We start from the raw sequence: 56694 nt of genomic DNA, 5'->3' as shown, positions 1-56694 counted from the left end.
CGCCCCGTGCCCGGGCTGCGCGGCTGCCCGGTGCGGCACCGGGGCGCCTCAGCGGCCGACCCCGTCGAGTGACGCCAGGGTGTCGCGCAGCCAGGCCAGTTCGGCCCGGCTCGTGGCGCGCGCGATGGTGAGGACACCGCGCCGGAACGGATCGTCCAGCTCCTCGGCGGAAAGCGGCCGGTCGCCCTCGTAGAAGAAGCTCGCCGGCTCCTCCAGGAAGGCCAGCCGGCGGCGCAGCACGGCCGCCTGCGCGGCGGGGTCCGCCAGGTGCCGCAGGAACGCCAGCAGTGTGAACCAGTGGTTCTCGTCGGTGATCTCGCGCTGTGCGGGCTCGGCCAGCCGGCGCTTCAACTCACGCCCGCCCTCCTCGGTCAGTCGCAGCACATGGCGCGGCGCGGCCACGGCACCGGGCTCGGTCGCCCGCACCAGCAGGCCGGCCTTCTCCAGCCGCTTGATCGCCGGGTACAGCGTGCTCTCGGCGACGGGGCGCACATGCCCGGTGAGCGCCGCGATGTGGCGCCGCAGGACGTAACCGTGCAGCGGGGCGTCGTACAGGAAACCGAGGATGGCAAGTTCGAGCATGCCCGCATTGTTCAACAGAGGTACCCCGTGGCACCAATACCGCCTTGACGGAATACCTCGGAATCGATGTATTGTGCGGCGTCGCCGAGCACAAGGAGGGGCGCGATGCGTCAGGCCGCGTTCGACAGCAGGGGGAGCCACATCCGCTGGACCGAGGTGCCCGGGGCGGAACCCGCCCGGGTGTATCTGCACGGACTGGGGTCGATGTCCGCCGTGTACCACGCGCACATCGCCGCCCGGCCGGAACTCGTGGGCCGGCGCAGCCTCTTCGTGGACCTGCCCGGTCACGGCACGAGCGACCGGCCCCAGGACTTCGGATACACACTGGAGGAGCACGCCGACGCGGTCGCGGCCGCCATGGACGCGGCCGGAGTCGCCGGTGCCGAACTGATCGCGCACAGCATGGGCGGCGCGGTGGCCGTGGTTCTCGCCCACCGGCGGCCCGGCCTCGTCTCCCGGCTGGTGCTGACGGAGGCCAACCTGGACGCCTTTCCGCCGTCGACCGCCGCCAGCAGCGGAATCGCCGCCCATGGAGAGGACGAGTTCGTCGAGAAGGAGTACGCGCGCGTGCTGGAGGCGGTCGGCCCCCTGTGGGCGGCGACCATGCGGCTGGCCGACCCGCGCGCCCTGCACCGCAGCGCCGTCGGTCTGCGCAAGGGCTCGGACCCTGTGATGCGCACGCTCCTGGAAGGGCTGCCCGTCGACCGCGTCTTCCTCCAGGGTGAGCACAGCGGCGCACTCGCGGGCCGCAAGCGCCTTGAAGCCGCCGGAGTGCGTGTGGTGACGGTGCCCGGCGCCGGACACAACGTCATGTTCGACAACCCCGGCGCCTTCGCGGCGGCCGTCGCCGGAACGGACTGACCCGGGCCCGCGGTCAGCCCTCGCGCACGGCGAGCGCGAGGAAGCGGGCGTCCTCGTCGACGTACGAGGTCATGCGCCAGCCCGCACGGGCCAGCAGCGGACCCAGGTTGGCCTCGGCTCGCAGGTCGTCGGGGGTGATGCGACGGCCCTGACGCGCGGCCAGCGCCGCGCGGCCGACGGGGTGGAAGAGCGCGAGCGCGCCGCTCGGCCGTACCACGCGGGCCAGTTCCCGCAGGTTGTCCTCCGGGCGCGGCAGGTGGGCGATCAGGCCGGCTGCGAACACGGCGTCCAGGCTCTCCGAGCGCAGCGGCAGCGCGGAGACGTCAGCGAGCAGCAGCCGCCCGTGGCGGTCCCTGCCCGCCCGTACGGCGGCCTGCAGCATGGCCGGGGTGAGATCGGCGCCCAGCACCACCCCGGAAGGCCCCACAGCGGTTCGCAGCGCGGACAGGGCGCGCCCCGTGCCGCAGCCCGCGTCCAGCACGCGGTCCCCCTTACGCAGCCGTAGGTCGGCCACCGCGGCCGCGTAAGCCGGGCCGTCGTCCGGGAACCGGGTGTCCCAGTCGGCGGCGCGTGCGGTGAAGAACTCCTGGACGTGTGTGTGGTCGTCGTTCATGTTCCGCATGATCCCTCACCGTCACGAGGGATGCCCCTGTGCGCATGTTCGAGCGGGACGCGATCGTTCCGTCGCAACTGCGCGCCATATTCCGGCAGTTTTCGAAATGTTCCCCCTTTGTGCGCCCGTGCCACCGCTAGCGTCCCGGGGCCATGGGACACCTGGACCACGCCGCCTTCGGCTGGCTGACCCCCGTGCTGTCATACGTGATGGCCTGCATAGGCGCCGCACTCGGACTGCGCTGCACCGTCCGCGCGCTCGCCGCCACCGGCCGCTCGCGCCGCAACTGGCTCGTCACCGCCGCCTCCGCGATCGGGACGGGCATCTGGACCATGCACTTCGTGGCCATGCTCGGCTTCCGCGTCAGCGGCAGCGAGATCCGCTACAACGTGCCGCTGACCATCCTCAGCCTCCTCGTCGCCATGGTCGTCGTCTGCGCAGGCGTCTTCGCCGTCGGCTACAGCCGCGACCGGGGCCGGGCACTCCTCCTCGGCGGGCTCACCACCGGACTGGGCGTGGCCAGCATGCACTACCTGGGCATGGCGGCGGTCCGACTGCACGGGGACGTCAGGTACGACCCCGTCCTCGTCGGACTGTCGGTACTGATCGCCGTGGTCGCGGCGACCGCGGCCCTGTGGGCCGGACTCAACATCAAGTCCCCCCTCGCGGTCACCCTCGCCTCCCTCGTCATGGGAGCGGCCGTCACCAGCATGCACTACACCGGAATGTTCGCGGTGAGCGTGCGTGTGGACCCCTCCGGCGACATCCTGCCCGGGGCCACGGCGATGCAGTTCATCTTCCCCCTCGCCGTCGGTCTCGGGTCCTACCTGTTCATCACCTCGGCCTTCGTCGCCCTCTCGCCCTCCGCCGACGAACGCGAGGCGTCCGCCTCCGCCCAGCGGCCCGTCGAGAGCGTCGCCCGCTAGCGGGGCCCCGGCCCCCAACGCACCGACCCCGTCCCGAGCGAGGAGGCCATGCGCCCACCCCGTACCCCCGAGCGAGCCGCCGCCCCGGAGCACCGTCCCCGCGGCCGCCGCGCACACGCCGGACCACCCGCCGACGAGGGCACCGACCAGCCGCTCCGCACACCGCCCGCCCCGGCACGCGCGCGTGGAGGCCGCCGGCACCTGCGACCGCGGACCGTGCGCGCCAAGGTGGTCAGCCTCCTGATGGTGCCCGTGGTCTCCCTCCTCGCCCTCTGGGCGTACGCCACCGTCAGCACCGCCCAGGACGTCGCGAGGCTGCGCCAGTCACAGCGGGTCGACGCCGAACTGCGCACCCCGGTGGCCGCCGCCGTCACCGCACTGCAGGCCGAGCGCACCGCGGCCGTGCGTTACGCCACCGACCCGCGCGCCGGGAACGACGGCGCCCTCGACGCCCTCGCGGCCCGCACCGACCGTGCCCTGGCCGCGCTCAGGCTCGGCCGCGACAACACGGTCGCCGACAGCCAGGAACTGCCCGCCGCCGTCTCCGGTCGCCTCGACGCCTTCGTCACCGGTGCCGAACGCCTCCGCACCCTGCGGGCAGCCGTGCGGGACCACAAGGCAGGCTGGGACGACACGTACACGCGCTACACGAAGAGCATCGCCGCCGCCTTCGCCGTCGACGGTGCCCTCACCGGCGTCCAGCAGGCGGACGTCGCCTCCGACGCGCGCGTGCTGCTCGAATTCTCCCGAGCCGCCGAGGCCCTGGCCCAGGAGGACGCGCTGCTGGGCAGCGCACGCACCGCGGGAGCCCTGCGGGGGGAGCGGCTACGGCTCTTCAGCGCCGCCGTGGCCACGCGCCGTACCCTCACCGACACCGCCGTCACCGACCTCCCCGCCGCCCAGCGCGCCGCCTGGCAGGGCCTGGCGCGCAGCGGGTCCACCGCCGACCTGGGCGCCGCCGAGGACAAGCTGCTCGCCGCGGGACCGGGTGCCCGGCCGGCCACCGCCGCACCGCAGGCCGCCTGGAGCGCCGCGCACGCGCGCGTACAGGACGGCATGCGGAACATCGCGGCGGCCACCGGCCGTGCCGTCGCCGGCCGTGCCGACCCGGTCGCTCGCGGTCTGCTCAGCCCCGCGGGCGCCGCCGTTCTCCTCGGCCTCGCAGCCGTCGTCGCCTCCCTCGTCATCTCCGTCCGCATCGGGCGGGCCCTGGTGGTCGAACTCGTGAGCCTGCGCAACGACGCCCTGGAGATCGCCCGCCGCAAACTCCCGGAGGCGATGCGGAAACTGCGTGCGGGAGAGGAGATCGACATCCAGGCCGAGGCGCCCGCCGGACCACCCGCCGAGGACGAGACCGCTCAGGTCGGGGAGGCCCTGACCACCGTGCACCGGGCGGCGCTCCGCGCGGCCGTGGAGCGCGCCGAACTGGCCAGCGGCATCTCCGGGGTCTTCGTGAACCTGGCCCGCCGCAGCCAGATCCTGGTCCATCGCCAGCTCAGCCTGCTGGACAGCATGGAGCGGCGCTCCGACGACCCGGACGAACTGAGCGATCTCTTCCGCCTGGACCACCTCACCACCCGGATGCGACGCCACGCCGAGAGCCTGATCATCCTCTCCGGCGCCGCACCCGGCCGGGCCTGGCGCATGCCGGTGTCGCTCACGAACGTCGTACGCGCCGCCGTCTCGGAGGTCGAGGACTACGCGCGCGTGGAAGTGCGCCAGTTCCCGGAGGCCCACGTCACCGGGGCGGCCGTCGCCGACCTCACCCACCTGCTCGCCGAACTCGTGGAGAACGCCGCACAGTTCTCGCCGCCCCACACGCGTGTGCGGGTCACCGGCGAACCGGTCGGCAACGGCTACGCCCTGGAGATCGAGGACCGGGGACTCGGTATGGGCGCCGAGACCCTCGCCGACGCCAACCGGCGCATCGAACAGTCCGAGGCACTCGACCTCTTCGACAGCGACCGGCTCGGACTCTTCGTGGTCAGCAGACTCGCCTCCCGGCACGACATCAAGGTGCACCTGCGGACGTCCCCGTACGGCGGCACCACCGCCGTGGTCCTGGTGCCGACCGCCCTGCTGCACAGCGGCTCGGCGGAACGTTCCCCGCGTGAAGGCGCCCAGGCCCGGCACGACCAGGAGCGGACCTACGCGCGCGTGCCCGGCACGGCCTCGCCCCAGGAGGCCGCCCTCGCCGCCACACGGCCGGACCGGCCCGCCCTGGCGGCCACCGCACCCTGCGCTCATGACACCGCGCAGCTCCCCGGCCCGCACGGCACCGCGCAGACCCCCGGCGCGCACGACACCGCGCAGACCCCCGGCGCGCACGACACCGCGCAGCCCACCGACACTCACGGCACAGGTACGGCAGCCGGCCCCCGGAGCACCCGGCCGTTTCCCGTCCGGGACGACACGGGCTCCGCGGACGGCCGCCGGGACTCCGCCCACGAACCCCCGCCGCCCGGTGTCACCGCCTTGCGCCCGCACCGCCCGTCCGACGACGCAGGCTCCTCCGACGACCTCCCGCGCCGGGTGCGTCAGGCGAGCCTCGCCCCCCAACTGCGCCTCCAGCGCGCCCAAGAGCCGGCGCCGCAGGCGGCCCGGCCCGGCGACGACCGGCGCACCCCCGAACTCGTCCGGGACCGCATGGCGGCATACCGCGACGGCTGGACGCGCGGCGGTGGCAGGCAGCCCGGCCGAGGGGCCGCCCCCCAACCCGAAACGGGCAGGCACAGCACCGAAGGAGACCCGGCATGATCCAGGACCCGAACCGGATGGACGGCCGGCGAGCCGGCGAACTGGACTGGCTGCTCGACGACCTGGTCACGCGCGTGCGCGAGGTACGTCACGCCGTCGTGCTGTCCAACGACGGCCTGGCGGTCGGTGCCTCGACCGGCCTCGCGCGGGAGGACGCCGAGCATCTCGCCGCCGTGGCATCCGGCTTCAACAGCCTCGCGAAGGGTGCCGGGCGGCACTTCGGAGCGGGCGGGGTCCGCCAGACGATGGTGGAGATGGACGACGCGTTCCTCTTCGTGGCCGCCGCCGGCGACGGCTCGTGCCTCGCCCTGCTCACCGCGGTCACGGCCGACATCGGGCTGGTCGCCTACGAGATGGCCCGCCTGGTCAAACGCGTCGGTGAGCACCTCTACACGCCACCGCGCGTCGCTGCGCAGCCACCCGCCGCCGGATGAGCCGGAAGACCGCACCGATGAACGAGAACCCGCCCGGAGGCCCCCGCGAGCCGGGCAGCCAGTGGTACGACGGCGAGGCCGGGCCACTGGTCCGTCCGTACGCCATGACCGGTGGCCGCACCCAGCCGGGGCCCTTGGGGGTGCGCTTCGACCTGATCGCGCTCGTCACCCTGGACCCCGCCGCACCGGCACTGGACGACGACACCGCGCTCGGCCCCGAGCACCGGACCCTGGTCGACCTGTGCCGCCCGGAGACCCAGTCCGTCGCCGAACTCGCCGCGGACGCGGACCTACCGGTCGGCGTCGTCAGGGTGCTCCTCGGAGACCTCCTGGAACTCGGCTGCGTCACCATCAGCCGGCCCGTGCCCCCGGCGCACCTGCCGGACGAGCGGATACTGCGCGAGGTCATCGCGGGATTGCGGGCGCTGTAGATGAACGTTCGGAAACCGACACCCAGTGTGCGCGAGCCGGTCGCATGCGATGCACTTCGGCCCAACTGCCCCGACGAGCCTCCCTGTCGCCATGCTCTTGGTGTCACTCCGGAGCACGCGGACGCCGGCCGCAACCGGCCCTCCCGAGAGAAGTGATCATGGTCTCCGAGCACTCCGACGCCTCCGGCGACTCCTCCGCCCTGGCGCTGAAGATACTGGTCGCCGGTGGTTTCGGCGTGGGCAAGACGACCCTGGTGGGAGCCGTCAGCGAGATCCGGCCACTGCGCACCGAGGAACTCCTCAGCGAAGCGGGCCAGTCGGTGGACGACACCGACGGCGTGGACCAGAAGGTCACCACGACCGTGGCCATGGACTTCGGCCGCATCACGATCCGCTCGGGCCTGTCGCTCTACCTCTTCGGCACCCCCGGACAGGACCGCTTCTGGTTCCTGTGGGACGAACTCGCCCAGGGAGCCCTCGGTGCCGTGGTCCTCGCGGACACCCGACGGCTGGAGGACTGCTTCCCCGCAGTGGACTACTTCGAGCACCGGCGCATCCCGTTCGTGGTGGCCGTCAACTGCTTCGCGGGAGCCCGCGGGTACGGCGCCCACGACGTCTTGCGGGCACTCGACCTCGACCACGGCACCCCCGTGGTGTTGTGCGACGCCCGCGACCGCGACTCCGGCAAGGAGGTACTGATCCGGCTGGTCGAGTACGCCGGAAGGATGCACACCGCCCGGCTCCGGGACTCGGTCGGCTGAGCCGGCCGCTCAGGCCGCGACGTCCCGCATGGCCAGCACGTGGTCGACGCTGACACGGACGAGGAGTTCACCCGGTACGCCGTTGCGGGCGCCGTACTCCTCGGCGTGCTCCTCGCCCATGTACCGGGCGGCGATGCGGGTCGCCCACAACCGTAGGTCGGCCAGGTCCTCCGACAGTCGGGCGCGCCCGTTCAGCACGGTGAAGTGGAACGGCGGACGGTCGTCGTCCACGCACAGCGCGACCCGGCCGTCCCGGGCCAGATTGCGCCCCTTCACCGTCTCCTTGCCGGTGGTGAACACCAGGTCGTCCCCGTCCAGAAGGAACCAGATCGGCGCCACGTGCGGGCTCCCGTCGGCGCGGACGGTGCACAGCTTGCCGGTGCGGGTGCCGTCCGAGACGAACGCCCGCCATTCCTCATCGGTCATCTTCTCTGCCATGGCCCCATCCTGCTTGCCCGCGCGCCGGTCGTGGGGAAGGCTGGCGGGGAGTTCCTCCAGCCAGGGGGAGACGTCACACGGGGAGACGGAGATGGTGCAGAACCAGGGTCTCGGCTGGCTCCTGGACGACCTGACCGAGCGGGTGGACCACGTGCGACACGCGCTGGTCCTGTCGAACGACGGGCTGGTCACCGCCGCGAGCACGGGCCTACGCCGGGAGGACGCCGAGCATCTGGCCGCCGTGGCGTCCGGACTGCACAGTCTGGCGAAGGGCTCCGGACGCCACTTCGGCGCCGGCCGGGTGCGCCAGACCATGATCGAGTACGACGACGCCGTGCTGTTCGTGACCGCGGCCGGCACCGGCAGCTGTCTGTGCGTGCTCAGCGGGGCGCAGACCGACATCGGTCAGATCGCCTACGAGATGACGCTGCTCGTCAACCGGGTCGGCGAACACCTCGGTGTCGACGTCAGGCAACCCGAGCGGAGTCGTCTGTCGGACGACGTCTGACCTGCGGCTTTTTCCGCTCCGGTCGAGTTTTCCACAGGCTGCCACGAGAGGCGACGGACCGGCTACGGTGTGTGCACGGCGAACGCACAGGGCGTGAGCCACGGACTCCACGGGGGAGTGCGACCATGTCGGCAGGCACCTTCGGACCATCCCGCCTCAGCACCTGCACGCCGAGCCGTGCCGCTCGCGAACTGGGACTCAAGCGCAGCGAGTTCGACCTCGCCGTGCACCTCGGCCGCATCCGGACCGTGCCCGACGAGGGCGGGGGAGGAGGCCGGCGCGTGGAGCGCGCGGAGATCGACCGTCTCCGCGCCCAGGACGGCTTCCCCGAATCCCTGCGCGAGCGGGTCCAGGTCGTCGGTACGGCCGAGGGCGCCGCCCTGATGGCCATCCCGGCCGGCCGGTTCAGCCGGCTCGCCCGCCTGGGCCTGCTCGTGCCGGTCATGTTCTACCTCAATCGCTACCGGGCGGTGGTCTGGCTCTATCTGGCGGAAGAACTGCGCCAGTTCGCGGGCGCGGCGGAGAACTCGCACCTGCTCAAGGGGCGTACGCCCGAGACCCTGCGGAGTCAGCTGCAGGCGGGCGTGGATCTACGGGCCCGCAACTGGCGCGGACGCCATCTCGGATTCCTGCTGCGGCAGGCCGAGGATCCGTGGGCCCGCGCCGGAGCCGTGGCCGCCCTCCTCGCGCCCGTCGAGGTCGCCGGCATCGTCAAGGACCCGTACGAGCGCGTCCACCTGAACCGGTTCCGGCCCGCGCCTCCCGGGCGCGGCGTTCCCGGTTCCCCCGCCGCGCATCTTGCCGAGCAGATCATGACGGCGCAGGACGCGGACGAGATCGGTTGGCTGCGCAGCGACCTGGCGCGCTCGGTCGAGGAGGCCCGCGAGGAGTCGGCCGCCCCGCGTCCGCCCGCCCACCGCGTACCGTCGGCGATCCGGACGCCGGCGCGGCCCGTCCCGCCGATGGCACGGACGGTCACCGGGCTGCTGGAAGAACCGCCGGCCGGCCGGCCCACGGGCGGGGCGACCCCGGAACCGGCAGCATGGTCCCCGGAGCCGGCCGCGCGGCCCGCGGGGCCGGAAGCACCGCCGCTGGAGTCGGCACCCCGGCTCCCGGAGCGGCCGATGCGGGGTGCCGACGTGCCGGCACGGGGACGGCGGTCGCCGGTACGTCCCCAGGAACCGACGACCCCGCTCCTGGGACTGCCGACACCGTCCGGGGAATCCACGGCCCCGCTCCCGCAGCCTGAGATGCGGACCGCGGAGTCGCCTGGCAGGCACCCCGGATGGGCGCTGCGGCATTCGCGGCCGCGCTCGCGGCGCCCCGGCGCCGTGACGCGACCGGCGACGCGCCCCGCCCCCCGGCAGCACGATCCGGCACAGCCCGCTCCACCGCGCGCGTCCCGTGGTCTGCGGTCGTGGCTGCGACGCAGAAGCCCACGCTCGGCAGGGCCGAGGGGGGCCTGAGCCCCCGCTCCCGGCCGCGGTCGGCGGCCGAGGGCACTACAGGGCCCTGAACAGGCCTTCCTGGACGACCGAGACGAGCAGCCACCCCTGCAGGTCGTAGATGCGCCCGCGGGCCAGCCCGCGCCCGCCCGTGGCGATCGGCGACTCCTGGTCGTACAGGAACCACTCATCCGCGCGGAACGGCCGGTGGAACCACATGGCGTGGTCCAGGGAGGCCATGTCGAAGCTCCGCGGTCCCCACAGCGGTTCCACCGGGATGCGCACCGCGTCCAGGAGGGTCATGTCACTGGCGTAGGTCAGCGCGCAGGTGTGTACCAGCGGGTCGTCACCGAGCGGTCCGACCGCGCGCATCCACACGGCGCTGCGCGGCTCGGCGCCGTCGATGTCCTCGGCGTCCCAGCGCAGCCGGTCGACGTACCGGATGTCGAACGGCTGGCGGCGCGCCATCCGCTCCAGCTGCTCCGGAAGCGCCCCGAGATGCTTGCGGATCTCCTCCGTGACCGTCGGCAGCGACTCGGGGTCCGGCACCTCGCGGGCCGGCGGCAGCTGGTGCTCGAACGGTCCTTCCTCAGGCTTGTGAAAGGAGGCGGTCAGATTGAAGATCGTGCGGCCCTGCTGCACCGCCGTGACCCGGCGCGTCGTGAAGGAGCGTCCGTCACGGACCCGTTCGACCTGGTACACGATCGGCACGCCCGGCCGGCCCGGGCGCAGGAAGTACGCGTGCAGTGAGTGCACCGGGCGCTCACCTTCCGTGGTGCGGCCGGCCGCGACCAGCGCCTGGCCGGCCACCTGGCCGCCGAAGACCCGCTGCAGGGACTCCTGCGGGCTGCGGCCACGGAAGATGTTGACCTCGATCTGCTCCAGGTCGAGCAGGTCGACCAGTCTCTCGGCCGGATTCGTCATCGGCGGGATTCTCCTCGGCTCACCACGGGTCGCGAACGGCTCACAGCTGGCCCACGTCGGTCACACGGACGACCGCGCGGCCCTCGGCGTCGGAGGCCGCGAGGTCGATCTCCGCGCTGATGCCCCAGTCGTGGTCGCCGTTCGGGTCGTCGAAGATCTGGCGGACCCGCCAGAGGCCGTTCTCCGGTTCCTGCTTGATGACGAGCAGCTTCGGGCCGCGGGCGTCGGGACCGGTGCCGAGATCGTCGTACTCGTCCCAGTACTTGTCCATCGCCTCGCCCCAGGCCTCGGCGTCCCAGCCGGCCTCGGCGTCCAGCTCGCCCAGCTCCTCGACCTGGTCCAGGGCGGCCAGCTCCACGCGGCGGAACATGGCGTTGCGGACCAGGACGCGGAAGGCGCGGGCGTTGGTGGTGACCGGCTTGACCTCGTCGGCCTTCTCCTGGGCCTCCTCGGCGGTCATCTCCTCCGGGTTGGCGAGCTGCTCCCACTCGTCCAGCAGGCTGGAGTCCACCTGGCGCACCATCTCGCCCAGCCACTCGATCAGGTCCTGCAGGTCCTCGGACTTCAGGTCGTCCGGGATGGTGTGGTCCAGCGTCTTGTAGGCGCTGGCGAGGTAGCGCAGCACGATGCCCTCGGTGCGGGCGAGCTCGTAGAAGGACACCAGTTCCGTGAAGGACAGCGCCCGCTCGTACATGTCCCGGATCACCGACTTCGGCGACAGCGGGTGGTCGCCGACCCACGGGTGGCTCTTGCGGTAGGTGTTGTACGCGTGGAAGAGCAGCTCTTCCAGCGGCTTCGGGTATGTGATGTCCTGGAGGCGCTCCATGCGCTCCTCGTACTCGACGCCGTCCGCCTTCATCGCGGCAACGGCCTCGCCGCGCGCCTTGTTCTGCTGGGCGACGAGGATCTGCCGCGGGTCGTCCAGGGTGGACTCGACCACGGAGACCATGTCGAGGGCGTAGGACGGCGACTCGGGATCGAGGAGTTCGAACGAGGCGAGGGCGAACGTGGACAGCGGCTGGTTCAGCGCGAAGTCCTGCTGGAGGTCGACCGTCAGCCGGACGATGCGGCCCTCGGCGTCCGGCTTGTCGAGCTTCTCGACGATCCCGCCGTCCAGCAGGGAACGGTAGATCGCGATCGCCCGGCGGATGTGCCTCAGCTGCTGCCTGCGCGGCTCGTGGTTGTCCTCCAAGAGGTGGCGCATCGCCTCGAACGCGTTGCCCGGGCGGGCGATCACCGACAGCAGCATCGTGTGCGTCACCCGGAACCGCGAGGTCAGCGGCTCCGGCTCCGACTCGATCAGCTTCTGGAAGGTGTTCTCCGTCCAGCCGACGAAGCCCTCCGGCGCCTTCTTGCGGACCACCTTGCGCCGCTTCTTGGGGTCGTCACCGGCCTTCGCCAGTGCCTTCTCGTTCTCGATGACGTGCTCCGGCGCCTGCGCGACCACGAGTCCCGCGGTGTCGAAACCGGCCCGGCCGGCCCGGCCCGCGATCTGGTGGAACTCCCGGGCCCGCAGGGTGCGCACCCGGCTGCCGTCGTACTTGGTGAGCGCCGTGAACAGCACCGTGCGAATGGGCACGTTGACGCCCACGCCGAGCGTGTCCGTGCCGCAGATGACCTTCAGCAGACCGGCCTGGGCGAGCTTCTCCACCAGCCGCCGGTACTTGGGCAGCATGCCGGCGTGGTGCACGCCGATGCCGTGCCGGACGTAGCGGGAGAGGTTCCGGCCGAACTTGGTGGTGAAGCGGAAGTTGCCGATCAGCTCGGCGATCTGGTCCTTCTCCTCGCGGGTGCACATGTTGATGCTCATCAGCGCCTGCGCCCGCTCCACGGCCTGCGCCTGCGTGAAGTGCACGATGTACACCGGGGCCTGCTTGGTCTCCAGCAGCTCGGTGAGCGTCTCGGTGAGCGGGGTCAGCTTGTACTCGTAGGAGAGGGGCACCGGGCGGGTCGCCGAGCGGACCACCGAGGTGGGGCGGCCGGTGCGGCGGGTGAGGTCCTTCTCGAAGAAGGACACATCGCCCAGAGTGGCCGACATCAGGATGAACTGCGCCTGCGGCAGCTCCAGCAACGGGATCTGCCAGGCCCACCCGCGGTCGCCCTCGGCGTAGAAGTGGAACTCGTCCATGACGACCTGGCCCACGTCCGCGTTCTTGCCGTCGCGCAGCGCGATGGAGGCCAGCACCTCGGCGGTGCAGCAGATCACCGGCGCGTCGGCGTTCACGGAGGCGTCACCGGTGAGCATGCCGACGTTCTCGGTGCCGAAGAGCTTGCACAGCTCGAAGAACTTCTCCGACACCAGGGCCTTGATCGGCGCCGTGTAGAAGGTGACCTCGTCCCGGGCCAGCGCGGCGAAGTGCGCCCCCGCGGCGATCATGCTCTTGCCGGAGCCGGTGGGCGTCGAGACGATCACGTTCGCCCCCGAGACCACCTCGATCAGCGCCTCCTCCTGGTGCGGATAGAGGGTGAGGCCGCGCTCCTGCGCCCAGGACTCGAAGGCCTCGTACAGGGCGTCGGGGTCGGCGGTCGGCGGCAGCTGATCGATGAGGGTCACGCCCCCATCTTGCCTGGCCTTCGGCCCGAGCGGGGAATCGGCTGCGGGTACGAAGATCACGACCGCTACGCTGTGTCGCCGACGCAGCGTCAGCGCACCGGGTCAACTGGACAGCGGCACACGAGGAATGGGGCGGAAAGCGGCCATGATGGGACCAGCACACTCACTGTCCGGGGCCGCGGCCTGGCTCGGCGTCGGAGCCGCCGCCGCGGCGGCCGGGCACCCGATGCCCTGGCCGGTCCTCCTCTCCGGTGCGCTGATCTGCGCCGGCGCCGCGCTCGCCCCGGACCTCGACCACAAGGCCGCCACCATCTCCCGGGCCTTCGGGCCGGTCTCCCGCTGGATCTGCGAGATCGTGGACAAGCTGTCCTACGCCGTCTACAAGGCGACCAGGAAGCAGGGCGACCCGCGCCGCTCCGGTGGCCACCGCACGCTGACGCACACCTGGGTATGGGCGGTCCTGATCGGCGCCGGCTGTTCCGCCGCGGCGATCACCGGGGGCCGCTGGGCCGTGCTGGCGATCCTTTTCGTGCACATGGTGCTCGCGATCGAAGGCCTGCTGTGGCGGGCGGCGCGGGGTTCCAGCAGCGATGTCCTGGTCTGGCTGCTGGCGGCGACCAGCGCCTGGATCCTCGCGGGGGTGCTGGACAAGCCGGGCAACGGTTCGGACTGGCTGTTCACCGCGCCGGGGCAGGAGTACGTGTGGCTCGGGCTGCCGATCGTGCTGGGCGCGCTGGTGCACGACATCGGGGACGCGTTGACCGTGTCCGGCTGCCCGATCCTGTGGCCGATCCCGGTGGGCCGCAAGCGCTGGTATCCGCTGGGGCCGCCGAAGGCGATGCGGTTCCGGGCGGGCAGCTGGGTCGAGCTGAAGGTGCTGATGCCGGTGTTCATGCTGCTCGGGGGAGTGGGCTGCGCCGCGGCGCTCAACGTGATCTGAGGAACACCGCGGGATCAGGTGGCCTCGCCCGCGTCCCCGGCGCCGTACCGGCGCTCGAAGCGGGCGATGCGGCCCTCGGTGTCGACCGTGCGGGCCTTGCCCGTGTAGAAGGGGTGGCTCTCCGAGGAGATCTCCACGTCGATCACCGGGTAGGTTTCCCCGTCGTCCCACTCGATGGTCTGCTCGCTCTGCGCGGTGGAACGGGTGAGGAACGCGTAGCCGGCGGCGCGGTCGCGGAAGACCACGGCGTGGTAGTCGGGGTGCTTGTCCTGCTGCATCGCGGCTCCTTGTTCTGGGCGGTCGGGACGGGCGGATCCGCTCGGTCCGGCTCAGCCGGGGAGGGAGTCCTCGTCGACGATGTGCATCGCTGCCTCCTCGGCGGAGGCGGCGGCACCGTCGATGCCGACGTCGGTGGCCACGAGGGCGGCCTCGTCGTCCTCGTGCGTGCCTTCGTCGGGGGCCACCAGCCGGCCGGAGCGGAAGTGCCCGACCTCGTTGTCGAGGGGTTCCCCGTCCGTGCCCTCACAGTCGCCGATGCCATCGCCGTCTGGCGCGTCGAGGTCCGGCAGCTCCTCGGCGAGCCGCTGGTCGAGGGTCTCGCCCGCCCGGCGTTCGGCCGCCGTCACACCGGTGTGTTCGACCGCCCAGGGCCGCTCGGGAGGGGACCAGCCGCGGTCGAGGGGGTCGGCGATGCCGTCGAAGTCCAGTGTGTCCTCGACGTCGAGCACCCCCGAGTCCTCCCGGATCTCCGAGGGATCGGGCTGGTAGACGTCGTCCCCCCAACCGTCGGCGCTGTCCACGACTACCTCCAGGTGGTGAGGACGGCCGGGTACCGCCCCAGCGGACGGCGGGCCGTCGGCACCCAGGGCACCGGGGCACTCGCCTGGAACCGCCGGCTCCCGGCGGCACCCCGAGCTGGTGCCGCTCTCCAGCCTTCCACCCCAGCTCGCCACCGCGCAACGCCACGGGTTCCGGCGCGGCAGGCCCCCCGGTCTGCTGCACCAGTCACAGCCAAGCAGTCCCTCGCCCCGGTGCAGGCTCCAGTCCGGCCCGGCGCCGGCAGTCGTCCGTGGGTTCCGGTGCAGCCGGCCCTCCGTCCTGCTGGACCGGCCAGAGTCAAGCAGTCCCTCGGCCCGTGCAGGCTCCAGTCCGGCCCGGCACCGGCAGCCGTCCGTGGGTCCCGGTGCAGCCGGCCCTCCGTCCTGCTGGACCAGTCACAGCCAAGCAGTCCCTCGCCCCGGTGCAGGCCCCAGTCCGGCCGGCACCGGCATCCGCCCGCGGGTTCCGGCGCGGCCCCGGAGGCACCCGGTGACCTGCCCTCGTCGGCACCGGCGTCCGGACCCAGATGGTGCAGCCTGCCGGCCGAGGCAGCGCAGGCCCCGGCTTCCCTGCCACGGCACCACCCCGACCCAGCCCCGGCCCGCGGCCCCCCGCAGCACCGGCGCCCGCCTCCACGGCAGGTCCCGCGCCACCCCGCCGCAGTCACGGCACTCCCCGGCTCACCCGAGCGCCGTCACCCGTGCCAGGACCGCCACAGTGCCGCGTACGCGCCCCCCGCTGCGACCAGCTCCTCATGGCTGCCCAGCTCGCTGATCCGGCCGTTCTCCACGACGGCGATCACGTCGGCGTCATGGGCGGTGTGCAGACGGTGGGCGATGGCGACCACGGTGCGGCCGTCGAGGACGCGTGCCAGGGAGCGTTCCAGGTGGCGGGCCGCGCGCGGGTCGAGCAGCGACGTCGCCTCGTCCAGCACCAGCGTGTGCGGATCGGCCAGCACCAGCCGGGCCAGCGCGATCTGCTGCGCCTGCGCCGGGGTCAGCGCCAGGCCGCCGGAGCCCACCTCGGTGTCCAGGCCGTCGTCCAGTGCCCGCGCCCACCCGTCCGCGTCGACCGCGCCCAGAGCGGCCCACAGCTCGGCGTCCGGGGCGGCGGCGCGAGCGAGCCGGAGGTTGTCGCGCAGGGAGCCCACGAAGACGTGGTGCTCCTGGTTGACGAGGGCGACGTGCGTGCGGACGCGCTCCGCGGGCATCCGGGACAGCTCCGCCCCGCCCAGGGTGATCCGGCCGTCCCGGGGCGCGTAGATCCCGGCGAGCAGCCGGCCCAGGGTGGACTTGCCCGCGCCGGACGGGCCGACCAGGGCGAGCCGGGTGCCCGGTGCGACCTCCAGGGAGACCTTGCGCAGCACGTCGACGCCCTCGCGGTAACCGAAGTGCACCCGGTCGGCGTGCACGTCCCGCCCGTCGGGAGCGAGCGAGGCGTCCCCGGCGTCCGGCTCGATGTCCCGCACACCGACCAGGCGGCCCAGCGACACCTGGGCGACCTGCACCTCGTCGTACCAACGCAGGATCAGGTTCACCGGATCGACCAGCATCTGCGCGATGAGCGCACCGGTGGTCAGCTGGCCCACTCCGAGCCAGCCGTGGAGGACGAGGACACCGCCGACCATCAGGACCGAGCCGAGCACGAGGAGGTGGACGGCGCTGATGACCGGGAAGAGCACGGAGCGCAGCCACAGGGTGTACCGCTCCCACGCGACCCACTGCGCGATCCGTCGCTCCGACAGGGCCACGCGGCGGGCGCCGAGGCGGTGTGCCTCGATGGTGTGGCCCGCGTCCACGGTCTCGGCGAGCGCGGCGGCGACGGCGGCGTAGCCGGCGGCCTCCGAGCGGTAGCCGGACGGCGCCCGCCTGAAGTACCAGCGGCAGCCGATCACCAGGACCGGGACGGCGAGCAGCACGGCGGCGGCCAGCGGCGGCGCCGTCACGACCAGTCCGCCGAGCAGCAGCAGGGCCCACACCACACCGATGGCCAGCTGCGGCACGGCCTCCCGCATGGCGTTGGCCAGGCGGTCGATGTCGGTGGTGATGCGGGACAGCAGGTCGCCGGTGCCCGCCCGCTCCAGCACGCCCGGCGGCAGCCCGACGGACCGCACGAGGAAGTCCTCGCGCAGGTCGGCCAGCATCCGCTCGCCGAGCATCGCGCCCCGCAGCCGCACCTGCCGTACGAAGACGGCCTGTACGGCCAGCGCGAGCACGAACAGCCCGGCGGTCAGGCCCAGGTGGAGTTCCCGGGCCTCGTCCGTCACCCGTTCGACCAGGCCGCCGAGCAGGTACGGGCCCACCATGGAGGCGACCACGGCCACCGTGTTGACGGTGACGAGCAGCAGGAAGGCCCGCCGGTGCCGCCGGAACAGCTCGGCGACGTAGGCGCGTACGGTCGCGGGGGAGCCGACGGGCAGGGTGGTGGCGGTCGTCGGGGCCGCCGGGTCGTACGCCGGCGGCGCAACGCCGATCATGCGCTCTCCTCGATCTCTTCCAGCTCCGGGTGGAGCGCGTCCAGCAGCAGACCCTCGTCGGCCGCGGCCAGCTCCTCGTCTGTCTCCCGGGTCACCACGGCCCGGTACCGCGGCTCGCCGTCGGCCAGTTCGCGGTGCGCGCCGACCGCCACGACCTCGCCCTCGTGCACCAGCGCCACCTGGTCCGCGCGGTCGAGCAGCAGGGGAGAGGAGGTGAACACCACGGTTGTCCGCCCCGACCGCAGCCGGCGCAGCCCCTCCGCGATCCGGGCCTCGGTGTGCGAGTCGACGGCGGAGGTGGGCTCGTCCAGCACCAGCACCTCCGGATCGGTGATCAGCGACCTGGCCAGGGCGAGCCGCTGGCGCTGGCCGCCGGACAGGGACCGCCCGCGTTCGGTGATGCGGGCGTCCATCGGGTCGGCGGCGTCCAGCGAACCCTGCACGAGGGCGTCCAGTACGTCCTCGCACTGGGCCGCCGCCAGCGCGTCCGCGGGCCGCACGGCTCCGGAGGCGGGCACGTCGAGCAGATCGCGCAGTGTGCCGGACAGCAGCACCGGGTCCTTGTCCTGGACGAGGACGGCGGTGCGGGCGGTGTCGAGGGGGAGTTCGTCCAGGGGGACTCCGCCGAGGAGCACCGACCGGTCCGGCTCCGCGGGGTGGCCGCCCAGGCGTTCGGCGAGCCTGCCCGCCGCGTCCGGGTCGCCGCACACCACGGCGGTGAGCCGGCCGGCGGGAGCGAGTAGACCGGTCGCGGGGTCGTACAGGTCGCCGGCCGGGGCGTCGGCCTCGCGGGTGCCGTCGGTGGCGGTGGACCGTTCCAGCGACAGCACCCGTGCGGCGCGCTTGGCCGAGGGACGGGAGAAGGAGTACGCCATGGCGATCTCCTCGAAGTGCCGCAGCGGGTAGTTGAGGACCATGACCGCGCTGTAGACGGTGACGAGTTCACCGACCGTGATCCGGCCCTGGCGGGCCAGGTCGATGCCGTGCCAGACGACGGCGATCAGCAGCAGTCCGGGGAGCAGCACCTGCACGGCGGAGATCAGCGACCACATGCGCGCGCTGCGCACGGCGGCGTGCCGTACCTCCTGCGAGGCCTGGCGGTAGCGGTCCAGGAAGAGTTCCTCGCCCCCGATGCCGCGCAGCACCCGCAGTCCGGCGACGGTGTCGGAGGCCAGCTCGGTGGCCCGGCCCGCCTTCTCGCGCTGCACGTCGGCGCGGCGCGTCGCCCGGGGCAGCAGCGGCAGGACCGCGAGGGCCACGACAGGCAGGCCCAAGGCGACGATCACGCCGAGCGCTGGCTGGTACACGAGCAGCCCGACGCAGACGACCACGACGGTCAGGGCGGCGGCCGTGAAACGGGAGACGGCCTCGACGAACCAGCCGATCTTCTCCACGTCACCGGTGGAGACGGCCACCACCTCACCGGCCGCCACCCGTCGGGTCAGTGCGGAGCCGAGGTGGGCGGCCTTGCGGGCCAGCAGTTGCTGGACGCGGGCGGCGGCGGTGATCCAGTTGGTGATGGCGGCCCGGTGCAGGAAGGTGTCGCCGAGCGCGGTCCCCGTACCGCAGACCAGCAACAGGCCACCCGTCAGGGCGAGCCGGCCGCCGGAGCGGTCGACGGCCGCCTGCACGGCGAGACCGACGCAGAAGGGCAGCGCGGAGACGGACACGAAGTGCAGCAGGCCCCAGGCGAGCGACTTCAGCTGTCCGCCCAGCTGATTGCGCCAGAGCCACCACAGGAATCGGGGACCCGAACGCACGTCGGGCACGCCCGGATCGGGATACGGAAGATCTTGTATCTGCATGACGTCCCATGGCTCGTGTCACAGGGGCGGGGAAAGGCCGGGAGGCCGCGGTGAGCGGCAACAAGCCGTGAAAGGTTCGCGTCGCGGAGTGGTGAATTTCAAACGGTTTTCCTCGACGGTCCCCGAAATCAGCCGACTTCCGGCCAAGGCCCCGCCCCTCCGGCCCGTCCCGCCTCCCACCCCGCCCGTCAATCCTGGACAACCACGCCACTCGACACGGTGATTGCCCGAACATTCACCCCATCAGCCGGTTCGGTGGTGGCAGCATGGAGGTGTGCAGATCGACAGTGTGCGGCGCCGGACGGTCGCCGTGGTGGCGGCCCTCGGTGCCCTCCTGACGACGCTCTCCGCCTGCGGCACCACCGCTCCCGCTCACGGCGCGCGCGGTGCCGAGGGGACCGGGACCGCGCCGTCCGCCGCCACGACCGACCCGACCCGCATCCCGGGCGTCGGCGACCGTTTGTACCGGCGGATACCCGCCGGCTCCCGCCAGGTCGTCGCCGTGTACGGCGAGGGCCGGGACTCGGCCGACTCCCGGGTCGTGCTGTACGTCCGCCAGGGCGCGCACTGGCGGGCAAGGGCGACTTGGCCCGCCCACAACGGGCGCCGAGGATGGACCGCGCACCACCACGAGGGCGACGCGCGCAGCCCGGTCGGCGTGTTCACCCTCACCGACGCCGGCGGCGTGCTCGCCGACCCGGGCACCCGGCTGCCCTACGACCGGAACGAGGGCGCCTACGCGCCGCCGGCCGAGTGGGACGAGGCGCACCAGCACGACTTCGACTACGTCATCGCCATCGACTACAACCGCGTCAAGGGCACCCCGCCGCGCGACGCCACCCGCCCCTGGGGTACGGAGAAGGGGGGTGGCATCTGGTTGCACCTGGACCACGGCAGCGGCACCTCGGCCTGTGTCAGCGTCTCCCGGGAAGCCATGGAGTTCCTGCTGCGCACGCTGGACCCGGCGCGCGACCCTGTCGTGGTGATGGGTGACAGACCGAGCCTGAGGGCCTAGCGGAGCGAGGACGGACCGAGCCCGGGGGCCAGGCGAAGCGAGGACGCCGGGCGCACACCTCTCGCCCCGCTGCCCCGCTCCAGGCCCCGGCCCCGCTCCCGGTCCCCCTCCCGGCCCCGGTCGAGTCTTCCCTCGGCCGCCCCGATTCCGAGCACCCGGTCCCCGCGCGGTCACCGCTCAGCCCGCCCGGCACGGTGTCCCGCTGTTCCGCGGAGGACCCGGCTCCTCACACGGTGTCCCGCCGGTCCGCGGAGGGGCCGGCTCCCCCCACGGTGTCCCGGCGTTCCGAAGAGGTCACCTCCCGGTCTGGAGGCCCTGCGCCCCCGCGGTGGTGGACGAGCCGACCACGTCCACGTCGCTGGCCCGGACGTACGCGAGCCGGTGGCCGAACTGGATCTCGTAGTACCGCTCCCGGCCCCACACCACCGGATTGGGCGTGTCGCTGAAGGACTTGGCGGTGTAGGAGCTGCCGACGCCGGCCTGGGTCACGTACCGCTGGCCCGCCAGGAAGCCGTAGGGCAGCGGCGACTCGGCCGGCTCGTCCACGTCGTCCGGGAAGGCCTCCTCCTCCGGAAGGGCACGCCCGTACACGGGGATCTCGTCCAGGCCCTCCTTCGGCGTGACCATGCGTCCGGCCGCACCGACGGCCGTCGGCTTGTTCCGGGGGTTCTTGAACCAGGCCTTCCGCCCCTGGAACCAGATCGCCGTCCAGTCGCCGCTGCGGTCCGCGACGGCGAAGGTCTGCCCGGTGGAGACGCGGGAGCCCAGGTCGTTGACGTCCTGGGTGGAGTCGTCGCCGTCCGGCTTGCGACCGGGGTCCTGGATCAGCGGGGCCTTCTCGTCCGGTTCGGTGTACAGCCGGACGGCGCTGGAGCCGTGCGGCCGACACGGTGAACCACTGCCGGTGCAGCCCGTGAACGACGGTTTGTGCGTGGGGTAGTCCGGCAGGATGGTCACCATGTCGCTGTCGGGTCCCGCCGTCGCGCGCAGCGGCGCGCCGAGGAGGTCGAAATAGTGCCGCCAGTCCCAGAAGGGGCCGGGATCGTCGTGCATGTCGGGGATGGTGTCGGCGGTCGGAGCCGGCACGTTGTCGTGGCCGAAGATGTGCTGGCGGTCGAGCGGGATGGAGTACTTCTTCGCCAGGTACTTCACCAGGCGTGCCGAGGCCCGGTACATCTGTTCCGTGTACCAGGTCCCCGGGTGGGTGAGGAACCCCTCGTGCTCGATGCCGATCGAGCGGGCGTTCACGAACTGGCTGCCCGAGTGCCAGGCCTCGTCCTTGGTCTTGACGTGCTGGGTGACGTGGCCGTCGCTGGAGCGGATCGAGTAGTGCCACGACGACTCCGTCGGATCCTGCACCGTCTGGAACATGCTCTGCAGGTCCGCCTCGGTGTCGTGGATGACGATGTACTCGATCGGCTGGTCCCTGGGGCGGTCGGCGAGGTCGTGGTTGCCGTAGGAGCTGTCGTCGATCTCCTCGTACGGCGCGCCGAGCCAGTCACAGGCCAGTTCCGCGGGGCACTCCGCCTGTTTGGACCGCTGCGGGTTCGGCTGGCCGGCGGTACGGGGGTGCGGCCGCACCCGGGGGCTCGGGGGCAGGGCGACGTCCTGTCCCTCCGCGGTGGTGCGGTGCGCTCCCCGGCGGATCAGGGCGAAGACGTCGTCGGCGTACGAGGCGGCTGACGTGACGTCACGGGTGCCCGGGAAGCGTGCCACCGCCTCCCACCAGTCCGCCGGATCGGCGCTGAGGGGCTTGCCGAGCCGTCGTTGCGTCTCCGCCAGGATCGCCGCTCCGCCGCGTACGTTGGCGACGGCGTCCGTGCGCAGACGTCCGGCCGGAACCTCGATCAGGTGTGCCGCGTGCTGCAGGTCCGCGGGCTGTGCGGCGCGGCGGGCCGGGGGGTCCGCGGTGGCGGAGCCTCCCGCCGCGCCCGTGAGCGGCCGGTCCTGGGCGCCGAGCGGTGGCCGCGGGGCGGACGGCGGCGCCGCGGCCTTGACGCGGTCGGTGTCCACCAGGTGCATCGGCCCGAAGCCGCCCGAGACGCTGGGCGCGCCCGGGTGGGTGTCCCAGCGTGACTGCATGTAGGAGACGCTCATGAGGACACTGCGCGGCACGTGGAACTCGCGCGCGGCGTCCGTGAAGGCGTCCTGCAGACGCCGGTCCGCCGCCTCGTCGGCGCCGGACATCGGGAGGATCAGCAGTGGCGGCAGGAGCGCCGCCCCCGCGATCACACAAGCCGTGCGGCGGCACCTGCGGATGGCACCGGGGACATGTGCAGAAACATTTCTTCTCATCGCAGAGGCTCTCCCAACCACGCTCGATCGCAACCAGGGCGAAGGAGTTGCCCGTGGTGCCACCCCTTGTACGTTTCCGTGCCCCGAGCGTCGTGTCGTGGCGAGCGTCACCGGGGTGGACCAGCGGTCCGGCAGAGGCCACCCGGTCGGCGGCAGTGACTCGGCTGCCCGGGGCAACCACGCGCGACCGGCTGCCGCTCAGTCCTCCACCGGGTCCACCTGCCAGTCGGGGTGGCCCGGCATGGGCGGTGTGCGGGGGCCGTGGAGCCACGGATTCAGAAAGGGCGTCAGGTCTTCACCGGCGATCCGGGACGCGAGCGCGACGAAGTCCCGGGTGCCGGCCGCGCGCCCCCGGTACTCGGTCACCCAGGCGCGCTCGATCCGCTCGAAGGTCTCCTCGCCGACCTTCTCCCGCAACGCGAAGAGCACCAGCGCCGAACCGTCGTAGCGCATCACCTTGAAGAGCGTCTCCTCGGTGGGCTCGGCGGGCGCTCCTTCGTCGTGCCGCCACTGGTCGTGCTGCTCGTACGCGTCCCGCATCGCGGACTCCAGGCTCACGCCGCCGTGCTCGGCGGAGTACAGCCGTTCGTAGAAGCGGGCGTGACCCTCGCTCAGCCACAGGTCGGACCAGCGGCGGATGGCGACGCTGTCACCCGTCCAATGGTGCGTCAGCTCGTGGACGAGATTGCGTTCGGCGCCGACGCGGTCGCCCAGCAGGTCGTCCCGGGGTACGACGGAGAGCGACTGCGTCTCCAGGGCCACCGGCAGGTCGGTGTCGCCGACCAGCACCCCGTAGCGGGGGAAGGGGTACGGGCCGAGTCGCCGTTCCAGCCAGGCCAGGTGTTCCGGCGTCAGCGAGCGGTACTCCTCGGTGCCGGTGACCAGCCCGTCCGCGACCACGTCCCGGACGGGCAGCCCGCGCGGGCCCCTGCTGTCGACGAACGTGAACCTCCCGATCGCCAGCTGCACCAGCTGTGGGGCGACCGGCTGCTCGGAGTCGTACGTCCACCGGGTGCGGCCGTCGGGCCGCCGGACGGTGGAGACGAGCCGCCCGTTGGCCACCGCGGTGAGCCCCGGCGGGGTGGTGATGTGGAAGGTGACCGGTGCCCGCAGGCTCGGGTGGTCGTCGGCAGGAAAGATCATCTTTGCCCCGTCGGGCTGCGCGCAGACCAGGGTGCCGTCGGCGGTGGGGACCCAGCCGTAGTCCTGGATCGCGTCGTCGCGGTGCCGGCCCTGCGCCGGGTCGGCGGTGTAGGCGACCTGGACGGTGAAGGCGCCGCCGCGGGGGATCGGGCGCGCGGGGGTGACGACGAGTTCGTCCCCGTCGCGCCGGGCGGTGGCCGGTGCGCCGTCGACCGTGACGCGGTGCAGCGTGTTGCCCGCGAAGTCGAGGTCGAAGCGGGACAGCGCCTGTGTGGCGGTGGCTTTGAGGGTGGCGGCGGCCTCGAAGGGCGTGTGCGGTGCCCGCCAGTCGAAGTCCAGTGTGTAACGGCGAACGGTGTAGCCGCCGTTGCCGGCGAGCGGCATCAGCGGGTCGCCGATGCCGGGTGCGCCGGGGGCCGGGGCCGGGCCCGGCGAGGCGGCGGGACCGGGCGCGGGCGAACCGTCGGACCCGTGCGGCAGCAGGCCGGCGACGAGGGCGGCACCGGTCACCGCGCCCGTGCCGGCCACGGCGAGGGCGAGGGCGCGGGCCGCGCGGCGGGAGAGTGACCCCTTTGCGATCTCCATAAGCGCACTATGCCAGTATGATCCGCTTATATCATTAAATGTCCGTTCGGTGGGCGGGTGTCCGGCGCGCGTGGCGGCCGTACGCATCGCGCCGATCTGTCGAGGTGTCATTGCGGGGCGGCCCGTCTGCCCGTAGAACACCGGCCATGAGAAGACGGATGGTCATGTCCATGCTCGCGGGAGCGACCCTCCTGGTGAGCGCGCTCTTCGGCACGGGGACCCCGGCGGCCCACGCCGCCGAGGTCCCCGCCGAGTTCGGCACCGACTGGCACGACCCGGTGACCGCGGCCCCGCCCGTCGAGCGGCCGCACACCAGGTCCTGCCAGGTCACCCTCGCCGACGTTCAGTTCCGCGACTTCACGCCGTACCGCGGCGCGTACGCGCCGCCCAAGGGCTGCGGCGCGCGCTGGAGCAAGGTCGTGCTGCGCCTCGACGGCAAGGTGAAGGGCCGTCAGTACGACCGGCTCGGCTACCTGCACGTCGGCGGTGTCGAGATCCTGCGCACCTCCACGCCGGAGCCCTCACCCGACGGCATCGAGTGGCACGTGGAGAAGGACGTCACCCGCTACACCGACACCTTCCGCCGCTCCCAGGACGTCGAGATGCTGATCGGCAACGTGGTGGACGACACGTACACCGGTGTCATCGACGTCCACGTCACCCTCACCTTCTACGCCGGCCGCCCCGCCGCCCCCGCCCCCGACCGCGTGCTCACGCTCGCCGACACGCCCGCGGGCACGACGCTGACCACCCCGCGCAACAGCGAACGGATCGTCGCCGAGGTGTACGCGACCGGTTCGGGCGGGGGGTGCGAGGAGTTCTGGTACCTGACCGTGGCGGACCCGGCGCCGTACTCGTGCAAGGCCGACCACGGGCCCTACCGCGAGGTGCAGATCAGCGTCGACGGCCGGGTGGCCGGCATCGCCGCGCCGTTCCCGAACGTGTGGACGGGCGGCTGGTCCAACCCCTTCCTGTGGTACGTCGTCCCGGCCCCGCGCGCCTTCGACGTCCGGCCCGTCGAGTACGACCTCACCCCCTTCGCCGGTCTCCTCAACGACGGGCGCCCGCACCGCGTGCAGGTGTCCGTCGCCGGTGTGCCCGCGGGGCAGCCGGGCTGGAGCGCCCCGGTGAACGTCCTGGTCTGGCAGGACCCGCACCGCGCCCACGTCCCCGGCGCGCTCACCGAGGACAAGGCGACGGATCCCGCCAACTCCTCCACCTTCACGCCCGGCGCGGAGAACCGGGCGCACACCGAGGCGGGGCACCGGCTCACCGTCTCCGGGTACATCGACACCTCGCACGGGCGCGTGACCACCACCGTCACCCGCGCGCTCGCCAACACCTCCGACCACCGCTGGACCGACGGCGAGAACACGGACGGACTCGACGCGAGCTGGACGGACGACGAGACGGTCAGGACCATCGCCGGCCACGCTCCCGCGCGGGCGACGCGGACGCACCGGACGTACACCGTGAACGGCGCCGTCACCCTCGGCTCCGACAACCGGCTGCGCACCGTGCTGACCCTCGGCGACCGGGCGGAGTCCGTGACCCGCGAGGGCGGCCGGCGCACCGTGTGGTCGCGGCTGGACGACACCTACGGCGGCGACGCCGCGTACACGACCGACGTTCCGCGCGACCGGCGGCACGCGGTCGGAACCTCGACCGAGCGCTACCGCCTCCTCGGCTCGGACGGCTGCCACGACCGTACTCTCACCACGGTTCAGGGCATCCTGACGGAGGACCGCAGCCGCTGCTGATTCAGGCAGTGAGAGGGGCGCCGAACAGCGCTCTCGGTCGCCGGGGATGCTCCCTCGCCCGCGCGCCGGTCAAGCCGGTCGCGCCGGCCGGCAGCGCTGGGCCGCGTCCCCGTCGACCAGGGTGTCCAGCAGCACGCCGAGCACCTCGCGCTCCTTCTCCGTCAGGGGCGCCAGTATCTCCTCGGCGGCGGAGTGGCGGGCACCGCGCAGTTCGCGCAGGGCCGCGCGCCCCTCGTCCGTCAGCTCGATCCGGGTCACGCGCCGGTTCGCCGGATCCGCCACCCGCCGCACCTTTCCGCTCGCCTCCAGCCCGTCGACCAGCGTCGTCACCGCCCGGGGCACGACCTCCAGGCGCTCGGCCAGGTCGGCCATGCGCGGAGGCGAGGCGTAGTGCGCGAGGGTGCGCAGCAGCCGGGACTGGGCCGGGGTGACGCCCAGGTCGCGCTCTTCCAGATGGCGCTTCTGGATGCGGTGCACCCGGCGGGTGAGCCGCAGCAACTGCTCGGCGAGCAGGCCCTCGGAATCGGGGGTGGTCATGCGGGAACAATATCAGGATGCCGTTCATTGTGAGTATAGGTAACAATGAGCTACGATCCGTTCCGGCATCGTCGGCCGCTCCCCGGCCGGCGCCCGTCCCTCCCGTAGGAGCCCATGCACCCCGACCGTGAACCCTCCTGGACCCCACCTGCCGACGCCGGCGAGCAGCCCCGGCAGGTGCGCCGCATCCTGCGCCTCTTCCGCCCGTACCGCGGCCGTCTGGCGGTCGTCGGCCTGCTCGTCGGCGCCTCGTCGCTGGTCTCCGTGGCCACGCCGTTCCTGCTGAAGGAGACGCTCGACGTCGCGATCCCGCAGGGCCGCACCGGTCTGCTGAGCCTGCTCGCGCTCGGCATGATCCTCAGCGCCGTCCTGTCGAGCGTCTTCGGCGTGCTGCAGACCCTGATCTCGACCACTGTCGGCCAGCGGGTCATGCACGACCTGCGCACGGCGGTCTACGGCCGGCTGCAGCGCATGTCCCTGGCCTTCTTCACCCGCACCCGCACCGGGGAGGTCCAGTCCCGCATCGCCAACGACATCGGCGGCATGCAGGCCACCGTCACCTCCACCGCCACCTCCCTGGTGTCCAACGCCACCAGTGTGGTCGCCACCGTGGTCGCGATGATCGCCCTGGACTGGCGTCTGACGATCGTCTCGCTGCTCCTGCTGCCGGTGTTCGTCTGGATCAGCCGCCGCGTCGGCAACGAACGCAAGAAGATCACCACCCAGCGGCAGAAACAGATGGCCGCGATGGCGGCCACGGTCACGGAGTCGCTCTCGGTCAGCGGCATCCTGCTCGGCCGCACCATGGGCCGCGCCGACTCGCTGACCGCGTCCTTCGCGCAGGAGTCCGAGCGCCTGGTCGACCTGGAGGTCAGGTCGAACATGGCCGGACGCTGGCGCATGGCCGTGATCACGATCGTCATGGCCGCGATGCCCGCCGTCATCTACTGGACGGCCGGCCTGGCCCTCCGGATCGGCGGCCCCGAGGTCTCCCTCGGCACCATCGTCGCCTTCGTCTCGCTCCAGCAGGGCCTGTTCCGCCCGGCCGTGAGCCTGCTCGCGACCGGCGTCCAGATCCAGACCTCGCTGGCGCTCTTCCAGCGCATCTTCGAATACCTCGACCTGCCCGTCGACATCACCGAGCGCGAGCGGCCGGTCCGCCTGGACCGGATCAAGGGCGAAGTCCGCTTCGAGGACGTCGGGTTCCGCTACGACGACAAGGGCGGACCCGTCCTCGACGGTGTCGACCTCACCGTGCCCGCCGGCGGCAGCCTCGCCGTCGTCGGCCCCACCGGCGCCGGCAAGTCCACGCTCGGCTATCTGGTGCCCCGCCTGTACGACGTCACCGGCGGCCGGGTCACGCTGGACGGAGTCGACGTACGCGACCTCGACTTCGACACCCTCGCGCGCGCGGTCGGTGTGGTCTCCCAGGAGACGTACCTCTTCCACGCCTCGGTCGGCGACAACCTGCGCTTCGCCAAGCCGGACGCCACCGACGAGGAACTGCACGCGGCGGCCAAGGCGGCGCAGATCCACGACCACATAGCCGCCCTGCCGGACGGCTACGACACGGTCGTGGGCGAGCGCGGCCACCGCTTCTCCGGAGGCGAGAAGCAGCGGCTGGCGATAGCCCGCACGATCCTGAGGGACCCGCCCGTCCTCATCCTGGACGAGGCGACCAGCGCCCTCGACACCCGCACGGAAGCCGCCGTCCAGGAGGCCATCGACGCGCTGTCGGCCGACCGTACGACGATCACCATCGCCCACCGTCTGTCCACCGTCCGCGGTGCCGACCAGATCGTGGTGCTGGACTCCGGACGCGTCGCCGAACGCGGCACGCACGAGGAACTCCTGGAGCGGGACGGCCGGTACGCGGCCCTGGTGCGCCGGGACGCGCAACTGCAACCGACAAACTGAACATATGCCGGGTTTATGACGATATGCGTATTACCGTGCCCGCATGCAGACGAACACTCCGTCACGGAGCAGAATCCGACTGACGCGCCGGGGCAGGCTTGCCGTCCTCGTGAGCGGCGCCGTCGTGGCCGGCACCGCCGTGGCGGTGCCGCTGCTGACGCTGGGGGCCGGCCGTGAGCAGGCGAAACCCGCCCTGCTGGTGATCTCGGCGGGCTGGCGGGCGAACCAGGTCTACGACGCGATCGACAAGGTCCTCGCACTGCCACCGGGCAGCACCCGCAAGTCCCTCGACAAGGCCGGCCTGAAGCTGCCGAACGAGGCCGGGGGCGACCCGGAGGGCTATCTCTTCCCGGCGACGTATCCCGTCCCGAAAGGAGCGACCCCGCAATCCCTGCTGCAGCTCATGGTCGACACCGCGGACAGGAAGTTCAACGGCGCACCCGTCGCGGCCGGCGCCCAGCGCAACGCGATGAACGTCTACCAGGCCGTCACCATCGCCAGCATCGTCCAGGCCGAGGCCGCGACGAAGGCGGACATGGGCAAGGTCGCCCGGGTCATCTACAACCGGCTGAACAGCGGAATGCCGCTGCAGATGGACTCGACGCTGCACTACGCGCTGAACCGCACCACCGTCGGCAGCGACCAGGGCGCCACCCGGACGGGCGACACCCCGACGGAGAGCCCGTACAACTCCTACCAGCGCATGGGGCTGCCGCCGACGCCGATCGACAGCCCCGGCGAGGACGCGATGCGCGCCGCGCTCAACCCGACGCCCGGCGACTGGCTGTACTTCGTCACGGTCGCGCCCGGGGACACCCGTTTCACCGCGAGCTACAACGAGCACCTGCGGAACGTGGCCGAGTTCAACGCCCTGCACCAAGGCGCGTCGACCGCCCAGCCGAGCGGCGGCCCGCTGGGCTCGTCCCCGGCCTCCCCGGAGCCGTCGGGCAACTGAGCCGACGGGACGTCACGCGGCGACCGGCTCCTCGGCGAGCAGCCGCCTGATGTCCCGGACGGCCGCGCGCCCGGCCCGGTTGGCCCCGATGGTGCTGGCCGAAGGGCCGTAGCCGACCAGGTGGATCCGCGGATCGGCGACCGCGCGGGTGCCCTCCACCCGGATACCGCCGCCCGGCTCGCGCAGCCGCAGCGGAGCGAGATGGTCGAGCGCGGCCCGGAACCCGGTCGCCCACAGGACCACGTCGGCGGCCACGTGCCGGCCGTCCTTCCACTCCACGCCGTCCGGGACGATCCGGTCGAACATCGGCTGCCGGTCCAGGACCCCGTCCGCGAGACCCTGCCGGACGGCGTCGTTCAGGGGCAGCCCGGTGACCGAGACCACACTGCGCGGCGGCAGCCCCTGGCGCACCCGCTCCTCCACCAGCGCGACGGCCGCACGGCCCGCTTCCTGGTCGAACGGCCCTTCGCGGAAGACCGGGGGCCGCCGGGTGACCCACGTGGTCGCGGCGGCGTAGGGGGCCAGCTCCAGCAGGTGCTGGGTGCCCGAGGCCCCACCGCCCACGACCACGACCCGCTGCCCGGCGAACTCCTTGGGGCCGGTGTACTGCGCGGTGTGCAACTGGCGTCCGCGGAAGGCCTCCCGGCCCGGGTAGAGCGGCCAGAACGGCCGGTCCCAGGTGCCGGTCGCGTTGATCAGCGCCCGCGTCGCCCAGCTGCCGTCCGACGTCTCGACGAGCAGCCGCCCCCCGTCGCCCTCGCGTACCGCGCGCACGTCCACCGGGCGCCGTACCCGCAGGTCGAAGGCGCGCTCGTACCGGTCGAAGTACTCCCGGACGACCTCGGCCGAGGGGCGGGCCGGATCGGCGCCGGTCAGTTCCATGCAGGGCAGCGCGTGCATCCCGTGCACCTTGCCGAACGTCAGCGACGGCCACCGGAACTGCCAGGCGCCGCCCGGCCCGGGGGAGTGGTCGAGGACCACGATGTCGTGGTCCGGCTCGAAGCCGGTGCGCCGCAGGTGGTAGGCGGCGGCCAGGCCGGCCTGACCGGCACCGATGACGACAACCTCGACCTCACGGACTCCGTTCACGCCTCGACCAACAAGGAGCCGGGTGCGGATCTTCCCGGCCGCGCGTCGGCCTGTCCGGGGTGAACGCGGGGGCGCGTCGGCCGGTTGCGGGTACGCGACCCTGATGCCGTACGGGCCGGATGTGACCGCGCGTGGTGAGCGGGGCCGCACGCAACGGGCCGCCGAACGTGGCCGGATGGGAGCGGCGCTGGTCGCCAGCGCCTCGTGGGAGGGGCGACCCGCGGCCCGTATCGGACAACGCGAGCGCCACGGGGGTGTGGAAACCGGCGTATGGGTCAGGATGGGGGCATGTCCGATGCCTTCACCACACGCATGCTCAACGTGTCCACCGGTACCCGGGAACGCGTCGTCGACCTCACCAGCGACTGCGAGGACTTCCTGCGGGCGGCGGCGGCCGGCCGCGACGGCCTGCTCAACATCTTCGTGCCGCACGCCACCGCCGGCATCGCCGTCATCGAGACGGGCGCCGGCAGTGACGACGACCTCCTCGCGGCGCTGCACACCCTGCTCCCCGCCGACGACCGCTGGCAGCACCGGCACGGCAGCCCCGGTCACGGCCGCGACCACGTGCTGCCCGCGATCGTCCCGCCGCACGCGACCCTCCCGGTGATCGGCGGACGCCTGGAGCTGGGCACCTGGCAGTCGGTGTGCCTGGTGGACACCAACAAGGACAATCCCGACCGCCGGGTCCGGCTGAGCTTCCTGGGCTGAGCCGCAGCCCGGATCGGTGGCCGACGGGTCAGGAAGGGCTCGCCCAGGCGGCTTCAGCCGGATCCGGCGACGGCACCAGACCGAGGCGCTGGGCGCGCAACACCGTGCCGACGCGATCACGGGTGCCCAGTTTGCGGTAGATGTTCTCGACGTGCTTGTGCACCGTGCGGACCGAGATGCCGAGGCGGCGGCCGATCGCGTCGGCGGTGAGCGCTTCGGTGAGCAGCAGCAGGACGGCGGTCTCGCGGGGGGTGAGCGCGCAGTCCGCCGCCCGCTGGTCCGCGGCGCCGGCCGGACGGAGCGCCCGCCGCCACTCCTCCAGCAGACGACGCTGCCGCTCGACCGCCGCCAGCAGGGGCTGGGCGCGCTCGGCCATCACCACCTGGTCGTCGGTGAAGTCCGCACCGGCCCGGTACACCAGGCACCCGGTGATCGGTTCCGCGCTCCCCGGGAGCGGCACGCCCAGCGCGTGATCGACGTCCAGCACCTCCCTCAGCAGGCGGGCCGTCGGGCTGCCCGGCCAGGTACGGCCCACCGCCCGGAGCGCGGTGACCGGCGTACGGTCGGTCCCGGGCCCGTAGTGCCCGGCGAAGGGGTACCCCGCGCGCAGCAGGCCCAGGTCGGCGTCTTTGAGCCGGGCCAGCTCCGTGGCGGCCGCGTCGGGCACCGTGCCCAGCGTGCCCCGGCTCTCGCTCCAGTCGTCCAGCTTGTGGATGACCGCCTCACCGCCGCACACCTCGGCCAGCGTGCCGGCCAGCAGCGGCCACAGCCGCTCGGGTTCCCGTTCGTGCAGTGCCGCCACGGCGACGGTCGTCATGCGCTCGTAGGCCTTGTCCAGCCGCACGAGTTCCTCCGGTTGCCTTGCGTACCCGTCCCCCCTGCCGGCGTACGTACTTGTACGCATACCCCCGCGGTCCCCCGCTGTCGCAGACTTCAACCGGCGACACCGGCCTGACCGGACGCATCGCGCCCGACGGGCCGCCGGCACGGGGGAACGGCGGCCCGTCCGGTGTCGCCGGACACACCTCTCCCCGGACCACCGCTCAGCCCTCTCCCCTGGGCCTCGGCCCCGGCGTTCGCCGCGGACCTCCGCCCCCCTCCTCGCAGCGGATCACCGCTCCGCCCTCCCGGGGTCTCCGCTCGGCGGACCCGCGGGAGAACCGACGACGCCCCCCGGGTGGAGCCGGAGGGCGTCGGGACGGCGAAGGATCAGCCGCGCTCGGCGCCGCTCTCCTTCTCCTTCTTCAGGTTCTTCAGCCGCACGGACTCCTTGCGGACCTCGGCCTGGGTGGCGCGCTCCTTCTCCAGCCACTCGGGCCGCTCCTGCTTGAGCGCCTCGATCTGCTCGGTGGTCAGCGCCTCGGTGACCCCGGCCCGGGCGAGGCCGGCGATGGACACGCCCAGCTTGGCGGCCACCACCGGACGGGGGTGGGGACCGTTGGCCCGCAGCTCGCGCAGCCACTCCGGCGGGTTGGCCTGCAGCTCGTTCAGCTCGGCGCGCGAGACCACACCCTCCTGGAAGGAGGCGGGGGTGGCGGGGAGGTACACACCCAGCTTCTTCGCCGCGGTCGCGGGCTTCATCGTCTGGGTGCTCTGCTGCGACTTCATGACGTCAAGGGTATCGGCCGTGTGCCGGGGGCCCGACCACGGCCGGTGGCGGAGGGCTCCGGCGGCGGCCGGTAACCTGGCCTGGTGACAGGCTCGGAGGATTCACCGTCGTTCCGGCTCGCGTACGTTCCCGGGGTGACGCCCGCCAAGTGGGTGAAGACCTGGAACGAGCGCCTGCCCGGCATCCCGCTCACCCTCGTCCAGGTCCCGGCCGCCGAGGCGCCCCAGGTGCTGCGCGCGGGGGAGGCCGACGCGGGCCTCGTACGGCTGCCGGTCGACCGGAGTTTCCTCAGCGCGATCCCGCTGTACACCGAGACCACCGTGGTGGTCGTGCCCAAGGACCACCTGATCACGGCGGCGGAGGAGGTCACCCTGGCCGACCTCGCCGACGAGGTGCTCTTCCACCCCCTGGACGACGTCTTCGACTGGGCGGCTCCGCCGGGCGAACCGGCCTTCGAGCGGCCCGCCACCACCGCGGACGCCGTCGAGCTGGTGGCGGCGAACGTCGGCCTGCTGGTCGTCCCGCAGTCCCTGGCCCGCCTGTACCACCGCCGGGACCTCACCTACCGCCCGGTCGCCGACGCGCCCCAGTCGAGCGTCGCCCTGTCCTGGCCGGAGGAGGCCACCACCGATCTGGTGGAGGACTTCATCGGCATCGTCCGCGGACGCACCGTCAACAGCACCAGGGGCCGTACCACGGCGTCCTCGCAGGCCGACCCGTCGCAGACGAAGGCGCAGGGCAAGACGCAGGGCAAGGCGCAGGGCAAGTCGGCGGCGAAGTCGCAGGGCAAGGCGTCCGGGAAACCGGCCGGCCGCACGGCGGGCGCCCGCACGGGCGGCAACAGATCCGCCAAGCCCGCCCAGCGGGGCAAACCGCGCCGGAGGTCGTGAGCCCGCCCGGCGAGGACACGTCGGCGGACCCGCGCCCGGTCGCTCACGCTCCGGGCCGCACCGCCCCCTCGGCGCCACCCTCCGCGGCACCGCGGCCGACGGTCTCCGCGGCCCTCTCGGGCTCCGGACGCACGTGTCGTTCCCGCAGGTCGGCGACCGCCAGTACGAGCGCGACCACGATGATGCCCACCGCGGAGAGCAACCCGAGCTGCATCGCCGTGTCGGTGCGGCCGTGGTTGGCGAGGTGGGCGAAGTACACCGAGCCCACCACCGCGATGCCGGCCGCCGAGCCGACCCGCTGGCCCGTCTGCAGCACGCCCCCGGCCGCACCCGCGCGGTGGACCGGGACCCGGGTGAGGGTGAGGGTGGTGTTCGGGGAGACCGTCATGCCGGACCCGATACCGCCGACGAGCAGCGGCAGCGCCGACGCCCAGCCCAGGTTCGGCCCGGGCACCAGCTGCACCGCCGCCATCACGCCGAGCAGTCCCAGCGCGACCCCGCCGAGACCGATGACGACCAGCTTGCGGCCGAAGCGCACCACCAGCCGGCCACCGGCGGCGGCCCCGACCGCGGAGGCCGCCGCGAAGGGCAGGACGGTGAGCCCCGAGGCCAGCGCGCTGTAGCCGAGGCCGTTCTGCAGGTACAGGGCGTAGAGGAAGAAGACGGTGGTGAAACCCGCGAAGTAGGCGAGGCTGATCAGCGCGCCGAGCGTGAAGGAGCGCAGGGAGAACAGCTCCAGGTCCACCAGGGGAGCGCGCCCCTGCCGCCCCATCCGTTTCTCCCACGCCCAGAACGCGCCGAGCAGCACCAGGGCCACGGGCACCAGCGCCCACTTCTCCCGTCCGGGCCACTGCTGCTCCTGCACCAGGGGCAGCATGAGCGCGAACACGCCCGAGCCGAGGAGCAGCACCCCGAACAGGTCGAACTCCTCCTGCCTGCCCGCCGCCGGGTAGCGGGGCAGCAGCCGGAGCCCGGCGGCGAACGCGGCCACGCCGATCGGCAGATTGACGAAGAACACCCAGCGCCAGCCGTCGTCGGTGCCGACGGCGTCGATCAGCAGACCGCCCGCGAGGGGGCCCGTCGCCGTCGACACCCCGATGACCGTGCCGAGCACGCCGAACGCCTTGGCCCGCTCGGCACCCTGGAACATCTGCTGGATCAGTCCGGAGGTCTGCGGCGCGACCATGCCCGCGGCCGTGCCCTGGATCAGCCGGAACACCACCAGCCAGCCGGGCCCGGCCGCGAGGCCGCACGCCAGCGAGGCCACCGTGAACAGGGCGAGCCCGATCAGGAAGGCCTGGCGCCGGCCGCGCATGTCGCCCAGCCGGCCCGCCGGGACCAGCGCGAGCCCGAAGGTGAGGGCGTACCCGGAGACCACCCATGACTGGACCGCCTCCGAGGCCCCCAGCCCGTGCTCCAGGGAGGGCAGCGCGACGTTCACGATCGAGGTGTCGAGGAGCGAGATGAATCCCGCGGCCAGACAGACCCCGAGCGCCTTCCACCGCCGCGCGTCGGGCGCGGGTGGGGCCTGGACTGTGCTCATGGGGTCACGCTATGCAGTCGCGGCTCCCCCCGCCACGCGAGCCACCGGGCGCCACCTCCCGGAAGCGGTGCCGCGCCGCCACCCGCCGGCCCCTCCTCCACCCATGCCGGAGCCGCTCACTCCACGTAGGTCGCCCGCCGTGCCGTACGCGCCACCGCGTCGCCCGCCGCACGCCCGAGCCGCCCCTCGGCCACCCGGGTGTCCACGACCTTGCCCACCCGGGTGACCAGCGCGCCCTTGCTCCGGAAGGGTGCACCCGCCCACACCGCGTCGAGCGGTGGGGTCCCGTCCGGGCGGGCCGGGTCGGCGACCCGGGGCTCGCTGCGGCGGACGTACGCGTGGGCCGGGTCCTCGGTGCCCTCCGGGAAGGAAGGAACTCCGTGCCGTTCGGGGTGTGGTGCTGCGGGGAGCCGGAGACCGGGGTCAGGGAGGGCAGCGGGTCGCCGGAGAGCGCCGCGTTGCCGTACAGGCGGGCCTCCAGGTACGACGTGGCGGGGCTGCGGCCGACCAGGCGGGTAGGGAGCGGTTCAGCGGGCCGAGTCCCGCAGCCACGCGTACGCCGACCGCGCCGTGAACTCGGTCTGCCCGCCCCGCAGCAGCAGCGACGCGGTGGTGAACTCGGGGGCGTCGGCCTGGGCGGGGACGTACGGGACCGCCACGCACCGCATGCCGGCCGCGTGGGCGGCGGCCGCGCCGGGGGCCGCGTCCTCCAGGACCACGCAGTCGGCCGGGTCCGCGCCGAGCCGGCGGGCCGCCTCCAGGAAGACGTCCGGGGCGGGCTTGCCGCGGGGGACCTCGTCGGCCGAGACCGCCGTGTCCAGGTGGGCGGCCAGGCCGGTGCCCGTCAGGATCGCCTCGATGGCCTCCGGGGAGGAACCCGAGGCCACCGCCATCGGGACGTTCTCGGCGGCCAGCAGTTCCACGAAGGCCCGCATCTCGGGGTACGCGCGCGTGCGGGCGCGGGCCAGCTCCAGATAGCGGCGGTTCGTCGCGGCCAGCAGCTCCGCCGCCGGGACGCGCAGGCCGTAGCGCTCCCGCCACATCGCCACCGCCTCCCGGGTGCTGATGCCGACGTAGCCCTCGTGGTCCTCCCAGGTGAACCCGGGCACGCCGTGCTCGGCCAGGACCTGTCGGCTCGCCTCGTAGTAGTTCGGCTCGCTGTCCACCAGCGTTCCGTCGAGATCGAAGATGACCGAGAGGGTGCCGAGATCGCTCATGGCGTCCAGGATGCCAAGCGTCAGGCGCGGGCCGCCCGGCCGACCGACTCCACCAGGGGCAGCAGCCGGTACGGGACACGCTCGCGCAGCGCCACCTCCGTGCGGGTGCGCACCACGCCCGGAAGGCTGATCAGCTTCTGGATCACGTCCTCCAGATGGGCGTTGTCCCGCCCCACCACCCGCGCCAGCATGTCCCCGCCACCGGTGATCGAGAAGGCCTCCACGATCTCGGGTACGGCGGCCAGCGCGTCCCCCACGTCGTCCAGATGGCCCTGGGTGACCTCGATGTGCACGAACGCCAGCACCGGATGTCCCAGCGCGGCGGGGGAGAGGGAGGGGCCCGTTCCGGTGATCACGCCGTCCCGTTCCATCCGGTCCAGCCGGGCCTGCAGCGTGCCGCGGGCCACCCCGAGGATGCGCGCGTACTCGCGCACGCTGGTGCGCGGCTGCTCCAGGAGGAGTCGCAGGATGCGGGTGTCGAGTTCGTCCACGGCCATGATGGACGACTGTACCAATGGCTCAGCACCTCCCGAGGGGTGCCTGCCGTCCGACCTGGTCCGTTGGCATTCCCGCGGCTGCCGGTGCCCCGTCGATGCTGGGCCAATGGACCAATGATTGCGGGCACACTTGAGCCAGTGACCCCGGTGATGCTCTCATGGGCGTGTCGATGGCGCTGCGGATCCCCGCGGCGCCTTTTCTGTGCCGGTGTACCCGTGTACCCAGGGGAGGGCAGCAGTGCTGAAGAGGATGTTCGTGGCTCCGGACCCAGGGCGGGCGCGGTTGCGCTTCGCCGCGCGGGCCGTCCTCGGCATCGGGTCGGCGGTCGTGGTCTGCGCACTCGCCGGACACTCCCTCGCCGGTACGGTCACCGGCGGCCTCGCCGCGCTGCTCGCCCTGTTCACCGTCACCGACCCCACCGTGCGCGGGCAGGCGGTCACCACCGCCCTGCTGCCCGCGGTGGGCGTTCCGGTGCTGGCCGCCGCGGCCGAGCTGCATGCCCACCCCGTCGCCCGCGACCTCACCTTCCTGGCCGTCGTCGGCGCCGGCGTCTACGCCCGACGGTGGGGCCCGCGCGGGCACAGCCTCGGTGTGTTCGCCTTCATGACCTTCTTCGTGGCCCAGTTCCTGCACGCCACCCCGGACCGGCTGCCCGAGCTGTACGCCGCCGTGCTGCTCTCCGTGCTCACCGCCGCCGCCGTCCGGTTCGGCCTGTGGTGCTACGAGCGCCGGCTCCCCCCGCCCGCCGTACCCGCCCCGCCCGCCGGGACCGGGCTGCTGCGCGTGACCACCCGGCAGGCGGTCCAGGCCACCGCGGGCGCCGGGTTCGCGCTCGTCGTGGGCCAGCTGGTGTCGGGACAGCGCTGGTACTGGGCCGTCGGCGCCACCTGGTGGATCTTCGTCAACACCGCCTCGCGCGGCGAGACGCTGGTCCGCGGCTTCCGCCGGGTCCTCGGCACCGTGATCGGCATCTGCCTGGGCTTCCTCGTCGCCGTCCCCCTGCACGGCGCGCCCGTGCCGACGGCCGTCCTCGTCGCGGTCGCCGTCTTCGGCATCTTCTACACGGCCGCCGTCTCCTACACCTGGATGATGCTCTGCGTCACCCTGCTCGCCGAACTGCTCTACGGCCTCCTCGGCGTCCTCAGTCCCGGACTGCTCGCGCTGCGGCTCGCCGAGACCGGCGTCGGGGCGCTCGGCGCCGCCCTCGCCGTCCTGTTCGTGCTGCCGGTCACCACGCACGCCACCACCGACGCCTGGATCCAGCGCGCCCTGCGCTGCGTGCACGCGTGCACGGCCGAGGCGGCCGCCCGCCTGGCCGGCTCCGCCACCGCCGACCCCGCGCCGCGCGTGGCCGAACTCGAGCAGCTGCTCGGCCGGGTACGGCTGTCGGTGGCCCCGCTGGTGCACCCGCTGAACCCGATGCCGGCGCGCAAGGCGCGAGCCCGCCGGGTCCTGGCGCTGCTCGACGACTGCGCCCGCGAGATCCGTGGCCTGGTCACGGTCGCCGCCGACCCGGTGGCCTCCCACGACGCCCGCCTCGCCGCCGCCTGCTGGCGCGTGGAGGCAGCCGTGGAGGCCCTCACCACGGGCCGTGCCGAACCCCTCCAGGGTGCCGCGGAACCGCCCGCCGAACCCGCCCTCGCCCATCTGCACGGCCTGGAACGCGCCCTCGCCGACCTCGCGGAACCGCTCCGGACGCCGTCGGGATCGCGGCTGGTGGGCGCCTGAATCGCCTGACCGGGGGCGGGCGGGAACGGCGCGTCACGGGAAGTGAACGCGCCGGTTCGCCGGTGAACCGTCCCCAGCATCCCCCTTTTGGTCTAGACCGCCGTCGGCCGACTGCTACCGTCGGCCCCGGACCGGCTCCACGGGCGACTCGACCGAGAGGGGACAGCGGTGGGACAGGACGGCAGGGCGGGCAGGCGCCGGGCGTTCATCGGATCGTTCACGGCGGCGGGCGGCCCCGGCCTGGTGACCGCGGAGGTCGCCCCGGACACCGGCGCCCTCACCCTCGGCACCGCCGTGCAGGACCTGCCCGACCCCTCCTACCTGGCCCTCTCGCCGGACGGTGGCACCCTCTACGCGGTCAGCGAGACCGCCGAGGGCGCCGTGGCCGCCTACCGCGTCACCGGTGACCGGCCCGAACCCGCCGGCACGCCCGTCCCGGTGGCCGGCAGCAGCCCCACCCACCTCGGCCTGTACGCCGGGCACGTGCTGACCGCCAACTACGGCTGCGGCAGCGTCACCGCCGTCCCCGTACGTCCGGACGGTGCCCTCGCCGGCGCGCCCTCCGGACGGCTCCAGCACACCGGCTCCGGCCCGCACGACCGGCGCCAGCGCGGCCCGCACGCCCACCAGGTGCAGGCCGACCCCAGCGGGCGGTGGGCGGTCAGCGTGGATCTCGGCACGGACTCCGTGCGGGTGTGCGTCCTGGAGGACGGCAGCCCCGCCCTGCACCGCGAGTTCGCCCTGCGCCCCGGCTCGGGCCCGCGCCACCTGGCCTTCCACCCCGACGGCGCGCACGCGTACGTGGTCAACGAGCTGACGCCCACCGTCACCGTGTGCCGCTGGGACGCCGCGAGCGGCTTGCTCAAGCCGCTCACCGAGGTCCCCGTGCTGCCCGGCGCACCGGCCGGCGACGCCTACCCCTCGGGGATCGTCGTGTCACCCGACGGCCGCTTCGTGTGGACCGCCACCCGCGGCGAGGACGTGCTCTCGGTCCTCGCCGTCGAGCCGGACGGCCTCCGGCTCACCGGGACCGTGCCCTGCGGCGGGCACTGGCCGCGCGCGCTGGCCCAACACGACGGCTTCCTCTACGCGGCCAACGAACGCTCCGGCGACGTGACCTGGTTCGCCGTGGACCGGACGACGGGCACGCCCCGCTACGACGGCTCCGTACGGGTCACCGCGGCCTCCTGCGTCGTCTTCGGCTGACCCGGCGGAAAGGGGCGCGGAAAGGGGCGCTGACGGGGGTTGGTGCCGGGGCTGGGGGCTGCGTCCGGTACGACCGCCGCTGGCGCGGCCGGCCCCGGTACGACCACCAGGGCGCGGCCGAACCCGTACGACCGACCGGGCCGCGGCTGCCGGGCAAGGCGAAGGGCCCGCCCCGGGACGGGGGCGGGCCCTGTGTCGTGCGGATACCGGACGCCCGGACCGAGGCCCGGGGCCGCGGGCGTCAGCGGACCGGTGCGCCCTGCGGCTGCTGCGGGGAGATGCCCAGCGCCGTCGTGTACTTGGCGAGCGCGAGCTTGCCGATCGCCGGGTACGCGCCGAGCGGCTCGGCCGTGGAGCAGCCCGCCTCCTCGGCCGCCGCGGCCGACAGCGCCGGGTCGATCTCCGGGCCGATCAGGTACGGCGCCAGGGCCAGCTGCTGCGAGCCCGCGGACCGCAGCTGCTCCGCCACGGAGGCGATGGAGCCCTCCTGGTCCAGGGCCGCGGCCATCACCGGCACGGCCAGGCGCGCGGCGAGCAGCATGCCGGTGATCCCGGCCGCCTGCACGGCCTCCTCGCCGCCCACGGAGGCCAGGATGATGCCGTCCGCCGCGGTCGCCACGGTGAACAGCCGCGCGCGGTCGGCGCGGGCCAGGCCCGCCTCGGACAGCCGCACGTGCAGCGCCTCGGCGAGCAGCGGGTGCGGGCCGAGGGCGTCGGTCAGCTCGGCGGCGACCCGGCTGTCCATCACGGACTGACGGATCTGGCGCAGCAGCGAGCTGTCCGGGCCGGCCAGCAGCGGGACGACGACCGCGACCGGGCCGTCGGGCTCCTTGATCCCCTCGATCCCCGCGGCGACGGCCTGCTCGTACCGGGCGGTGCGCTCGTCGGCGGCACGGGCCAGCACGGAACGGAGCGCCGGGAACTCGGAGTCGTCCCCGTCCAGGTACCCGATCCGGGCGTCGAGACCGGGCAGCTCGGAGCGGGCGATGCTCACGACCTCCTCGGCGAGGCTGCGCGTGGTGGTGCTGGGCACACCGGGCACCGCGAGGACGAGCGCGGGCGCGCCCTCGGGAGCCACCAGCGGTTCCGGGCGGCGGTGCCGTCCGGGCTGGCGGGGTCGCGGCATTCGTACGGGCAGGCCGGACGCGGGTCCAGTGGGGGAGCTCATGGCGCCGCATGTTACTGGCTTACCCGCCTCCGACGTTCGGGGAGGGTGCAGGTGAGCGGTATCCGTCCGGTTTTGTCTGATGAGTTACGTGGTGAAGACACATGTTCCGGGCACGTGCCGGGAACATGGGGCGACAAAGAGGTCCCAAGGGTGAACAATCCGCTTTTGTGTGGCTCTCAACGGCCGTGCGCCGGAACCGCCCGCAGGGCGTGCGGCAGCCTGCCGCCGACTCCTCGCGCTGCGGCGCGAGCCGGGGCTCGCCCGGCCGGAACGGGCGGCGGGGGAGGGGGAGTCGGGGAGGGCGAGTCGGGGCTTCCGGGCCGCCGGGCACACGGCCCGACGAACCCGGCCGTGTGCCGGGCCGCGGCGCGCGTGACGCCGGCTACCCGCGTCTCGCGCCGCGCGACGGAGCGGAACCCGGCGTGCCGACGGCCACCCGGAGGCGGTCCGGAGCCTCAGGAGTCCACTGTCCGAAACCCGGGGACGGTCACGGCAGTCGCCAGTCCACCGGCTGCCCGCCCTGCTGGATCAGCAGGTCGTTGGCCCGGCTGAACGGGCGCGAGCCGAAGAAGCCGTAGTCGGCCGACCTGGGCGAGGGGTGTGAGGACTCCACCACCGGCAGGCGGCCGAGCAGCGGACGCAGATTGCGGGCCTCCCGGCCCCAGAGGATGGAGACCAGCGGCTTGCCGCGCGCCGCCAGGGCACGGATCGCCTGCTCGGTCACCTCCTCCCAGCCCTTGTCGCGATGGGCGCCCGGACGGCGCGGGGCCACGGTCAGCGCCCTGTTGAGCAGCAGCACGCCCTGTTCCGTCCACGGCGTGAGGTCGCCGCTGGACGGCTGGGGCAGCCCCAGGTCGGTGTTCAGCTCACGGAAGATGTTGATCAGGCTGGGCGGCAGCGGGCGCACCTCGGGCGCCACCGAGAACGACAGGCCCACCGCGTGCCCGGGGGTGGGATACGGGTCCTGACCGACGATCAGGACCCGTACGTCGTCGAAGGGTTGCTGGAAGGCCCGCAGGACATGGGGCCCGGCCGGGAGGTACGTGCGTCTGGCGGCGAGCTCCGCGCGCAGGAAGTCGCCCATCTCGGCGATGCGTCCGGCCACCGGTTCCAGTGCTTTCGCCCAGCCCGGTTCGACGATCTCATGCAAGGGTCGTGGTGCCACGGGCGTCACCCTACTGCCGTGCACCGCCCGGTGATCAACCGATGGCCCGAGCCCGGCGCGGGCGCCCCGCGGACCCCGGTCCCCTCAGCCGACCACCGCCGCCCGCACGCACAGCACGTCCGGCAGGTGCGCGGCGAGCTGCTGCCAGCTGTCGCCGTCGTCGGCCGACGCGAACACCTCGCCGTTGCGGTTGCCGAAGTACACGCCGGCCGGGTCGCGGTCGTCGGTGCACAGCGCGTCCCGCAGGACCGTGCCGTAGTGGTCCTCCGCGGGCAGCCCCTCCGACAGCGGCTCCCAGGTGCGGCCCGCGTCCGTGGTGCGGAAGACCCGGCAGCGGCGCTCGGCGGGCACCCGGTCGGCGTCGGCGTTGATCGGGAAGACGTACGCCGTCTCGCCCCGGTGCGGGTGTGCGGCCACCGCGAAGCCGAACGTGGTCGGCAGGGTCGCGCCGATGTCGGTCCAGTGCGCGCCCGCGTCGTCGCTGCGGTACACCCCCCAGTGGTTCTGCAGATACAGCCGGTCCGGGTCGGCCGCGTCCCGGGCGACCTTGTGCACGCACTGGCCGAACTCCGGGTTCGGATCCGGCAGGAACACCGCGGAGACCCCGGAGTTGGACGGTGACCAGCTCGACCCGCCGTCCGTCGTGCGGAACACGCCCGCCGTGGAGACGGCCACCGTCACGGCCCGCGGATCACGCGCGTCGGTGAGCACCGTGTGCAGGCCCTCGCCGCCCCCGCCGGGCACCCACTGCGAACGGGTCGGGTGTTCCCACAGCGGCCGGACCAGCTCGAAGCTCTCACCGCGGTCCTCCGAGCGGTACAGCGCGGCCGGTTCCGTGCCCGCGTAGACCACGTCGGGCTCGGCCGCGGCCGGGTGCAGCTGCCAGACGCGCTCCAGGGAGGCGCCGGTGTCCTTCGGGAACTTCACGGCGGGCCGGGCCGGTTCGGTCCAGGTGCGGCCGAGGTCGTCGGAGTGGAACACCGACGGCCCCCAGTGCGCGCTGTCGCCGCCCGCCAGCAGCCGGGGGCGGGCACCACGGGTGTCGATCGCGACCGAGTAGACGGCCTGCGCGTTGAAATACGGACTCTCGTCGAACTCCCAGGGGCCGTCGCCCCGCCGCCGCGCGATGAACAGGCCTTTGCGCGTGCCCACCGCCAGCAGAACCTCGGTCATGCCGATCACCTCCGGACGCCGTTGTCCAGGTAGTCGTCGTAGCTGTCGTAGCTGTCGTAGCTGTCGTCGGTCGTCGTCGTTGTCGTCGTCGCCGTCGTCGGATATCGGCCAGTCTGCACCCCACCACTGACACTCACCCCTGTGGTGCGTGTCCGCGCAGGTCACGGCCTGTGTCGTGGGTCAGCGGGGAAGCCCGGCCGGTCGCTGTTCCGGGATGCGCCTGCGCGAGAGGGGTGTCTCGTGCGAACGTCGGGGAGACGGCTCGTCGTGAGCAGCGGAGCGATCTCCCCCGTATGGGAGGGCGGTCCGGCCGGTCGGTGCGCTCGTGAGGAGGATGCCCTTGAAGGCGTTCCGTGGTCCGAAGGTGTGGCTGTGGCGCTGGCGGCGCAACCCGCTCAAACGCCGGGCCGACGTGCTGGAGGCCTGGGTGGTGCTCGGTGCCTGTCTGCTGACCGTCGTGGCCGGAGTGCTGGCCGGCCTCGCGGCGGCCGGCTCGGTGGAGCGGGGGCTCGCCCGGGAGCGGGCCACCTGGCGGCCCGCCGTGGCCCGGGTCGTCGACCAGGTACCGGGGTCGTCGCCCGCGTACGGCAGCCATGCCTCCGCCGGCGAACGGGTCTGGGCCGAGGTCCGCTGGACCGTGCCCGACGGCTCCACCCACACCGGCCGGGTCCGCGTGGAGCCCGGCAGCGGGCCCGGGGCGCCGGTCACCGTCTGGACCGACCCCGAGGGGCGCCTCGTCTCCCGCCCCGCCACCGCTTCCGAGGCCGCTTTCCGGGCCACCCTCGTAGGGCTGCTGGTCGGCGCGAGCGCCGGCGCGGTCCCCTGCGTCGCCGGCCTGGCCGTACGCGGCCGCCTGGAACGCCGGCGCCTGGCCGCCTGGGATACCGAGTGGGCACGGCTCGGCCCGCAGTGGGGCCGGACGGTCTGACCCCACGGGCCGGGCCTGCCCGCGATCGGCAGCGGCTGGGGTCGCCCGCCCGGGGCGCCGTGGGCGGTCGGTCGCGGCTGGGGGCGCCGTGGACCTGGCCGGTGTGCGGCCCGGGCCCGCTGTCCGTCGGCGTCGGCTGTCAGGGCGTGTGCCGCTGCCTGCCGGCCTCCGCGCGGACCCACCGCCCCGGGGCGCCGTGTGGCGGCCACAGGCCCTGCGCGCCCGTCGGCCCAGGAGACTCGGTGACGGCTGCCGACGGCACACGGGGAGGTTTCCGCGCCGCCGCCCAGGGCTGCCGCCTGCACGCCTGGCGGTACGCCGAGGCGCTCGCCGCGGTCCGGGGCACCCCGGCGCCCTCCACCCCGCCCCTGATCACCGTCAGGCCCGGGTGCCGCTCCCGGCCCCTCCCCCCCCGCCGGCCTTCACGCCGCGAGGCGGTGCCTCGTGGAACCCCGGCGTACTCCGTGAGGTCCCCCGTCCCCCGGCTGCCCGGACGGCCCGCGTATCCGCCCGGGCCCTTCCTGCGGCCCAGCCCTCCTCCCCGTGCTGCCGCCTACACCCCCGCCCGCACCTCCCGGCACATCCGCAGCAGCTCCTCGTCGTCGGGGATGTCGTGCGGGCCGTAGGCGCTCTGCCGGGCCGTGTGGCGGCGGGGGCGGGTCAGTTCGGTGGTCAGCAGGTCGTGCAGGGGCGCGGCGGCCGGGCCCATGGCGGTCAGGCAGCGGGCGATGGGGATGCGGGTGAGGGGGTCCGAGGTCCACGCCGTTCTGAAGAGGGGCAGGACCGGGGCCGGATCCCCGGCGATGTGCCACAGCGCGCACGCGGCCGGTACCCGCTCCCGCACCGGGCCCTCGCCGGCGAGCCGGCGCAGCTCGGGCAGCGCCGCGCGCGCGGCCGGGCCCAGCCGCGCCAGGTGCCGTACGGCGTCGCGCCGGGCGCCGGGTTCGGACCGGTCCAACTCCCGCAGGAGCACGGGGAGTACGGCGGAGGTGTCCCCGTCGACCGACCACAGCACGCCCGCTGCCGTGGCCGCGTGCCGGGTGCGCAGCAGTGCGCGCAGGAGGGGTGCCGCCTGTGCCGCGGCGCCCAGCTCCGTGAGTGTCTCGATCACCTGGTCCGCGATCGCGTCCCGAGCCCCCAGGCCCTCGGGGACGCCCGAGAGCAGCCGGAGCAGTTCCGGTACGGCGTCTCCGTCCCCGACGGCTCTGACCGCCGTCAGCAGCGGGGCGGCGACCCGGGCGGCGGCCGGGGAGGCGAGCGGGACGCGGCCGAGGTGGTGGCGCAGCGCGGGGGCCAGTGGTGCGGCGGCCCGGCCCAGGTGCGCGACTTCGCAGCCCAGCCCCACGGGGGCCGCCGGGACGGCCAGCAGCTGGGCCAGGGGCGGGACCGCGCGCGGATCGCCGGTTCTGGCCAGTGCCTTGAGCGGGCCGCCCAGCGTGGGCGGGCAGCGCTCCCAGCGGTGGGTCCACAGATCGGGCCGGGTGATCACCAGCGCGTGCAGGTCGTCCGCGGCGGGTGCGGCCGACGCGAACAGTTCCGTCAGGACCGACACCGCCGCGTCCCGTAACCGGTCCTGCTCGCTGCCCAGCTGCGCGCCGAGCAGCCGCACGGGTCCGTCGTACCCGCCCCGCCAGCCGCGGAACAGCCCCGCCGACATCCACACCGCGTTGCACCGGTCCACCGGGTCGGGGCTGGTCAACTGGCCGGTGAGCAGGGCGATCCGGTCGTCCACCCGGTCACCGAGCGCACTGTGCAGGGTGCGCAGCAGCATGGCGCCCTGCTCGTCGGACGGGCGCAGCCGCCGTATCCGGCGCACCAGGGTGTCCGTGCCCGCGTGCTCCTGGCGCCGCAGGCGCTGCGCGGACCGCTCCTGCAGCAACCGCACCGCCGCCGGCACCAGGTCGGCGGGGAGCCGGTCGGGAGCGCGGAGCGCGAGCTGGCCGAGCGCGGCGAGGCGCAGCCCCGGCGCGTAGGGCGGCGCGCTCAGTTCGGCCAGGAGGTCCACCGCGCCGTCGGCGTGCGCCGGGTACCGGTGCGCGAACATGCCGAGGGCCTCCACGAGGGCCGGCAGGACGCAGTCCTCCCGCTCGACCCGCAACCGCCGCCGCAGCAGCTCCAGGACCCGCGGGGGCTCCTCCAGGAAGCGCACCAGGGCCCCGGCCGCCGCCCGCCGCACCGCGGGGTCCCGGTCCCCGGAGAGCGCGGCGAAGGCCTCGGCACCCGCGCACACCGCCTGCCGCGCCCGCCGGTCCCGTCCCGTGTCCCCCGTGCCCTCCGCGTTCTCCGGGGCGCCCGTGCCCGGCGTGCCCACCGAGGTCGCAGCGTTCTCGGCGTTCTCGGAGCTCCCGGAGCTGTCGAAGTGCCGGGGGCTCCGAGAGCTTCCCCCGCCGATGCTGACCAGCAGTTCCACGATGCAGCCCCGGTCCGGCACCTCCTCGCGGGCCAGCAGCGCGAACAGGAAGGGCACGCACGCCAGCGTCGAGTCGTACACCCTCCCCTGGTGGTGCACCGCGCCGAACATCCCGTCGAGCGCGGTCGCCCGCTCGGCGGTGTCCACGGAGGCCAGCGCCCGTAACCATCCGGGCACGTCCTCCGCGCTGCCGTACGCGTGCCGCAGCGAGGCCCAGTCGACCTCGTCGATCCCCGTGAACACGTTGTCCTCCCCAGACGAGTGCCACGAGTGTGCACCACCCGTCGGCGACCGTCCGGAAGCATCCGCTGACTGTGTGCGATCCGTCGGCGGTCACCGGCCACGGGAGAGGACCGCGCGCACGCGCGCGTGGAGGGGGTCAGTTCAGGCCGGGCAGGGCGCGCTCCAGGATGGCGTCCAGACCGGTTCCCCCGGGCAGGGTGCCGAACGCGTGGCCCCAGTCCCCGCCCAGCCGGCTCGCACAGAAGGCGTCCGCGACCGGGTGCGGAGCGTGCCGGACCAGCAGGGAGGCCTGCAGGACGAGCGCCATCCGCTCCACCAGCCGCCGGGCGCCCGCCTGATCGGTTCCGGCCAGTTGCTCCTTGAGCGCCGCCACGGCCGCGTCGAGGCGGGCGTCCGCCCCGCGCGCGAGGGCGAGTTCGGCGAAGAACGCCTCCACGGTCTCCGGTTCGCGGCCCAGGGCGCGCAGCACGTCGAGCGCGTTGACGTTCCCGGAGCCCTCCCAGATCGACAGCAGGGGCGCCTCCCGGTAGTGCCGGGGCATGCCGGAGTCCTCGACGTACCCGTTGCCGCCCAGGCACTCCAGGGCCTCGGCGGTGAAGGCCGGGCCCCGCTTGGTGACCCAGTACTTGCCGACGGCGGTGGCGAGGCGGCGGAAGGCCCGCTCCCCGGCGTCCCCGCGCACCGCCCGGTCGGCCGCGCCGGCCAGCCGCAGCGTGAGCGTCGTCGCCGCCTCCGACTCCAGCGCGAGATCGGCCAGGACGTTGCGCATCAGCGGCTGCTCGATCAGCCGGGCCCCGAACGCGCTGCGGTGCCGCGTGTGGTGTCCCGCCTCGACCAGCGTCTTGCGCATCAGCGTCGCCGAGGACATCACGCAGTCCAGCCGGGTGCAGTTGACCATCTCGATGATGGTCTTCACCCCCCGCCCCTCCGGCCCCACCAGCCACGCCACGGTCCGGTCGAACTCCGGCTCCGAGGAGGCGTTGGACCGGTTGCCGAGCTTGTCCTTCAGCCGCTGGATGCGGAACGGGTTGCGGGTGCCGTCCGGCAGGACGCGCGGCACCAGGAAGCACGACAGTCCGCCCGGGGCCTGCGCGAGCACCAGGAAGACGTCGCACATCGGCGCCGAGGTGAACCACTTGTGCCCGCGCAGCGTGTACACGCCCGGCTCGCCGGTGGGCGTGGCGACGGTGGTGTTCGTACGGACGTCGGAGCCTCCCTGCTTCTCCGTCATGCCCATCCCGGCGAGCAGGCCGGGTTTGTCGGTGGGCACCCGCAAGGCCGGCTCATACTCCCGGCTGGTCAGCAGCGGCTCGTACACCCCGGCCAGATCCGGCTGGGCGCGCAGGGCGGGTACGGCGGCGTACGTCATCGACGTCGGGCAGCCGTGTCCCGCCTCCGTGTGCCCCCACACCAGCCCGCCGGCGGTGCGGGCGACGTGCGCGCCGGGCCGGTCGTCGGCCCACGGGGCGCCGGCCAGGCCCTCGGCGACCGCCGTCCGCATCAGGTGGTGCCAGCTGGGGTGGAACTCCACCTCGTCGACACGGTGGCCGTAGCGGTCGTGGGTGCGCAGTACCGGCTCGTACCGGTTCGCCAGCTCGCCCCACTCCTGCGCCTCCGCACTCCCCGCGCGCGCCCCCAGCCGCCGGATGTCGTCCTCGGCCCACCCGGCGCCCTCCCGGCGCAGCCCCTCCAGCAGGGCCGGGTCGGCGGAGGCGTCGTACGGCGCGAGGGGCGGCGCCTGGTTGGTGACGTCGTGCGTGACGGACGGCTGCTGCGGCGGCAACGACGGCGACGGCGGCGGCGGCGACTGCGCGGAAATCGAGACCATACGAGTATGTTGCACTCTGTCTGCGGCTGTAGCAATGATGCAACAACCAGGCGCACGTACAGTCGGGCCATGCGCGTGAACGTCCCGGCGGAGCCGGAGCAGGAGGAGGACCCGGCCGGTCTGCGGCCGCTGTCCGCCCGGTCGGTCGTGCTGAGCCTCCTGCTCGGCGTCCATCCGCCGGAGCTGCCGGTCAGGGACCTGGTCCGGCTCGTGGAGCCGTTCGGGGTCGGCGGCTCCACGCTGCGGGCCGCGCTGAGCCGGATGGTGGCCGCCGGCGACCTCAGGCGCACGGACGCCGTGTACCGGCTCAGCGACCGGCTGCTGGCCCGCCAGCGCCGCCAGGACGAGGCCGTGCACGCCCGCACGCGCGCGTGGAACGGCGACTGGGAGATGGTGGTGGTCACGGCGACCGGGCGCGGCCCCGCCGAACGCGCCGAGCTGCGCGCCCGCCTCACGGCCCTGCGCCTGGCCGAACTCCGCGAGGGCGTCTGGCTGCGCCCGGCCAATCTCGACCGTCCCCTGCCCGCCGGTCTGCGTCAGGTGGCCTTGACGTGCACCGCGCGGCCCGACGAGCCCCCGCGCGCCCTTGCCGCCCGGCTGTGGCCGCTGGCCGGCTGGGCGGCCGGCGCGCGCTCCCTGCTCGCCCGTGCGAGCCGGGCCGACCACCCGGCCGACCGGTTCACCGCCTACGCGGCGGCCGTCCGCCACCTGCTCACCGACCCCGTCCTGCCCCCCGAACTGCTGCCCGCCGACTGGCCGGGGGAGGCGCTGCGGGCGGCGTACGCCGGCTATCGGCGGGAACTGGGCGCGGCTCTGGACGCGCGGGGAACGGAGTGATCCGGCCGCGGCAGGCGCCCTGCACAAGGCGCGCCGCGGGAACCTCCCGGCGGGAAACTCCGAGGTTCTGCGGGGCCGCCGGGGTGCCGCGGACGGTCGGGGACGCGCCCGGCCGGGACGGGACGTCTCCGGCCGGGTCCTTCGCGACTTCCCCGCCACGGTCGACCGCCTGGTGAGCGGAGGCCCGGCCGGGACGCCCGGCCGAGCCCGCGCGGCGACGCCGGACAGCAGGTGCCAAAAGGGGATCGGATGCCGAGCCCGGTGACGCCGGACATGGTGGCCAGGAAGGTGATCGGCGTGGCCTCGCGGCCCTTCTCCCCCTTCACCGCGCCGGTGTGCGCCGGCGGACGCGCCGACGCCCGCCTCGACGAGGGCCGGCAGGACCGCGGGGGCACCACCGTGGGCGGGCCGCCGCCGCGGCCCGTCCGGCGATCACCCCGTGCCTCGGCCCGGGCTCACTTGTACGTGATGTCCGAGCCGGAGTACTTGCAGTACGTGCCGTCCGGACCCGAGCCGTTCGTGGTCGGTTCGGCGCCCTTGTCGTTGCCGATGTACTTCTGGCAGGGAACGGTCTTCTTGCTCGTGTCGCCGACGATGGTGATGTTCCTCAGGGTCGCGCTGTCGCCGTAGTTGGTGTTGATGCCGACGAGCTTGTTGCCCTTGTAGGTCGCCTCGATGCCGCTGAGGTTGATCGTCCGCTTGTACTGCGTCCTGCAGTTGCCGCAGGAGCGGGCGAAGGTGCCGAAGTTCTTCACCGCGAAGCCGGAGACGTTCAGCGTGCCGGCCCCGTTGAACTGGAACACCTTGTCACCGGCCTCCTTCGCCCCACCGCCGCTGACGCTGTAGACGTTGGACGGAGACGAGCCCAGGAAGGTGGCCGCGTCCTCGCCGACGTCCTCCCACCACACGTTCTGCAGCGTGCAGCTGCCCAGGCAGTGGATGCCGTCCGCGGCGGGGGAGCCGATGACGACGTTCTTCAGGACCGCGCCGGGGGCGAGTTCCAGGATGGGCCCCTGGTCCTCGTCCTGGCTGTCGCTGCCGAGGTCGCCGGTGCCGTACAGCCGTTTCATTCCGTAGTCCTTGGTGCCGGACAGGGAGATGGTGGCGGAGACCGCCTGGCTGCCGTTCGGGGTCGGCCAGGTGGCCGCGCCCGCCGGTGCACCGGTGGTCATGATCATGCCAAGCGTGCATGCGAGGGTGGCCAGGCCGCCCAGCGGACCGCGCGCGGTTGCCGATGAGGTCATGTCCCGATCGCCTTCTTCCGAGTGGGGTCGGAGAGCCGTGAGTGAGGAGGTCAGAGCTTCCCGGCGCCGGCGCCCGCCGTCACCGAGGCGACGACACCGGAGGCCGGCTCGGCCGTGTAGCCGTACGGCGGACTGGTGAAGCCGCCGGTCCGCGAGATCTCGGTGGCCGCTCCGCCGAGGTCGTTGCCGCGCAGGTCGGCGTATCCGTCGACGTCGCTGTCCCGGCTGGTGGTGACGGCGACCCGGGTGTCGCGGAAGACGTTGTTCTCGACGAGCATCTGCGCGCCCATGCGGGAGTGCACGGCGGTCTCGGCGCCCACGACGTAGTTGTCGTAGAAGTGGCCGGTGCCGAAACGGAGGCTCGGGACGCGGGAGTTGACGTGGTCGAACCAGTTGTGGTGGTACGTCACGTGCAGGTGCCCGGTGTCCTCGCCCGCGTTGTCGTCGCTGTGGCCGACCAGCGAGCCCTTGTAGTGGTCCTTGAAGACGTTCCAGGACACGGTGACGCCGTCGGAGGCGTGCGTGACGTCGACCAGGCCGTCGTAGTGGTCCTTGCCGTGGGCGCGGTCCGAGGACAGGGAGTTGTGGTCGATCCACACCTTCGTGGAGGCCTGGACGGTGACGGCGTCCGTCCTGACGGCCTTGCCGATGTTCAGGTTGCGCAGGACGACGTTGGTCACCTTCTTCAGGCGCAGTCCGCCGCCGGTGAAGCCGGAGGACGAACCGACGCCGAGCACCGTGGTGTTGGAGCCGACGTCCACCTGCCCGCTCAGGGTGATCAGGCCGCTCACCCTCACCACCTTCGCCGAATCGCCGGTCACGGCCGTCCTGAAGGCCGCCAGGGTGGAGACGGTCACCGCCGGGGCGCCGCCGCCCCCGGTCGTCCCCGCGCCGAAGCCCACCGGCGTCGCGTCGGCCGCGCCGGCCGGCCGCGGCAGGGCGAGGACGGCCGCGGCCGCCAGGACGACGGCCGCGCCTGCCGCGCTTGGCATGCCTCTCCTGTGCATGGGTGCGTCCCTTCTCTGTGGGGGAGGGGTTCATTCGAGGTCATTCGAGTACGTGAATGACGGACCTGTTGCGGAACGCATGTGGGGGGTTCGGTGACCGGGTGGGGCTGGCTGCCGTGGCTTTCGGTCACGTTGATGAACGGACCGTAGAGTGCAAGCGCTTTCTAGTCAACACGTCTCGCCGAGTTGTTTCCGGCCATGGAAAGGTGCCGTGGGAGCGCTTCCATGGGACTGCGTGTCCATGCCACGATGCCGTTGCCCCCGCACGAGCCGCGATCAGAAGGGACAGTGACGTGCCCCCCACACCGCACCGCTCGCCCACCGGCCTCCGCAAGACGCTGGCCACCCTCCTCGGTGCCCTGCTGCCGCTGCTCGCGGCACTCGCCCTCGCCGCGCCCCCCGCCTCCGCCCGGGCCCAGGCCGTCCCCACCGCCACCCTCACCGAGGTCACCGGCTTCGGCACCAACCCCAGCAACCTGCGGATGTACCTCTACGTACCGGACAACATCCCCGCGCACCCGGCGGTCGTGGTGGCCGTGCACTGGTGCGGCGGTTCCGCCTCCGCGATGTACTCCGGCACCGAGTGGGCCCGGCTCGCCGACCAGCACGGGTTCGTCGTCGTCTACCCGTCGGTGACCCGCGCCAGCAAGTGCTTCGACGTCTCCTCCCCGCAGGCACTCCACCGGGACGGCGGCAGCGACCCGGTCGGCATCCGCTCCATGGTCGACTGGGCGACCCGCGCCTACGCCGCCGACACCGGCCGGGTCTTCGTCACCGGCATGTCCTCCGGCGCGATGATGACCAACGTCCTGCTCGGCGACTACCCCGACGTGTTCGCCGCGGGCGCCGCCTTCTCCGGGGTCCCCTTCGGCTGCTTCGCCACCACCGACGGCTCCGAGTGGAACAGCGCGTGCTCCGGCGGCACGGTGACCCGCACCCCGCAGCAGTGGGGCGACCTGGTACGGGCCGCCTACCCCGGCTACACCGGTCCGCGCCCGCGGATGCAGCTGTGGCACGGCACCGAGGACGACACCCTGCGCTACCCCAACTTCGGGGAGGAGATCAAGCAGTGGACGAACGTGCTCGGTGTGAGCCAGACCCCCGCCGCCACCGACACCCCGGCCTCCGGCTGGACCCGCACGCGCTACGGCGCCACCGGTGACCGGGCGCCCGTCGAGGCGATCAGCCTGCAGGGCGTCGGCCACGACCTCTACAGGTGGGGCATGGCCTCCCAGGCGCTCACCTTCTTCGGCCTCGACGCGGGCGGCGGCACACCGCAGCCGCCCACCGGCACCTGCAAGGTGACGGCCGGCGCCAGCACCTGGAGCACCGGCCTCACCGCTTCCCTCACCCTCACCAACACCGGTACGACCACGGTGAACGGATGGCGGCTCGGCTTCACCCTGCCGGCCGGCCAGACCATCACCAACGGCTGGAACGCCACCTACAGCCCCCGCTCCGGCACGGTGACGGCGACCAACGCCGCGTACAACGCCACGCTCGCCCCCGGCGCGAGCGTGACCCTCGGCTACCAGGCCACGCACACCGGCGACAGCGCGACACCGAGCGCGTACAGCCTCAACGGCACGGCCTGCACCGTCGGCTGAGGAGAGCGCCGGGGCCTCGGCTGGTGCCGGGAGGCGTTCGCACGGGCTGCCTCGGCCGGCACGGGCGTGCCCGGGTCTGCTGCCTTGGTCGGCCCCGGGTGGGTTCAGGTCTGCTGCCTTGGTCGGTCCCGGGTGGGTTCGGGTCTGCTGCCTTGGTCGGTCCCGGGTGGGTTCGGGTCGTGCCGCCTTGGTCGGCCCCGGGTGGGTTCGGGTCGTGCTGCCTCGGTCGGCCCGGGGGGTGCTCGGGTCGTGCCGCCTTGGCCGGTCCGGAGGTGCTCGGGTCGGCTGCCTTGGTGGGCCCGGGTGGATTCGGCTGGTCACCCTGGCTGGGTCCCGTGGCTTCGCGGGGCTGCCGTGGCTGGTCCTGGGTGTGGCCGGCCGGGCTGCCCGGAGCCGTCTGGTCTGTATGCCCGGCGGTCCGGGCCGTCCCGGCGGTCCCGGCGGTCCCGGCGGTCCCGGCGGTCCCGGCGGTCCCGGCGGTCCTCGCATTCACGGCCGTCCCGGCACTCCCGCCGGACCCACCCGACCGGCCTGCCCGCCCGCGCAGGCGTATCCGGCCGGCCGGGCGTATCCGGCCAGGCAGGCGTATCCGCCCGAGCGGGCGCATCCGACCAGGCAGGCGCATCCGGCCGGGCGGCCCTCGCCTCCGGCGGCAGGCCTGTAGCGCCGCCTTCGTGGCCGGTCACGCCCCCCGTGCTCCCGGTGCGCCTCGCTCCCCTGCCGCACCCACCCTTCCCGCCGCATCGCTGCCACCCCTCTGTCCCCTCTGCACCGCATCCCCCCGGCACCCCCATCGTCCCGCCGCCCCTCCGTCCCCCTCAGCACCGTCATGCCCCCGCACCCCATCACCCCCCGAGAGGTCTCCGTTGAAACCGCCCTCCAGAACGCCGTTCGCCACCCTGCTCGGCACCGTCGTCCTCGTTCTCGTCCTCGCCGTCTCAGCCTCCGCGCTCACCGCGCTGGTCACCCGGCCGGCTCCGGACGGGCCCGCTGCAGCCGGTGACGCTGCGGCCGGTGACGCGGGGCGGGCCGGGCGGCACTGGGTGAACACCTGGACCGGTATGCCCCAGCTGACCGAGCCCGCCAACCTGCCGCCCGCGCCGTACACGGCGGAGAAGTCGGTGCTCGTGGACACCACCCTGCGGCAGACGGTGCGCGTCACCGCCGGCGGCCACCGCATCCGGCTGCGCTTCTCCAACGCGTACGGCGACACCCCGCTGCCGCTCACCGCCGTCACCGTGGCCCTGCCCCGCGGCGGCAGGGCCGGCGTCAGCGCGGTCGAGCCGGGGAGCCTGCGCCGGGTCACCTTCGCGGGCCGGGACTCCGTGACCGTCCCGGTCGGCGCCCAGATGGTCTCGGACCCGCTGGACTTCGAGCTGCGCGCGGGATCGGAGCTCAGCGTGACGGCGTACACCGCGCGCGGCCAGGCCTCGCTCGCGCTCACCTCCCACCCCGGCTCGCGCACCACGTCGTACCTCGTCCACGGCGACCACACCCGCGACACGGACCTGGCCGGCGCGACCGCCGTCGACCACTGGTACCTGCTCGGCGACGTCGAGGTGCTGGCACCCGCCCGTAGCCGGGCGGTGGCCGTCGTCGGCGACTCCCTCACCGACGGGCGCGGCTCCACCACCAACGGCAACGACCGCTGGCCCGACCAGTTCTACGACCGCCTCCACAGCCGCCCGGCCACCTCGGACATCGCCGTCCTCAACCAGGCGGCCGGCGGCAACCGCGTCCTCAACGACGGACTCGGCCCCAACGTGCTCGCCCGCCTCGACCGGGACGTCCTCTCCCGCAGCGGAGTGGCCTGGCTGATCCTCTTCGAGGGCGTCAACGACATCGGCACCGCGGACGCCGGCGCCGAGGCGCAGCGGGCGGCGGCCGACGACCTGATCGCCGGGTACCGGCAGATCGTGGTCCGCGCCCACGCCCAGGGCATCCGGGTCTACGGCGCGACCATCACCCCGTTCGGCGGCAACACCCAGTACGACGACCCGGCGGGTGAGCGGGAGGCCTCCCGGCAGCGCGTCAACGCCTGGATCCGCACCCCGGGCCACTTCGACGCGGTGATCGACTTCGACCGGGCGGTACGGGACCCGCAGGCCCCCGACCGGCTGCTGCCCGCCCTGCACGTCGGGGACTGGCTGCACCTCAACCCGGAGGGGTACCGGGTGCTCGCGGCGGCCGTGCCCGAGGGGCTGTTCCGGCACGCCTCGTAACCCGTCCGGTCACTCGTCGGAGGCGGGCGGGCGGGTGGCGTCGGCGGGATCCGTGGCGTTCCCTGGGAAGAGGTGTCATTTCCCCGGGAAAAGGAGGGTGACCAGCACGGTCGCGGGCACTCGGTGGGGCACGCAAGACGGATCCCACCCGAGGAGAGTCATGGCTGAGCAGAAGTCGTCGGCCCTCACGGCGCCCCTGCGCGGCGCGGCCTCGGTACTGCGCAGGGTGCCCGGCGCCGGAACGGTGAGCAGGGCCGCGGAGGGAACACTGGACAAGGTCGGCGCGGTCTCGCCGCGCGGGCGGCGCATGGCGGTGTACGCGGGGGCCGGTCTGCTCGGCGCCGCGGGCGTCGTGGAGTGGCCCGTCGCCGTCACCGGCGCCGCGGTGGCCTGGCTCACCCAGCCCCGCCCCGACCGGCCCGCGGTGGCGGCGGGGCCCGAACCCGCACACGACCTGGGCACCGCGGCCCTCAGGTCCGGCGCCGGCGGCTCCGCCGGGACTCCGGCGGGAGGCCGGGCCCCGGGTCGTACCGGCACGCCGGGTCGGGCCGAGGAGTCCGGCCGGCACGGTCACACGGAGGCGGCCGGCCGGCCCGAGGCGTCCCACGGCGCCCGGTCGTCGGCGGGCAAGACGTCCTCCGGTCCCCTCGGGCCGACCGCGCGGCCCGACCGCACCACGCTCTGAGGAGGTCATGGTGCTCGGTGTGCTGACGGCTCCGCGTGCCGCCACCCGGCTGCTGCCCGCGGCACCACGCCTGCTCGCGCGGGCGGGGGGGGGAGGGGGGGGGGGGGGGGGGGGGGGGGTGGAGGAGGAGGGGGGGGGGGGGGGGGGGGGGGGGGGGGGAAGCGACAAGGGGGGGGGGGGGGGGGTCGCAACAGCCCCCCGATTA

48 protein-coding genes and 1 pseudogene (1 of these 49 only partly in view) are annotated in these 56694 nt (G+C 73.6%); 23 read left to right on the top strand and 26 right to left on the bottom strand.

Features of this window, described 5'->3' with window-relative positions:
* Positions 1-72, top strand: partial view of an oxygenase MpaB family protein gene (locus tag ACZ4VF_RS15455; RefSeq protein ID WP_467926584.1) — the end only. It extends 843 nt beyond the left edge of the window; only the last 72 of its 915 coding nucleotides appear in the window; its start codon lies beyond the left edge, outside the window; it ends in the stop codon at positions 70-72.
* Here the strand turns inward: ACZ4VF_RS15455 and ACZ4VF_RS15450 are convergent.
* The gene (locus tag ACZ4VF_RS15450) at positions 49-582 is read right to left on the bottom strand and encodes a PadR family transcriptional regulator (protein WP_467926294.1); all 534 of its coding nucleotides are present in this window, start codon (positions 580-582) and stop codon (positions 49-51) included. The two genes, ACZ4VF_RS15455 and ACZ4VF_RS15450, sit on opposite strands and share 24 nt — an antisense overlap.
* A gap of 105 nt (positions 583-687) precedes the next feature.
* On the opposite strand from ACZ4VF_RS15450, the gene ACZ4VF_RS15445 reads away from it, so the two are divergent.
* Entirely contained in the window at positions 688-1443 is a 756-nt protein-coding gene (locus ACZ4VF_RS15445) for an alpha/beta fold hydrolase (RefSeq protein WP_467926292.1), read from the top strand.
* A 13-nt stretch (positions 1444-1456) separates the two neighbouring features.
* Here ACZ4VF_RS15445 and ACZ4VF_RS15440 read toward each other — a convergent pair whose 3' ends face one another.
* Positions 1457-2056 carry a class I SAM-dependent methyltransferase gene (locus tag ACZ4VF_RS15440; protein WP_467926291.1) on the bottom strand — a complete coding sequence of 200 codons (600 nt, stop codon included), beginning with the start codon at positions 2054-2056 and terminating at the stop codon, positions 1457-1459.
* A gap of 152 nt (positions 2057-2208) precedes the next feature.
* On the opposite strand from ACZ4VF_RS15440, the gene ACZ4VF_RS15435 reads away from it, so the two are divergent.
* From ACZ4VF_RS15435 to ACZ4VF_RS15415, 5 genes are all read left to right on the top strand, one after another.
* Entirely contained in the window at positions 2209-2982 is a 774-nt protein-coding gene (locus tag ACZ4VF_RS15435) for an MHYT domain-containing protein (RefSeq protein ID WP_467926290.1), read from the top strand.
* 48 nt (positions 2983-3030) lie between these two features.
* Positions 3031-5739 (top strand): nitrate- and nitrite sensing domain-containing protein, encoded by a 2709-nt coding sequence (locus tag ACZ4VF_RS15430; RefSeq protein WP_467926289.1) that lies wholly within the window; start codon positions 3031-3033, stop codon positions 5737-5739.
* The gene (locus ACZ4VF_RS15425; RefSeq protein ID WP_467926288.1) at positions 5736-6173 is read left to right on the top strand and encodes a roadblock/LC7 domain-containing protein; all 438 of its coding nucleotides are present in this window, start codon (positions 5736-5738) and stop codon (positions 6171-6173) included. The genes ACZ4VF_RS15430 and ACZ4VF_RS15425 overlap by 4 nt, the downstream gene beginning before the upstream one ends.
* A 17-nt stretch (positions 6174-6190) precedes the next feature.
* The gene (locus ACZ4VF_RS15420; protein ID WP_467926583.1) at positions 6191-6604 is read left to right on the top strand and encodes a DUF742 domain-containing protein; all 414 of its coding nucleotides are present in this window, start codon (positions 6191-6193) and stop codon (positions 6602-6604) included.
* A 158-nt stretch (positions 6605-6762) separates the two neighbouring features.
* A complete protein-coding gene (locus ACZ4VF_RS15415; protein WP_467926287.1) occupies positions 6763-7365 on the top strand; it encodes a GTP-binding protein in 603 nt (200 codons plus the stop codon).
* A gap of 9 nt (positions 7366-7374) precedes the next feature.
* Here ACZ4VF_RS15415 and ACZ4VF_RS15410 read toward each other — a convergent pair whose 3' ends face one another.
* Entirely contained in the window at positions 7375-7803 is a 429-nt protein-coding gene (locus ACZ4VF_RS15410) for a PPOX class F420-dependent oxidoreductase (protein ID WP_467926286.1), read from the bottom strand.
* A 91-nt stretch (positions 7804-7894) separates the two neighbouring features.
* On the opposite strand from ACZ4VF_RS15410, the gene ACZ4VF_RS15405 reads away from it, so the two are divergent.
* Both ACZ4VF_RS15405 and ACZ4VF_RS15400 read left to right on the top strand, forming a co-directional pair.
* Complete coding sequence (locus tag ACZ4VF_RS15405) at positions 7895-8311, top strand: roadblock/LC7 domain-containing protein (RefSeq protein WP_467926285.1); 417 nt, start codon at positions 7895-7897, stop codon at positions 8309-8311.
* 125 nt (positions 8312-8436) lie between these two features.
* Positions 8437-9285: pseudogene (locus ACZ4VF_RS15400) on the top strand (DUF6397 family protein); the annotation flags it as partial.
* Positions 9286-9813: 528 nt separating this feature from the next.
* On the opposite strand, the gene ACZ4VF_RS15395 reads toward ACZ4VF_RS15400, so the two are convergent.
* Positions 9814-10680 (bottom strand): acyl-CoA thioesterase, encoded by an 867-nt coding sequence (locus ACZ4VF_RS15395; protein ID WP_467926284.1) that lies wholly within the window; start codon positions 10678-10680, stop codon positions 9814-9816.
* 40 nt (positions 10681-10720) lie between these two features.
* Entirely contained in the window at positions 10721-13234 is a 2514-nt protein-coding gene (locus tag ACZ4VF_RS15390) for a DEAD/DEAH box helicase (RefSeq protein ID WP_467926282.1), read from the bottom strand.
* 145 nt (positions 13235-13379) lie between these two features.
* Here ACZ4VF_RS15390 and ACZ4VF_RS15385 point away from each other — a divergent pair, with 145 nt between their 5' ends.
* Positions 13380-14174 (top strand): metal-dependent hydrolase, encoded by a 795-nt coding sequence (locus ACZ4VF_RS15385; protein ID WP_467926281.1) that lies wholly within the window; start codon positions 13380-13382, stop codon positions 14172-14174.
* Between the two features lie 14 nt (positions 14175-14188).
* On the opposite strand, the gene ACZ4VF_RS15380 is transcribed toward ACZ4VF_RS15385, so the two are convergent.
* The 4 genes from ACZ4VF_RS15380 to ACZ4VF_RS15365 form a co-directional block, all read right to left on the bottom strand.
* Positions 14189-14452 (bottom strand): type B 50S ribosomal protein L31, encoded by a 264-nt coding sequence (locus tag ACZ4VF_RS15380; RefSeq protein ID WP_467926280.1) that lies wholly within the window; start codon positions 14450-14452, stop codon positions 14189-14191.
* Positions 14453-14503: 51 nt separating this feature from the next.
* The gene (locus ACZ4VF_RS15375) at positions 14504-14974 is read right to left on the bottom strand and encodes a DUF5709 domain-containing protein (protein ID WP_467926278.1); all 471 of its coding nucleotides are present in this window, start codon (positions 14972-14974) and stop codon (positions 14504-14506) included.
* Between the two features lie 713 nt (positions 14975-15687).
* Positions 15688-17469 carry an ABC transporter ATP-binding protein gene (locus ACZ4VF_RS15370; RefSeq protein ID WP_467926277.1) on the bottom strand — a complete coding sequence of 594 codons (1782 nt, stop codon included), beginning with the start codon at positions 17467-17469 and terminating at the stop codon, positions 15688-15690.
* A complete protein-coding gene (locus ACZ4VF_RS15365) occupies positions 17466-19274 on the bottom strand; it encodes an ABC transporter ATP-binding protein (protein WP_467926276.1) in 1809 nt (602 codons plus the stop codon). Before ACZ4VF_RS15365 ends, ACZ4VF_RS15370 begins: the two co-directional genes overlap by 4 nt.
* Positions 19275-19548: 274 nt before the next feature.
* On the opposite strand from ACZ4VF_RS15365, the gene ACZ4VF_RS15360 reads away from it, so the two are divergent.
* A complete protein-coding gene (locus ACZ4VF_RS15360) occupies positions 19549-20289 on the top strand; it encodes a L,D-transpeptidase family protein (protein ID WP_467926274.1) in 741 nt (246 codons plus the stop codon).
* Between the two features lie 294 nt (positions 20290-20583).
* Here ACZ4VF_RS15360 and ACZ4VF_RS15355 read toward each other — a convergent pair whose 3' ends face one another.
* Both ACZ4VF_RS15355 and ACZ4VF_RS15350 read right to left on the bottom strand, forming a co-directional pair.
* On the bottom strand, positions 20584-22476 hold the full coding sequence (locus tag ACZ4VF_RS15355) for an N-acetylmuramoyl-L-alanine amidase (protein ID WP_467926273.1): 1893 nt from the start codon (positions 22474-22476) through the stop codon (positions 20584-20586).
* Positions 22477-22782: 306 nt separating this feature from the next.
* Positions 22783-24312 (bottom strand): M1 family metallopeptidase, encoded by a 1530-nt coding sequence (locus ACZ4VF_RS15350; protein ID WP_467926272.1) that lies wholly within the window; start codon positions 24310-24312, stop codon positions 22783-22785.
* Between the two features lie 146 nt (positions 24313-24458).
* Between ACZ4VF_RS15350 and ACZ4VF_RS15345 the strand changes: the two genes are divergently transcribed.
* Positions 24459-26072, top strand: coding sequence for a peptide-N4-asparagine amidase (locus ACZ4VF_RS15345; RefSeq protein ID WP_467926270.1), 1614 nt, complete (start codon positions 24459-24461; stop codon positions 26070-26072).
* Between the two features lie 69 nt (positions 26073-26141).
* Here the strand turns inward: ACZ4VF_RS15345 and ACZ4VF_RS15340 are convergent, their stop codons facing one another.
* The gene (locus ACZ4VF_RS15340) at positions 26142-26609 is read right to left on the bottom strand and encodes a MarR family winged helix-turn-helix transcriptional regulator (RefSeq protein WP_467926269.1); all 468 of its coding nucleotides are present in this window, start codon (positions 26607-26609) and stop codon (positions 26142-26144) included.
* A 114-nt stretch (positions 26610-26723) separates the two neighbouring features.
* Between ACZ4VF_RS15340 and ACZ4VF_RS15335 the strand changes: the two genes are divergently transcribed.
* Complete coding sequence (locus ACZ4VF_RS15335) at positions 26724-28526, top strand: ABC transporter ATP-binding protein (RefSeq protein ID WP_467926268.1); 1803 nt, start codon at positions 26724-26726, stop codon at positions 28524-28526.
* 43 nt (positions 28527-28569) lie between these two features.
* Positions 28570-29481, top strand: coding sequence for an endolytic transglycosylase MltG (gene mltG, locus ACZ4VF_RS15330; protein WP_467926267.1), 912 nt, complete (start codon positions 28570-28572; stop codon positions 29479-29481).
* A gap of 12 nt (positions 29482-29493) precedes the next feature.
* On the opposite strand, the gene ACZ4VF_RS15325 is transcribed toward mltG, so the two are convergent.
* Positions 29494-30570 carry an NAD(P)-binding domain-containing protein gene (locus ACZ4VF_RS15325; RefSeq protein ID WP_467926265.1) on the bottom strand — a complete coding sequence of 359 codons (1077 nt, stop codon included), beginning with the start codon at positions 30568-30570 and terminating at the stop codon, positions 29494-29496.
* 288 nt (positions 30571-30858) lie between these two features.
* Here ACZ4VF_RS15325 and ACZ4VF_RS15320 point away from each other — a divergent pair, with 288 nt between their 5' ends.
* On the top strand, positions 30859-31281 hold the full coding sequence (locus ACZ4VF_RS15320) for a secondary thiamine-phosphate synthase enzyme YjbQ (RefSeq protein ID WP_467926264.1): 423 nt from the start codon (positions 30859-30861) through the stop codon (positions 31279-31281).
* 28 nt (positions 31282-31309) lie between these two features.
* On the opposite strand, the gene ACZ4VF_RS15315 is transcribed toward ACZ4VF_RS15320, so the two are convergent.
* Positions 31310-32098 carry a helix-turn-helix transcriptional regulator gene (locus ACZ4VF_RS15315; protein ID WP_467926582.1) on the bottom strand — a complete coding sequence of 263 codons (789 nt, stop codon included), beginning with the start codon at positions 32096-32098 and terminating at the stop codon, positions 31310-31312.
* A gap of 392 nt (positions 32099-32490) precedes the next feature.
* The gene (locus ACZ4VF_RS15310; protein ID WP_467926263.1) at positions 32491-32889 is read right to left on the bottom strand and encodes a DUF5997 family protein; all 399 of its coding nucleotides are present in this window, start codon (positions 32887-32889) and stop codon (positions 32491-32493) included.
* A gap of 84 nt (positions 32890-32973) precedes the next feature.
* Here ACZ4VF_RS15310 and ACZ4VF_RS15305 point away from each other — a divergent pair, with 84 nt between their 5' ends.
* On the top strand, positions 32974-33780 hold the full coding sequence (locus tag ACZ4VF_RS15305; RefSeq protein WP_467926262.1) for a LysR family substrate-binding domain-containing protein: 807 nt from the start codon (positions 32974-32976) through the stop codon (positions 33778-33780).
* 43 nt (positions 33781-33823) lie between these two features.
* Here the strand turns inward: ACZ4VF_RS15305 and ACZ4VF_RS15300 are convergent, their stop codons facing one another.
* The 4 genes from ACZ4VF_RS15300 to ACZ4VF_RS15285 all read right to left on the bottom strand — a co-directional run bounded on the left by ACZ4VF_RS15300 (position 33824) and on the right by ACZ4VF_RS15285 (position 37037).
* Complete coding sequence (locus tag ACZ4VF_RS15300; RefSeq protein WP_467926260.1) at positions 33824-35323, bottom strand: MFS transporter; 1500 nt, start codon at positions 35321-35323, stop codon at positions 33824-33826.
* A gap of 116 nt (positions 35324-35439) precedes the next feature.
* On the bottom strand, positions 35440-35589 hold the full coding sequence (locus ACZ4VF_RS15295; protein WP_467926259.1) for a hypothetical protein: 150 nt from the start codon (positions 35587-35589) through the stop codon (positions 35440-35442).
* A 261-nt stretch (positions 35590-35850) separates the two neighbouring features.
* Positions 35851-36540 (bottom strand): HAD family hydrolase, encoded by a 690-nt coding sequence (locus ACZ4VF_RS15290; protein WP_467926258.1) that lies wholly within the window; start codon positions 36538-36540, stop codon positions 35851-35853.
* A gap of 20 nt (positions 36541-36560) precedes the next feature.
* Entirely contained in the window at positions 36561-37037 is a 477-nt protein-coding gene (locus ACZ4VF_RS15285; protein ID WP_467926256.1) for an Lrp/AsnC family transcriptional regulator, read from the bottom strand.
* 238 nt (positions 37038-37275) lie between these two features.
* On the opposite strand from ACZ4VF_RS15285, the gene ACZ4VF_RS15280 reads away from it, so the two are divergent.
* The gene (locus ACZ4VF_RS15280) at positions 37276-38766 is read left to right on the top strand and encodes an FUSC family protein (protein WP_467926255.1); all 1491 of its coding nucleotides are present in this window, start codon (positions 37276-37278) and stop codon (positions 38764-38766) included.
* Positions 38767-38934: 168 nt separating this feature from the next.
* The gene (locus ACZ4VF_RS15275; RefSeq protein WP_467926254.1) at positions 38935-39972 is read left to right on the top strand and encodes a lactonase family protein; all 1038 of its coding nucleotides are present in this window, start codon (positions 38935-38937) and stop codon (positions 39970-39972) included.
* A gap of 241 nt (positions 39973-40213) precedes the next feature.
* Here ACZ4VF_RS15275 and ACZ4VF_RS15270 read toward each other — a convergent pair whose 3' ends face one another.
* From ACZ4VF_RS15270 to ACZ4VF_RS15260, 3 genes are all read right to left on the bottom strand, one after another.
* Positions 40214-41140, bottom strand: coding sequence for a sirohydrochlorin chelatase (locus tag ACZ4VF_RS15270; protein ID WP_467926252.1), 927 nt, complete (start codon positions 41138-41140; stop codon positions 40214-40216).
* 487 nt (positions 41141-41627) lie between these two features.
* On the bottom strand, positions 41628-42305 hold the full coding sequence (locus tag ACZ4VF_RS15265; protein ID WP_467926251.1) for a uracil-DNA glycosylase: 678 nt from the start codon (positions 42303-42305) through the stop codon (positions 41628-41630).
* An 84-nt stretch (positions 42306-42389) separates the two neighbouring features.
* Positions 42390-43478 carry a WD40/YVTN/BNR-like repeat-containing protein gene (locus ACZ4VF_RS15260; RefSeq protein WP_467926250.1) on the bottom strand — a complete coding sequence of 363 codons (1089 nt, stop codon included), beginning with the start codon at positions 43476-43478 and terminating at the stop codon, positions 42390-42392.
* Between the two features lie 334 nt (positions 43479-43812).
* On the opposite strand from ACZ4VF_RS15260, the gene ACZ4VF_RS15255 reads away from it, so the two are divergent.
* Entirely contained in the window at positions 43813-44406 is a 594-nt protein-coding gene (locus tag ACZ4VF_RS15255; RefSeq protein ID WP_467926248.1) for an Rv1733c family protein, read from the top strand.
* A gap of 553 nt (positions 44407-44959) precedes the next feature.
* Here the strand turns inward: ACZ4VF_RS15255 and ACZ4VF_RS15250 are convergent.
* Together ACZ4VF_RS15250 and ACZ4VF_RS15245 are read right to left on the bottom strand one after the other, a co-directional pair.
* Positions 44960-47059: a HEAT repeat domain-containing protein gene (locus ACZ4VF_RS15250; protein WP_467926247.1), complete on the bottom strand. Its 2100-nt coding sequence runs from the start codon at positions 47057-47059 to the stop codon at positions 44960-44962.
* Between the two features lie 136 nt (positions 47060-47195).
* Positions 47196-48887 carry a DNA alkylation response protein gene (locus tag ACZ4VF_RS15245; RefSeq protein ID WP_467926246.1) on the bottom strand — a complete coding sequence of 564 codons (1692 nt, stop codon included), beginning with the start codon at positions 48885-48887 and terminating at the stop codon, positions 47196-47198.
* A gap of 69 nt (positions 48888-48956) precedes the next feature.
* Here ACZ4VF_RS15245 and ACZ4VF_RS15240 point away from each other — a divergent pair, with 69 nt between their 5' ends.
* Entirely contained in the window at positions 48957-49724 is a 768-nt protein-coding gene (locus ACZ4VF_RS15240) for a PaaX family transcriptional regulator C-terminal domain-containing protein (RefSeq protein ID WP_467926245.1), read from the top strand.
* Positions 49725-50179: 455 nt separating this feature from the next.
* Here the strand turns inward: ACZ4VF_RS15240 and ACZ4VF_RS15235 are convergent, their stop codons facing one another.
* Both ACZ4VF_RS15235 and ACZ4VF_RS15230 read right to left on the bottom strand, forming a co-directional pair.
* Entirely contained in the window at positions 50180-50968 is a 789-nt protein-coding gene (locus tag ACZ4VF_RS15235) for a pectate lyase (protein ID WP_467926243.1), read from the bottom strand.
* Positions 50969-51018: 50 nt separating this feature from the next.
* Positions 51019-51960, bottom strand: a complete 942-nt coding sequence (locus ACZ4VF_RS15230; protein ID WP_467926242.1) for a pectate lyase family protein — start codon at positions 51958-51960, stop codon at positions 51019-51021.
* A 308-nt stretch (positions 51961-52268) separates the two neighbouring features.
* Here ACZ4VF_RS15230 and ACZ4VF_RS15225 point away from each other — a divergent pair, with 308 nt between their 5' ends.
* The 3 genes from ACZ4VF_RS15225 (at position 52269) to ACZ4VF_RS15215 (ending at position 56489) form a co-directional block, all read left to right on the top strand.
* Positions 52269-53582: an extracellular catalytic domain type 1 short-chain-length polyhydroxyalkanoate depolymerase gene (locus ACZ4VF_RS15225; RefSeq protein WP_467926240.1), complete on the top strand. Its 1314-nt coding sequence runs from the start codon at positions 52269-52271 to the stop codon at positions 53580-53582.
* Positions 53583-54448: 866 nt separating this feature from the next.
* On the top strand, positions 54449-55804 hold the full coding sequence (locus ACZ4VF_RS15220) for an SGNH/GDSL hydrolase family protein (RefSeq protein WP_467926239.1): 1356 nt from the start codon (positions 54449-54451) through the stop codon (positions 55802-55804).
* Positions 55805-55964: 160 nt separating this feature from the next.
* The gene (locus ACZ4VF_RS15215; protein ID WP_467926238.1) at positions 55965-56489 is read left to right on the top strand and encodes a hypothetical protein; all 525 of its coding nucleotides are present in this window, start codon (positions 55965-55967) and stop codon (positions 56487-56489) included.
* The last annotated feature ends 205 nt before the right edge of the window (positions 56490-56694 follow it).

This window comes from Streptomyces sp. NPDC029151, assembly GCF_055564315.1.
Note: the sequence above shows the minus strand (reverse complement) of the source record. Positions and strands in the feature narration are given on the sequence as shown.

Bases quoted from the DNA above. Each gene is read 5' to 3' on its own strand.
- ACZ4VF_RS15380 (WP_467926280.1), bottom strand. From the start codon at position 14,452: ATGCAGCAGGACAAGCACCCCGACTACCACGCCGTGGTCTTCCGCGAC.
- ACZ4VF_RS15415 (WP_467926287.1), top strand. From the start codon at position 6,763: ATGGTCTCCGAGCACTCCGACGCCTCCGGCGACTCCTCCGCCCTGGCG.
- ACZ4VF_RS15350 (WP_467926272.1), bottom strand. From the start codon at position 24,312: ATGGAGATCGCAAAGGGGTCACTCTCCCGCCGCGCGGCCCGCGCCCTC.
- ACZ4VF_RS15290 (WP_467926258.1), bottom strand. From the start codon at position 36,540: ATGAGCGATCTCGGCACCCTCTCGGTCATCTTCGATCTCGACGGAACG.
- ACZ4VF_RS15385 (WP_467926281.1), top strand. From the start codon at position 13,380: ATGATGGGACCAGCACACTCACTGTCCGGGGCCGCGGCCTGGCTCGGC.
- ACZ4VF_RS15215 (WP_467926238.1), top strand. From the start codon at position 55,965: ATGGCTGAGCAGAAGTCGTCGGCCCTCACGGCGCCCCTGCGCGGCGCG.
- ACZ4VF_RS15235 (WP_467926243.1), bottom strand. From the start codon at position 50,968: ATGACCTCATCGGCAACCGCGCGCGGTCCGCTGGGCGGCCTGGCCACC.
- ACZ4VF_RS15340 (WP_467926269.1), bottom strand. From the start codon at position 26,609: ATGACCACCCCCGATTCCGAGGGCCTGCTCGCCGAGCAGTTGCTGCGG.
- ACZ4VF_RS15320 (WP_467926264.1), top strand. From the start codon at position 30,859: ATGTCCGATGCCTTCACCACACGCATGCTCAACGTGTCCACCGGTACC.
- ACZ4VF_RS15410 (WP_467926286.1), bottom strand. From the start codon at position 7,803: ATGGCAGAGAAGATGACCGATGAGGAATGGCGGGCGTTCGTCTCGGAC.
- ACZ4VF_RS15270 (WP_467926252.1), bottom strand. From the start codon at position 41,140: ATGAGCTCCCCCACTGGACCCGCGTCCGGCCTGCCCGTACGAATGCCG.
- ACZ4VF_RS15300 (WP_467926260.1), bottom strand. From the start codon at position 35,323: ATGAGCACAGTCCAGGCCCCACCCGCGCCCGACGCGCGGCGGTGGAAG.
- ACZ4VF_RS15315 (WP_467926582.1), bottom strand. From the start codon at position 32,098: ATGACGACCGTCGCCGTGGCGGCACTGCACGAACGGGAACCCGAGCGG.
- ACZ4VF_RS15420 (WP_467926583.1), top strand. From the start codon at position 6,191: ATGAACGAGAACCCGCCCGGAGGCCCCCGCGAGCCGGGCAGCCAGTGG.
- ACZ4VF_RS15345 (WP_467926270.1), top strand. From the start codon at position 24,459: ATGAGAAGACGGATGGTCATGTCCATGCTCGCGGGAGCGACCCTCCTG.
- ACZ4VF_RS15425 (WP_467926288.1), top strand. From the start codon at position 5,736: ATGATCCAGGACCCGAACCGGATGGACGGCCGGCGAGCCGGCGAACTG.
- ACZ4VF_RS15245 (WP_467926246.1), bottom strand. From the start codon at position 48,887: ATGGTCTCGATTTCCGCGCAGTCGCCGCCGCCGCCGTCGCCGTCGTTG.
- ACZ4VF_RS15240 (WP_467926245.1), top strand. From the start codon at position 48,957: ATGCGCGTGAACGTCCCGGCGGAGCCGGAGCAGGAGGAGGACCCGGCC.
- mltG (WP_467926267.1), top strand. From the start codon at position 28,570: ATGCAGACGAACACTCCGTCACGGAGCAGAATCCGACTGACGCGCCGG.
- ACZ4VF_RS15310 (WP_467926263.1), bottom strand. From the start codon at position 32,889: ATGAAGTCGCAGCAGAGCACCCAGACGATGAAGCCCGCGACCGCGGCG.
- ACZ4VF_RS15440 (WP_467926291.1), bottom strand. From the start codon at position 2,056: ATGAACGACGACCACACACACGTCCAGGAGTTCTTCACCGCACGCGCC.
- ACZ4VF_RS15255 (WP_467926248.1), top strand. From the start codon at position 43,813: ATGCCCTTGAAGGCGTTCCGTGGTCCGAAGGTGTGGCTGTGGCGCTGG.
- ACZ4VF_RS15405 (WP_467926285.1), top strand. From the start codon at position 7,895: ATGGTGCAGAACCAGGGTCTCGGCTGGCTCCTGGACGACCTGACCGAG.
- ACZ4VF_RS15395 (WP_467926284.1), bottom strand. From the start codon at position 10,680: ATGACGAATCCGGCCGAGAGACTGGTCGACCTGCTCGACCTGGAGCAG.
- ACZ4VF_RS15230 (WP_467926242.1), bottom strand. From the start codon at position 51,960: ATGCCAAGCGCGGCAGGCGCGGCCGTCGTCCTGGCGGCCGCGGCCGTC.
- ACZ4VF_RS15450 (WP_467926294.1), bottom strand. From the start codon at position 582: ATGCTCGAACTTGCCATCCTCGGTTTCCTGTACGACGCCCCGCTGCAC.
- ACZ4VF_RS15445 (WP_467926292.1), top strand. From the start codon at position 688: ATGCGTCAGGCCGCGTTCGACAGCAGGGGGAGCCACATCCGCTGGACC.
- ACZ4VF_RS15260 (WP_467926250.1), bottom strand. From the start codon at position 43,478: ATGACCGAGGTTCTGCTGGCGGTGGGCACGCGCAAAGGCCTGTTCATC.
- ACZ4VF_RS15335 (WP_467926268.1), top strand. From the start codon at position 26,724: ATGCACCCCGACCGTGAACCCTCCTGGACCCCACCTGCCGACGCCGGC.
- ACZ4VF_RS15435 (WP_467926290.1), top strand. From the start codon at position 2,209: ATGGGACACCTGGACCACGCCGCCTTCGGCTGGCTGACCCCCGTGCTG.
- ACZ4VF_RS15370 (WP_467926277.1), bottom strand. From the start codon at position 17,469: ATGATCGGCGTTGCGCCGCCGGCGTACGACCCGGCGGCCCCGACGACC.
- ACZ4VF_RS15355 (WP_467926273.1), bottom strand. From the start codon at position 22,476: ATGTCCGGCGCCGACGAGGCGGCGGACCGGCGTCTGCAGGACGCCTTC.
- ACZ4VF_RS15430 (WP_467926289.1), top strand. From the start codon at position 3,031: ATGCGCCCACCCCGTACCCCCGAGCGAGCCGCCGCCCCGGAGCACCGT.
- ACZ4VF_RS15285 (WP_467926256.1), bottom strand. From the start codon at position 37,037: ATGGCCGTGGACGAACTCGACACCCGCATCCTGCGACTCCTCCTGGAG.
- ACZ4VF_RS15365 (WP_467926276.1), bottom strand. From the start codon at position 19,274: ATGCAGATACAAGATCTTCCGTATCCCGATCCGGGCGTGCCCGACGTG.